The 57671-nt window shown below is 35.9% G+C and carries 37 protein-coding genes (1 of these 37 running past the window's edge); 31 read left to right on the forward strand and 6 right to left on the reverse strand.

Going from position 1 to position 57671, the window contains the following annotated elements:
- The 6 genes from dnaA (at nt 1) to KI430_RS00030 (ending at nt 6193) form a co-directional block, all read left to right on the forward strand.
- A complete protein-coding gene (dnaA, locus tag KI430_RS00005; RefSeq protein WP_074235378.1) occupies nt 1-1455 on the forward strand; it encodes a chromosomal replication initiator protein DnaA in 1455 nt (484 codons plus the stop codon).
- 93 nt (nt 1456-1548) lie between these two features.
- Complete coding sequence (locus KI430_RS00010) at nt 1549-1989, forward strand: low molecular weight protein-tyrosine-phosphatase (protein WP_248876255.1); 441 nt, start codon at nt 1549-1551, stop codon at nt 1987-1989.
- 39 nt (nt 1990-2028) lie between these two features.
- Entirely contained in the window at nt 2029-3306 is a 1278-nt protein-coding gene (locus KI430_RS00015) for a dicarboxylate/amino acid:cation symporter (RefSeq protein ID WP_248876256.1), read from the forward strand.
- Nucleotides 3307-3500: 194 nt separating this feature from the next.
- Entirely contained in the window at nt 3501-4199 is a 699-nt protein-coding gene (locus KI430_RS00020; protein ID WP_248876257.1) for an SAM-dependent methyltransferase, read from the forward strand.
- Nucleotides 4200-4272: 73 nt separating this feature from the next.
- Nucleotides 4273-5418 carry an AI-2E family transporter gene (locus tag KI430_RS00025; protein ID WP_248876258.1) on the forward strand — a complete coding sequence of 382 codons (1146 nt, stop codon included), beginning with the start codon at nt 4273-4275 and terminating at the stop codon, nt 5416-5418.
- A gap of 160 nt (nt 5419-5578) precedes the next feature.
- The gene (locus tag KI430_RS00030; RefSeq protein WP_248876259.1) at nt 5579-6193 is read left to right on the forward strand and encodes a DUF1684 domain-containing protein; all 615 of its coding nucleotides are present in this window, start codon (nt 5579-5581) and stop codon (nt 6191-6193) included.
- A gap of 44 nt (nt 6194-6237) precedes the next feature.
- Here the strand turns inward: KI430_RS00030 and KI430_RS00035 are convergent, their stop codons facing one another.
- Nucleotides 6238-7050, reverse strand: coding sequence for a hypothetical protein (locus tag KI430_RS00035; protein ID WP_248876260.1), 813 nt, complete (start codon nt 7048-7050; stop codon nt 6238-6240).
- 405 nt (nt 7051-7455) lie between these two features.
- Nucleotides 7456-9597, reverse strand: a complete 2142-nt coding sequence (locus KI430_RS00040) for an endonuclease MutS2 (protein ID WP_248876261.1) — start codon at nt 9595-9597, stop codon at nt 7456-7458.
- An 83-nt stretch (nt 9598-9680) separates the two neighbouring features.
- On the opposite strand from KI430_RS00040, the gene KI430_RS00045 reads away from it, so the two are divergent.
- Nucleotides 9681-10220: a hypothetical protein gene (locus tag KI430_RS00045; RefSeq protein WP_248876262.1), complete on the forward strand. Its 540-nt coding sequence runs from the start codon at nt 9681-9683 to the stop codon at nt 10218-10220.
- A 118-nt stretch (nt 10221-10338) separates the two neighbouring features.
- On the opposite strand, the gene KI430_RS00050 is transcribed toward KI430_RS00045, so the two are convergent.
- The 4 genes from KI430_RS00050 to KI430_RS00065 form a co-directional block, all read right to left on the reverse strand.
- Entirely contained in the window at nt 10339-10839 is a 501-nt protein-coding gene (locus KI430_RS00050) for a YceI family protein (RefSeq protein WP_248876263.1), read from the reverse strand.
- A 62-nt stretch (nt 10840-10901) separates the two neighbouring features.
- A complete protein-coding gene (locus tag KI430_RS00055; protein WP_248876264.1) occupies nt 10902-12188 on the reverse strand; it encodes a hypothetical protein in 1287 nt (428 codons plus the stop codon).
- A 38-nt stretch (nt 12189-12226) separates the two neighbouring features.
- A complete protein-coding gene (locus KI430_RS00060; protein WP_248876265.1) occupies nt 12227-12763 on the reverse strand; it encodes a YceI family protein in 537 nt (178 codons plus the stop codon).
- Nucleotides 12764-13237: 474 nt separating this feature from the next.
- Entirely contained in the window at nt 13238-14851 is a 1614-nt protein-coding gene (locus KI430_RS00065) for a response regulator transcription factor (RefSeq protein WP_248876266.1), read from the reverse strand.
- Between the two features lie 708 nt (nt 14852-15559).
- Here KI430_RS00065 and KI430_RS00070 point away from each other — a divergent pair.
- The 24 genes from KI430_RS00070 to KI430_RS00185 form a co-directional block, all read left to right on the forward strand.
- Complete coding sequence (locus KI430_RS00070; protein ID WP_248876267.1) at nt 15560-17011, forward strand: hypothetical protein; 1452 nt, start codon at nt 15560-15562, stop codon at nt 17009-17011.
- Nucleotides 17012-17046: 35 nt separating this feature from the next.
- Complete coding sequence (locus KI430_RS00075) at nt 17047-19305, forward strand: S8/S53 family peptidase (RefSeq protein ID WP_248876268.1); 2259 nt, start codon at nt 17047-17049, stop codon at nt 19303-19305.
- Nucleotides 19306-19315: 10 nt separating this feature from the next.
- Complete coding sequence (locus KI430_RS00080; protein WP_248876269.1) at nt 19316-21283, forward strand: T9SS type A sorting domain-containing protein; 1968 nt, start codon at nt 19316-19318, stop codon at nt 21281-21283.
- Between the two features lie 13 nt (nt 21284-21296).
- Nucleotides 21297-31241, forward strand: coding sequence for a SpvB/TcaC N-terminal domain-containing protein (locus KI430_RS00085; protein ID WP_248876270.1), 9945 nt, complete (start codon nt 21297-21299; stop codon nt 31239-31241).
- Nucleotides 31213-31698 carry a hypothetical protein gene (locus tag KI430_RS00090; protein ID WP_248876271.1) on the forward strand — a complete coding sequence of 162 codons (486 nt, stop codon included), beginning with the start codon at nt 31213-31215 and terminating at the stop codon, nt 31696-31698. Before KI430_RS00085 ends, KI430_RS00090 begins: the two co-directional genes overlap by 29 nt.
- 216 nt (nt 31699-31914) lie before the next feature.
- Nucleotides 31915-32547, forward strand: coding sequence for an IS1 family transposase (locus tag KI430_RS00095; RefSeq protein WP_317231438.1), 633 nt, complete (start codon nt 31915-31917; stop codon nt 32545-32547).
- Between the two features lie 124 nt (nt 32548-32671).
- Nucleotides 32672-33316 (forward strand): hypothetical protein, encoded by a 645-nt coding sequence (locus KI430_RS00100; protein ID WP_248876272.1) that lies wholly within the window; start codon nt 32672-32674, stop codon nt 33314-33316.
- Nucleotides 33304-33735: a hypothetical protein gene (locus KI430_RS00105; protein ID WP_248876273.1), complete on the forward strand. Its 432-nt coding sequence runs from the start codon at nt 33304-33306 to the stop codon at nt 33733-33735. Before KI430_RS00100 ends, KI430_RS00105 begins: the two co-directional genes overlap by 13 nt.
- A 79-nt stretch (nt 33736-33814) precedes the next feature.
- Complete coding sequence (locus KI430_RS00110; protein ID WP_248876274.1) at nt 33815-33997, forward strand: hypothetical protein; 183 nt, start codon at nt 33815-33817, stop codon at nt 33995-33997.
- A gap of 1244 nt (nt 33998-35241) precedes the next feature.
- Nucleotides 35242-35967 carry an NUDIX hydrolase gene (locus KI430_RS00115; protein ID WP_248876275.1) on the forward strand — a complete coding sequence of 242 codons (726 nt, stop codon included), beginning with the start codon at nt 35242-35244 and terminating at the stop codon, nt 35965-35967.
- A gap of 18 nt (nt 35968-35985) precedes the next feature.
- Nucleotides 35986-37470, forward strand: coding sequence for a xylulokinase (locus KI430_RS00120; protein ID WP_248876276.1), 1485 nt, complete (start codon nt 35986-35988; stop codon nt 37468-37470).
- Nucleotides 37471-37579: 109 nt separating this feature from the next.
- Nucleotides 37580-38908 carry a xylose isomerase gene (gene xylA / locus KI430_RS00125; protein ID WP_248876277.1) on the forward strand — a complete coding sequence of 443 codons (1329 nt, stop codon included), beginning with the start codon at nt 37580-37582 and terminating at the stop codon, nt 38906-38908.
- Between the two features lie 84 nt (nt 38909-38992).
- The gene (locus tag KI430_RS00130; protein WP_248876278.1) at nt 38993-41869 is read left to right on the forward strand and encodes a SusC/RagA family TonB-linked outer membrane protein; all 2877 of its coding nucleotides are present in this window, start codon (nt 38993-38995) and stop codon (nt 41867-41869) included.
- An 11-nt stretch (nt 41870-41880) separates the two neighbouring features.
- Nucleotides 41881-43827, forward strand: coding sequence for a RagB/SusD family nutrient uptake outer membrane protein (locus tag KI430_RS00135; protein WP_248876279.1), 1947 nt, complete (start codon nt 41881-41883; stop codon nt 43825-43827).
- A gap of 84 nt (nt 43828-43911) precedes the next feature.
- On the forward strand, nt 43912-45081 hold the full coding sequence (gene uxuA / locus KI430_RS00140; RefSeq protein WP_248876280.1) for a mannonate dehydratase: 1170 nt from the start codon (nt 43912-43914) through the stop codon (nt 45079-45081).
- Nucleotides 45082-45207: 126 nt separating this feature from the next.
- Complete coding sequence (locus KI430_RS00145) at nt 45208-46023, forward strand: SDR family oxidoreductase (protein WP_248876281.1); 816 nt, start codon at nt 45208-45210, stop codon at nt 46021-46023.
- Nucleotides 46024-46135: 112 nt separating this feature from the next.
- Complete coding sequence (uxaC, locus tag KI430_RS00150; RefSeq protein WP_248876282.1) at nt 46136-47554, forward strand: glucuronate isomerase; 1419 nt, start codon at nt 46136-46138, stop codon at nt 47552-47554.
- A gap of 2 nt (nt 47555-47556) precedes the next feature.
- Entirely contained in the window at nt 47557-48564 is a 1008-nt protein-coding gene (locus KI430_RS00155; RefSeq protein ID WP_248876283.1) for a PfkB family carbohydrate kinase, read from the forward strand.
- On the forward strand, nt 48561-49199 hold the full coding sequence (locus KI430_RS00160; RefSeq protein ID WP_248876284.1) for a bifunctional 4-hydroxy-2-oxoglutarate aldolase/2-dehydro-3-deoxy-phosphogluconate aldolase: 639 nt from the start codon (nt 48561-48563) through the stop codon (nt 49197-49199). The genes KI430_RS00155 and KI430_RS00160 overlap by 4 nt, the downstream gene beginning before the upstream one ends.
- Nucleotide 49200: 1 nt before the next feature.
- On the forward strand, nt 49201-50499 hold the full coding sequence (locus tag KI430_RS00165; protein ID WP_248876285.1) for an MFS transporter: 1299 nt from the start codon (nt 49201-49203) through the stop codon (nt 50497-50499).
- A 4-nt stretch (nt 50500-50503) separates the two neighbouring features.
- Nucleotides 50504-52969, forward strand: a complete 2466-nt coding sequence (locus KI430_RS00170) for a glycosyl hydrolase family 95 catalytic domain-containing protein (protein WP_248876286.1) — start codon at nt 50504-50506, stop codon at nt 52967-52969.
- Nucleotides 52970-53205: 236 nt separating this feature from the next.
- A complete protein-coding gene (locus KI430_RS00175; protein WP_248876287.1) occupies nt 53206-54924 on the forward strand; it encodes a glycoside hydrolase family 43 protein in 1719 nt (572 codons plus the stop codon).
- Between the two features lie 145 nt (nt 54925-55069).
- Complete coding sequence (locus tag KI430_RS00180) at nt 55070-56683, forward strand: glycoside hydrolase 43 family protein (RefSeq protein ID WP_248876288.1); 1614 nt, start codon at nt 55070-55072, stop codon at nt 56681-56683.
- A gap of 337 nt (nt 56684-57020) precedes the next feature.
- On the forward strand, nt 57021-57671 hold the 5' end (the start) of the coding sequence (locus KI430_RS00185) for an alpha/beta hydrolase-fold protein (protein WP_248876289.1). 1275 nt of this gene lie beyond the right edge of the window; 651 of the gene's 1926 nt are visible here — the first part of the coding sequence; its start codon is at nt 57021-57023; the stop codon falls past the right edge of the window.

Here is a 57671-nt window from a genome sequence, read left to right on the forward strand (position 1 = left end):
ATGAATGAAAATTTAGAGTTAATCTGGGATAGATGCATCCAGTTTATGCGGGATAATCTAAACGCAGCGGAGGATAATACAGACCTCAAAAAGTTAGAAAATTCTTTCGACTTATTGTTTGATAAAGTTCAGCCAATTTCTTTGGTGAACAATAATCTGACGTTGCTTGTTCCTAGTGATTTTTACAAAGAATATATAGAGGACAATTACTTGTCTTTACTGTCTGCTGCACTTAAGAAAAATATCGGTAAAGGTGTGAAATTGTGGTATTCTGTAATGGAAAACAAACCTGCAGGAAAAGAAAAACCAATTACGATGAATGTAAAAGGGATTTCTACCCAGGCTCCAAAAATTCAGGAAGCCAGACCGGTTCTTAAGGATAATAATGTGAATGCTTTTGCGGTTCCGGGCATCAAAAAAATCAATATTGATTCTAACTTGAAAGCGGACCAATCTTTTGATAATTTTATCGAAGGAGAAAGTAATAAATTTGCTTCTACAGTAGCAAGGTCTATTGCAAAAAGACCAGGTTCTACCGCTTTCAATCCATTGTTTGTTTATGGTGGATATGGCGTTGGGAAAACGCATTTGGCTCAGGCGATCGGTTTGGAGGTTAAGGCTTCTTTCCCAGAGAAAGTGGTTTTGTATCAATCTTCGGAAAAATTCATTCAGGATTTTGTGAAGGCTGCAAAGTCCCAGAACAAAACAGATTTCCAGCATTATTATCAGATGATTGATGTTTTGATTATCGATGATATCCAGTTTTTGTCTGGTAAAGCGGCAACTCAGGATAGTTTCTTCCATATTTTTGATTATTTGCATCAGAACGGGAAACAAATTATCTTAACTTCTGATAAGGCACCTGCGGATATTCTGGATACTCAGGAAAGGATTATTTCCCGTTTCAAATGGGGACTTTCTGCAGAAATCAAATCGCCAAACTTCGATACAAGAAGAAAAATCATCGTTGATAAATTAAGCCGAGACGGAATCGAATTAACGGATGATATGCTAGATTATTTAGCGTCAGAAGTTAAAACCAACGGTGTAAGAGAACTGATTGGTGTTGTGAATGCAGTAATTGCTTATTCAACAGTTTACAAATCCGATTTCAGTTTAGATTTATTAAAAGACACGATTAATAAGTTAGCGACAACTCAGAAGAAAACCATTAATATTCCTTACATTCAGGAGATTGTTTGCGATTATTTCGGAATTCAGAGAGAGCAATTATTGTCTAAAACCAGAAAAAGAGAAATTGCTTTGCCGAGACAGTTGGCAATGTATTTCGCAAAAGAATATACCAATGCAACATTTACAAAAATCGGTGAAGAGATGGGTGGAAAAGACCATTCAACCGTAATGTATGCTTGCGACACCATCCGAGATGTTTCTAAAATAGATAAAGAATTGAAGAAATACATCAAGGATTTGAAAGATAAAATTGCACAATAACAATACGAGGATTTAAATTTTTTAAATCCTTTTTTTATCTTAAATTTAAAGTCATTTTACTTTTTACATAAACATTTCACAGTTTTTGAAATTATGAAAATACTAATGGTTTGTCTTGGAAATATTTGCAGAAGTCCTTTGGCGGAAGGAATCTTAAAATCTAAACTGGATGATAATTATTTTGTTGATAGTGCAGGAACAATCAATTATCACGAAGGAAATGGACCTGACGAACGTTCTGTAAAAACCGCTTTGAAAAACGGAATAGATATCTCGATGCAGAAATCAAGGCCAATCAAAAAGTCAGATTTGGATGAATTTGATTTGATTCTTTGTATGGACAAAAATAATTACAAAGATGTTTTGAAACTTGCAGACGATTCACAAAAACACAAAGTCCGACTGATTCTTGATAACGAATTAGAAGTTCCTGATCCCTATTACGGAGGAATCGATGGTTTTGATAAAGTTTACAAAATGCTCAACGATTCTTGTGAAATAATTGCAGAAAAAATCAGGAACAACACCATATAATTCATAAACAATTCTAAATTTGTAAGATAAGTTCTTTTTATGAATTTGGACATTGAACAAAAACCCTTAAAACCGAAAAAAATCTATCAGTTACTCTATATCCAAGTGCTGATTGCAATTGTTTTTGGTGTTTCTCTAGGTTACTTTTATCCGGACTTGGGCGAGAGAATGAAACCTCTTGGCGAAGGTTTTATCAAGCTGGTCAAAATGATTATTGCGCCGGTTATTTTCCTCACAGTTTCTACAGGAATCGCAGGAATGAGCGACCTTAAAAAAGTCGGAAGAGTTGCAGGAAAAGCATTCATTTACTTTTTTACATTTTCCACTTTAGCGTTGATTATTGGGATGATTGTCAGTCATATCGTTCAACCGGGAAAAGGTCTAAACATCAACCCAAATACTCTGAACGGTGCAGAGGTTGAAAAATATGTAAAAGCGGCGCACGACAATTCCTTGGTCAATTTTATTTTCAATATTATCCCAGAGACGTTATTTAGTCCATTAACAGGCGATAACATTCTGCAGGTTTTGCTGGTCGCAATTTTATTTGGAGTTGCTTTGGCAGTCACGTCAGAAAAAAGTCAACCAATTCAAGATTTTCTTCAAACCTTAACAATTCCGATTTTCAAAATTGTAGAAATTTTGATGAAATTAGCGCCAATCGGAGCATTCGGGGCAATGGCTTTCACGATTGGCAAATACGGTGTAGAATCGCTCAAAAATCTGGCGATGCTCGTCGGAACATTTTATGTGACTTCGGCGTTGTTTGTTATTTTGATTTTGGGAAGTGTAGCGTGGTATAACGGATTCAATATTTTCAAATTTCTGAAGTATATCAAAGAAGAAATTTTTCTGGTTTTGGGAACAAGTTCTTCAGAACCGGCACTTCCCGGAATGATGAAAAAAATGGAAAACGCCGGCTGCGATAAAGGTGTTGTCGGTTTGGTGGTTCCGACAGGTTATTCCTTCAATCTTGATGGAACGAACATTTACATGACTTTGGCGGCGTTGTTCATTGCGCAGGCTTGTAATATCGATTTGACTTTGGAGCATCAGATTGGATTGCTTTTGGTGGCGATGTTGAGTTCCAAAGGTGCGGCTGGCGTTACAGGTGCTGGATTTATCACCTTAGCAGCGACTTTGGCGGTTGTTCCCGAAGTTCCTATTGCTGGTATGACTTTAATTCTTGGGATTGACAAATTTATGTCAGAATGTCGTGCTTTAACCAATGTAATCGGGAATGCCGTTGCAACGGTTGTCGTTTCCAATTGGGAAAATAGATTGGATAAAGACCGATTAAAAGAAGTTTTGAACTAAATTTGTGTTGATTTTGGGTTTGGGAAGCTTAATCCGCCTGTAGTTTTCGCTCAAATCGGGCTGCAGCTTCAACATAAAATGAGCTTCAACATAATAACATAATTTTGTCATTCCGGAGGAATTTCAGCAGTTTATATTCTACGGGATGACAAAAATCGTAAATATATTTTACAACATACATTAATATAACAAAAATGCTATACCTTTTACCAGCTTATCTTTCCGAAAACTCTCCAACAGATTATTTTGCACCGACAATCAAAGACATCATTATGAATGTCGACTATTATTTTGTAGAGAACGAAAAGACAGCCAGAAAAGTCATCAAATTTTTTGCTCCGGAAAAAAAACAACCGGAACTTAAATTATTTCTACTTGATAAATATTCTGAAACGGCAGATTTGAAAGAAGCACAAAAGTTGATGAAAGAAGGTGTAGATTTTGGATTGTTATCTGAGGCGGGTTTGCCTTGCATCGGTGATCCAGGAAATATCATCGTTGGTTGGTCTCACAAAAATAATATCAAAGTAATTCCGGTTAACGGACCAAGTTCTTTTGTTCTTGCTTTGATTGCGAGTGGATTCAACGGACAGCAGTTTTCTTTCAATGGTTATTTGGCTATTGAAAAAGACAAGAAGAAAAAGGAAATTCAGCATCTGGAAAATCTGGTTGAGAAAACTGGATTCACACAGATTTTCATGGAAACACCTTACAGAAATAATCCATTATTCGAAGATTTGATCAAGTTTCTAAATCCAAATACAAAATTGTGCATTGCTGCTAACATTAATGACCCAGAAACTGAATTTATCCAAACAAAAACTATCGCTGATTGGAAAAAAAATAAACCGGAATTACACAAAATTCCCGCTGTTTTTCTAATCGGAAAATAATGTAAAAAGAAATTAAAAGTTTGATTGAAAAATTCATCTAACTTCCGACATCTAACTTCTAACCTATAATAATATGAATCAAACTTATCCTTTTTACCTCAAGTTATCTTGCATTCTCATCAGTATTGTTGTTCTGGGATTTTTGGCGATTATCGGCGAGCAGATTTTTGTTCCGATGATTTTGGGATTGCTTGTGGCAATTTTGCTGACGCCACTTTCCCGTTTTATGGAGAAGCGACTAAGATTCCCGAGAAGTTTGTCATCTATTCTGGCGAGTCTTTTGGCTTTGGCAATTATTGCAGGTGTAATTTACGGAATTTCAATACAAGTGGCTAAATTGTCGAATGACTGGCCTCAGTTTCAGAAACAATTTATTACTTTGACGGATGATTTGCAAAGCTGGATTTCCAAAACATTTGGCGTCAGGAGAAAAGACCAGCTTGAATATCTGAATGATACAGCTAAAAAATCAATCAGCACAGGAACAGCCATTTTGGAAAGAGCTTTGAAATCGATTGGCTATATCTTGATGTTGACAGGTTTTACATTTTTGTTTGCCCTATTTTTCCTTTTGTACAGAACACATCTTCTGAAATTTTTGGTAGCAAGTTTCACAGAGTCGCATCATAAAACGGTTTTTGAAGTGGTTCACAGCATTCAGTTTATGGTGAAAAAATATTTGGTAGGACTGTTTTTACAGATGATTATTGTGACGATTTTGTCTTTGATTGCTTACACAATTATCGGAGTCAAATATAATTTTATGCTAGCCATCCTTACAGGAATTCTGAATATTCTGCCATATATAGGGATTTTCATCGCTTTATTGATTGGTGCTTTGATTACGTTTGCAACTTCGGGAATTAGTCACGTTTTGTTCATCGTGATTGCGATTGTTGTGATTCATGCGATTGACGGAAACATCATAATGCCAAGAGTGGTGGGTTCTAAAGTGAAAATCAATTCGCTGATTGTGATTATCGGTTTGGTGGTTGGCGAAATGCTTTGGGGGATTGCAGGAATGTTTTTGACGATTCCGGTTTTGGCGATTCTGAAAATCATTTTTGATAGAGTAGAAGGTCTCCAATCTTGGGGTTTCCTGATGGGCGAAGATGATGAAGTACCGGTTTTTAAATCTACTTTTGATAAATATTTCTACACTAAGAAAGCCAAAGTCGATAAAATAATTGCTGATTCTGATAACGAAACTCAGGAATAAAATAGTTTCCGAATATTACCAGCGAATAATAGCAGCCCGACTTGAGCGGAAATCCTTTTTACGCAGCGTAGCGGAGTGAAAAGATTGGGAGCGGAAGGCGGAAATAGCTGCCCAAACCTAACTAAGTGGTTCGACGAAGTCAAATAATTAAAATTAATCTATGAAAAAATTAAGTTTCCTATTCATTATATTGTCTCTGTTTCTAAATGCTCAGACGGAAAAAGAAAATGTTGCAGCAATCAAAAAGTTCCAAAAAGAACTAAATGCAGAATATCTAAACCCAAAAGAATCACCTTTGCGAGGCGATAATATGAAGAATTTCAAAAAGCATCCGTTCTTTCCAATCAATCTGAAATACAGAGTTACAGCAAAATTTGTGAAAACCGAAAATCCTGTTCCGTTTGAATTGCCGACTTCTTCCGGTAAATTCAAGCAATATCAGGAATATGGTAAAGCTACTTTTGAGTTGGACGGTCAATCTTTGACATTGACTTTATATCAAAGTCTGGATCTCATGAAAATGGAAAAATATAAAGATTATCTTTTTCTGCCTTTCCGGGATTTGACGAATGAGAAAGAAACTTATGGCGGCGGAAAATATATGGATTTGAAAATCCCATCAGGAAACGAAATTGTCCTGGATTTTAATCAATCTTATCAGCCATATTGTGCTTATAATGCTTTTGATTACAACTGCCCGATTGTTCCGGAAGAAAATAAGTTACCAGTAAGAATTGAGGCTGGTGTGATGTATGAGGATGTTTATCATCATTAATTTTTAACTTCTTAAGCGAATGTCAACCAAATAGTACAATTTTTTTAAGTTTCAAAATATGATTCAAAAATATCATTGATTTCTATTTTTTCATTTTCGGGTAATGTTTCAATGATTAAAGAAACTAATTGATAAGCCAATGAAAATGGCATTTTGTGGTGTTTTTTTATCCAATTCAACAACTTTGTATTTTTAGGATTTAAATCATCAATACTTTCTATTTTTTTCCAAAGATTGTCGTAGTTCGTTTTTTCGCTCTTTGCTACATCGCCAATAATTTCAGCAATTTTTATTTTGTTATAAGTTTTGAAATGATAGCGCTTGATATTTTCTATAGTGATTTCATCATTGACATTAATAAAATCTTTAATGATAAAAGAATATTCCTTAGAATTGAATGATCTTTTTCCTACAAAATTTTCTTTTTCAAAATAAATTAACCATTCATTCAGAGTATCGTAATCGATTCCAAAGTCTTCTATAATTGTATTCTTTCCTGCAATATTGTGTTTTACATTTTCTCCTCTGTCTAAGATGTTTTGAAAAATGTCTAATAAAGGCTGGTATTTTTCAATATTGAAATCTTTTGGGATTTTTTGCTTAAGTTTTTCTAAATTACTGTGAATGTTTATAATGAAATCTTCAATATTTTTCCACTTATAATTTTCTGTAATATAATTAAAGATATTAATGAATTCATTTCTAATTTCCTCGTTTCTAAAAATTGATATGAGATTTTCTCTTTCTTTAGCGGTGGTAATGGATAAAAAAGCTTTTAGAAAAGCTCTAGGATTTGTAGCCTTAAAACTTTCGATGATTTTCATTTGGCTGTACATTTCAGTCTCTTTATTTTTCATAATTCATTTAAATAAAAATGCTATCAATAAAGATAGCATTTAGATGTGTTAATCGCCTTGGTAATTTTCATTGTTTGGGTTTAGCTGGTTGGAATGATTGTCTAAAGCTGCTTGATACGCATCATTGTTTGGATTGCAGATGTCTGCTTCATGATTTCTTGGCATGATTTTCTAAATTTAAAGAGTTAATAAAATTGTTTTGTTCGTCTGGATAAATATAAAATTCATCAATAATTTCGTTTTCTGCTAAATACATTTCTTTGTTTTTTTAGCAAATTTAAAAGACGTAGGAATGATATTTCAAGAAGTAATCCGAATTAAAAAAAAGTTTTTGAAATGGGTCAAAAACTAAAAACCTTTCAGAGTTCGTGACTATGAAAGGTTTTTTATCAGCAATTTAAAATTTTATATTCTCTCCAATTCTCCGGAATCAATCGTGGTTTTGAAGGTTCCGTAGTTAACAATGACTTTGTTTTTTGAAATCTTTTCAATGGTGCCAACACTTGTACTTCCGGCGATTCGAACACGTTGGCCAACTTTCATCCAAACCGCGCGTTCTGCTTTGCGTTTTTCTTCCAATTTTTCGTTGGTTTCAGCAATTTTTTCGATGACGTCTTCTTTCTTCAGTTGTTGCGTGATTTTACGTTTCACCACCTGAAGACGTTTTGTTTCATCTTTGTCAGTTCCCAGTTTTCGGAATTTTTCCTGTTCCAGGATTTTCACAAAATCTTTGACCACATCTTTTCGGGATTTACCTTTCACATAACTGTCGATAAACGCTTCAATCTTGTTTCCAAATTGTAGTTTTCTGTGTTCTTCTTCGTAAAGTTTTTGGAAATTGAATAACTTTTGCTGAAGCTGTTCATTCAGTTTTTGGAGATTATCTCGTTTATCTTCAACAGAATCTCGTTTTTCCGACAAATCAGATTTCAATTTTTCAACTTCGAATTTTTCCTGCTGAAGTTTTACAATCGTTTTGTCAAGGTTTACAATATCGTGTTCTACTTTCTTTCTTGCGTTTTTAATAATAAATCTCGGAATCTTATTTTTTTCAGCCACTTCAAAAGTGAAAGAACTTCCGGCTTGTCCGATTTCCAATTTATAAAGCGGTTCCAAAGAATGTTCGTCAAAAAGCATTGCTGCATTGGTTGCTGCGGGCAATTGTTCTACAACCAATTTGATATTGGTGTAATGTGTTGTGATGATTCCGAAACTTTTCTTGTCGTAGAAATATTCCATAAAACTTTCCGCCAAAGCACCGCCCAATTCCGGGTCAGAACCGGTTCCGAATTCATCAATCAATAACAACGTTTTGTTGTCCGCTTCACGAATCATTCCGGACATTTTTTTCAGTCTCGATGAGTAAGTTGATAAGTGATTCTCTATAGACTGATTGTCTCCAATGTCTGTCATTATCTTTTCAAAGAAAAACATCTCCGATTTTGGATGACAAGGAACTAAAATCCCGCTCTGGATCATCAGTTGCAACAATCCAACGGTTTTTAACGTGATGGATTTACCACCGGCATTTGGTCCGGAAATACAAATGATTCGGTTGTGTTCTGTTAACGTTAAAGTCTGTGAGAAAATCTCTTTGTTTTCGTTTTTATTCCTGATCCAAAGTAATGGATGAAATGCATCTTTCAAACGCAAGGTTTGATGTCTGTTGATTTTCGGCAAAATTCCGTTGACTTTTTCGGCAAATTTTGCTTTGGCTCGAATTAAATCCAAATCGAAAATATAAGTTTGATAATCCGAAAGTTGTGGCTGGAATTCTGCAATCTCTGCAGTCAGTTGACGAAGGATTTTATCGATTTCTTTTTTCTCTTCCTCCTGATTTTCTCTCAGTTTGAAATAATGTTTAACAACACTTTCTGGCTGGATATAAGTGATAGAACCTGTTTTGGAAATACCTAAAACACGTCCGTTAACTCTTTTCTTGAAACCGGATTTTACCGCTAAAACTCTTTGGTCTTCGACAATTGTTTCCCTGATATCTTCTAAAAAATCCGAATAAGTAACCAAAGAGCGGTTGAAGTTTTCGTCAATTGCTTTTCTGGCGTGTTGGATTTCTGCTCTCAAGGTTTTCAGAATTGTCGAGGCTTCGCTTTTGACTTCTCCAAATCGGTTAAAAACTTTGTCAACTTTATCAATGATTTCTTTTCGGAATTCCAAATCTTTGATTTCTTCCAATAATGTGGGGAAAGCTTCTGAAAGCTGAGGTAAGAATCTTTGCAATTTCCCGATTTGCTCGGTAATTGTTTTGATTTTGATAAACGATTTATTCTCTAATCTGTAATTCTCTATCAGCATCAGTTTTAGTTCCTCTTCGATGTCTTCATATTCATCAAAAGGAATGGCGTTGGAACTTTCAAAACTCGTTAAGAATTCTGAGGTTTTTTTCAAAGAGATTTCTGCCTCGTCTATTTCCATTGGACGAAGTTCCATTATTTTGTCTGCCGTTTTCGGCGAGTAAGCGAAAGGGGCGATTTCCGAAAGGAGTTCCGGAAATTCTAATTCGTTAAGGTCTGCTTGATTAATATTCACATTGCAAATTTAATCAATTTATAATGTAATTTTTTATTGAGCAATATTGTGAATTGATGTACTTTTAAATTTTAATAATACCAGTGAAATCTATTATTCTATTCTCACCATTATTAATGTACATCTGGATTATCCTGAACTGGGTTCTGATGTTTCAAAATTTTGGTTCTCAGGATTTTTTGGATTTGGCAGAAGAGCGAGCAGGAGCGGAAGTTATTTTCCTGATTGCAGGATTTCTTTTGGTCGGAACTGCCTCGGGTAAACAGACAACACGGGAAAAGCGGGTGTTTTGGGGTATTTTTATTTTGTTTTTATTGATTGGACTTTTCATAACAAAAGATAATTGGTACGGATTGATTTCTGTTTTCGGAATTTTTGCAAATCATCTTGTAGAATATTTTTCTCAAACAGGAGATTATGGCGATGAGGCTGGTGATAATTTTATGAAAGGAAAAGGCGGGATTTTCAAATTTGTTTTACTTGTTTTATATGGGCTTCCGGTTGGCTTTTTGTTAAGTGCTTTAGATTCTGGAAATAATGCTTTAGCGATTTGTGCTTCTATCATCGGTTATTATCTTATACTTTTCTTTATTGAATTAAATAATTCTTTGAATAGAAATTAGCCAAAATAAAAAAGGAACCTACAGCTGAGTCTGCAAGTTCCTCGAATCACAATGTCTTTCTAGCGCAATATTGTGATGTTGAAAAATCTAATTATATGAAAAAGTTATTTGATTGATTTTAAATTTTGGTTGCTAAGCTGAATGTCAGGTCCAAGTCGTCTTTTACGACGATCATTCCGCCCATTTTTTTTGGAGGAGTGATATTAAAATCACTGAATTTTACATTCTTGCGTCCGATTAACTTATTATTTTCTATCTCAAATTCTACGTTGTATCTTTTACTTTGGTTCATCATTTTGACTTCTACAACGGCGATATAATTTTTCTGAACTTTGGTGAAGTTGATGAACTTGATAATCATATTCGGATATTTTTCAGAATTCAGGATTTTCTGAAAATCTTTGGTCATCATTTTGTTTCCGCAATCGAACTCGTTGACTTTTAAAATGATATTCGGAAGGCTTCTTTCTGTGAAAGTATAAACGCCAGTTTCTGCTTTGAATTTGTTATTGACACATTGAAACTTGTTTACATTAGTACTTCCGTTAATCTGAACAAAATTTTCCTGTGCCTGCGCAAAAAGCGTCATAAAACCGAAAAGTAAATAAAGAAGTCGCATAATTTTAATTTTTAAAAACAGAGGAAACCTGAGGGTTTCCTCTGCTTCTGTTAACTGAATATTTAGAAAGCTATGGCTGCTTCTAATACAAATCCATTGAATTTGCCACCATAAAGGATGTTGGTTGGCGCATATCCGTCATATTTTTGGTTGACATACTCCAGCTTGGTAAGAATATTTTTTGTCATAAACCATCCACCTCCAACATTGAATCTTGTGACATCCACTTTTTCGCCGGTAGCCAATTTTCCGTCTACGCCATTGTATCTTCCTGCGATATATAAATTCTCGTTGTTTCCAAATCTATAAAGCAATTCTGCAGCGTATTGGTTCCAGGTTCTTCTGTCTGTCTCTGCGAAGTTTCTACCAGAAGCGTTTTCATAAGTTCCGAAGAATTCCAGTCCTTTGTATTTTACAAACGGATTGATCATAAATGAGGTCAGTTTGTTTTTGAAGTCAGGAACAATCTGTCCAGATCTGAAGTTTGCAGAAGAAGTTGCGGCTGTATTTTCCATTACAAAGTAATATCTTGATCCTGCTCTGTCTCCATCATAGAAATCGAGTCTTTGGGTGTGCGCTGTATTGTAAACAGATCCTGTTAATCTCACTCTAAGATCTTCATTAAGCTGTTTGTCATAGCCTAATTTGGCATAAAGAGAAGGACTCGTTCCACCATTGGCAGTTTGGTTCAGCCTTCCGTTGGTTATACCTGCCATTCCTATAAATCCGTCTCTTCTGTAATAGACCTCAGCAAAAACCATTGTTGCAAAAGCATCCATCAGATAGTTGCCTACAAAAGGGTTGTTTGTAACATAAGCATTGTCACTTCTTCTGAAATGGACATCACCATAATTGATCTCATCGTGACCAAATTTGATGGTTGCATACTTCATCACGTCTTTAAGAAAGTCTTTCTTGATGAAGTTTAATTTGTTGATTTGTAAATATCCACCTTTTACATAAGTCTCGTTGTGATGACGAGAAGATAAAAAAGTTCTCAAATGTAAGTTAACGCCGTCATATAATGCCACGTCAAGATCAAGGTTGGCAGTTGCCAGGTTGAAGTTGTTTCCGATATCATACAATTGGTTTGTATTGACTCCAGCAGCGTTGAGTACAGGGGTTGCATTGTTCTCGTGCTGGATAGCCTGGAACTGAAGTGCGAATGCACCTCCAACTCTCACTTTCATTTTTTCAAAAGTACTTACAGTATCTTTTGGGTTTTCAAAAGCATTGATGCTTCTATGATCACGTGGATTAAGGTTGTCGATTGGAAATTCTTGAGCCAGGCCAAGGTTTGCCATTGCTAAAGCAGCGATGAAGCTAACTTTTAATAGATTTCTTTTCATGATATTAAAATTATTCAGTTGTTATTCAGTTTGATTTTTTATTCTGCTACAATATTCACTTTTACAGTGACAGCATCTCCGGTTTTGATTCCCATAAATCCTGGACGATCCATCCCGAATTCAGATAATTTTACCGTTTCTGTTCCGTCTATGATGTAGGCATTTCCTTTTTTTACTACAGACACTGGGAAGGAAACATTTTTGGCAGTTCCTGCTATGGTTAATTTCCCTGTAACATTGCTTTTTCCGATATTGATTGAGCTTGCTGTGAAAGTTACGTTTGGAGCTTTGTCAGATTTTAAAGTTTCATAAGCTTTCTTTTCCATTGTTTTACCTTTTGCTGCATTCAAAGTCTTTACTGGAACTGTAAGGTTCACATTTGTAATTGCATTTCCTGCTACTATACCACTGAAAGTTGAGGTTGAACCTTTCATTTCCCAATCGTGCATTGGAGAAGTTCCTGAAATAGTGATTGTTGTAGTTTTTTGGGTTATTTTTTGAGCATTTGATAATTGCGGCAATAAAAGACCTCCTAAAACTAAACCAAGGCTAATTAGATTTTTCGTTGTTTTCATTTTATTAAATATTAATTGTTATTATTATATATCTTTTGTTATTGATAGGACAAAGGTATAAGGTTGGTAAATAATTTGCTATTTTTTTACAATGACAAAAATCTTATTAATGTTGTCGGTTATGATGTTGATAAATAATATCGATAAGTCTTATTGATTTCATCAAATAATAATTTGTTTTATCAATAAGTGAAAGTTGTTTATGAGTAAAGATTATAGAATAATCAGGGATGACATTTGTTAGGTCAGTAATTAATGATGAATATCAGTATTGATATTTTTGATTATTTATAAAAAATGTTAAATTATTGGGATATTAATAAATTTGTATGACGGATGTCATAGTTTAGTTTTTAGAAATTTATATAAAACAAAACCACTGAATTTCAGTGGTTTTTTTTAAAATATATATGTCTTAATAATTAGTATTGTAGTTACAATTATCTTAAATCTATTGTTAATTACATTAAATTATTAAATATTTGTCTCTTTTTCCAGTCTTTTCAGAAAATAAGAAGGAGAAATTTGATATTTTTCTTTAAAATTCTTAGAAAAGCTTTGTGCAGTACTAAATCCTACCTTTTCTGCAATTTCTTGAATTCTTAAATGCCTCGTTCTTGGTTTTTTTTGCCATAGTTCAATAACATAGTTTAATCTTAAATCATTTATATATGATAGAAAATTGTTTTTTTTATATTGATTGATAATTTTGGATAAATAAGAAACATTGGTGCCGCATTTTTGTGCAAGATATTGTATAGTTAAATCTTTCTGCAAAAATTCGTTTTCAGATTCGAACTTTGATAAAAAGTTAAGTATATTTTCTATAATAAGCGGGTTGATTTCGGGTAATGTGTTTATAGAAAATCCTAAATCTTTATACTCTTCTTGTGAAACTATTTTCTCATAATCATAATTAATCAAAGAGTCAGCATTCTGTATTTGTTCAAACAATTTTTTATAGTGTTTCTGTCTTTTATAATAATATTTTGTTAACCATAGGAATGCTGTTAATGTTATTATGCATAGAATTAATAGCAGAATTTTTGTTCTCTTTTCATTTTTCAATGCATCTTCTAGAAGTAATTTATTTTCTTTTAAAATATTAGCATCATATTCCTTTTGTAATGTTACATATATATATTTGTAGTTTGTTTCAAAAAGTTTATCTAAAGCCAATAGCTGATTAATGATTTGTAATTGTTTTTGAATGTCATTTTGATCTCTATAATAATCAATAAGTATTTCGAAAGCTGGTCGAAATTGAGGATCTATTTTTCCAGTTATTCTGTATTCCTCACTTATTTTTTTTAAGTATTCAATAGATATTTTCTTTTCTCCTTTATGCCAATAACTTAATCCTAAGTAATATGTTTCTGTTAGATGTTTCCAATTATCATTATATAACTTAAGAGCTTCATCTAATTTACTAATCGCTAAGTCGTATTTTTTTTGAAAATAGGCATCTGTCCCAGCTAAAGAAATAAAATAACTTCTATACTCTTTGTAATTGTGCTTGTTAATGAAATCTAATCCCTCTTTTAGTAATTCCTTATTCTCGTCAAATAAATTAAGTTTGCTATTTGTATCTATGTAAGAAATAAGAGTATATATGTAATATAATCCATAATCTGTATTATTGGTCTTTTGATGATTTTTTCGATAAAAATTTAAAACTCTTTTTAATATTTTGTGTGCATCATTATATTGTCCCAAATAAATTTTAGTTTGTGCAATGAGAAATTCTGCATTATTTATAAGGTAAAAATTGTTTTTCTTTTTTATATATGTATAACCTTCAATATAATTCTTTAAGGCTTCAGAATATTTCTCTTCATTCATATAAATAGTGCCTTTTGCAAGGAAACAGTCCCCAATGATATCACTATCTTTTTGTTTAAAAGCAGTAATTAAAAGACTATCTCCGTATTTTAATTGTTCATCTCCTCTGGAATAGGTACTTGCTAATGAGTAAGATTTGTGAAGTTGTTTGATGTTATTTTCAAGTTTTGCCTTTTTAATCATTTCTTTTATATAAAGAAATTGTTCAGATGGTTTTTCTTTCAAATGATTAATCTTGTTTTCCATAAATGAATAATATGGCTGCTTTTTATTATTTGAATAAATGTAAAAAACGCATGAAAAATAGATTGTAAGACTTAAAAATAGCTTCATAGATCATTTGATAATTATCAAATTTAAACAAAAACTTCATTTAATAAAACGGTTTTGAATTACAATGAATTAAGTTTTGAAATTCACATCTTTACCATTTTTTTTCTTATTTGTACCTTTAAATTCTTTGTTTTTATCGTTTTAATTTACATATGTAAGGTTTTCCATATTAGATAGTTTGCTTTGTATTTGAATTGTGTTTTAGATTTAACAAAAAACAACTCAAATCATGAAAAAATCAAATTTCACCATTCTATTGTTATTAATAACAGTAACACTTCTATCATGCCGGCAAAATGATGAGGAAGTTTTCTTAGCTAACTCTAAGCATATTTCCTTGACGGGAAATAAATTATCAAAGCGAGCCGATACGATGATAATTATCAACCAAAACACTTATCTAATCTTATTAGAGGAACCAAAGTTCCCACCGAGAAAATAGTATTAAGAATTATTTTCCTACTAAAATAAATTCAACAATAATTTCTATACCCCGAAATTGGATAAGTGGTTATGCAACAATATTGAAGATTTCTGTTTAATACTATTCTTGAACTCTGGGTATATAGATGTATAAAAAATTAGGAATAGTGATGTCTAATTAAATAAATCTAAAATATCATGAAAAAAACTATTATTTCTTTATTTCTTTTTAATGCCTTGATAATTAGTGCACAATCATGGAATGTTACAGGAAACTCAGGGACAAATTCTACAACCAATTTTATTGGTACAACTGATAATCAGGATTTGGCTTTTAAAACAAATAATTTGGAGCGGATCCGGATTAATAATAATGGTCGGTTTATTCTTCAAAATTTAAATGTAGGATCGTATGGCTGGGATAATAATCTGTTTTTTGGAGGAGGAAATGATATATCTACTGGCTTAGGGAATACAGTTTTTGGTCTAGCAGCATTGTCATATAATACTACTGGGGCTGCAAATACGGCGGTAGGATCAAATGCCCTAAGAGCTAATCTGACAGGAACCTCTAACACAGCTTTTGGCGTTAATTCGATGATGGCTAATACAGCAGGCTCAGAAAACACAGCTGTAGGACTTAATAGCTTAGGCGGAAGCGGGACCATCAATCATAATACTGCCATTGGCTTTGCTGCTATGTCCAGATATAACGCTAATAACACAAATTCTGTGTCTTATAATACTGGAATTGGCTGGGCGGCGATAGGTAATATTATAAATGGTAATAATAATACAGCTCTCGGGGGAGGCGCATTAAGAACAATGACCACTGGCAATAATAACATAGCTATTGGTTATAACTCAGCAGTTACTCTAACATCAGGAAATAACAATATTTTAATTGGTAATAATATTAATACATCTGCATCTACGGCAGATAATCAACTTAATATTGGCAATTGGATTTACGGGCAAAATGGAAAAATAGGTATTGGTGGTTTGTCAGATGTAAATCTGGGACTCAAGGTCTATGGAAGAACACAGATAAAGTCCGATATTAATTCTGATGGTTTTGCCGTTTTAAATGACATTTCAAACGTAGATAATGGAGCGTCGTTGGTTTTTTTACGATATGGACAATATCAGCCAAATAATCCTGGAGTATTAGACGTTTCTGGCTTTGTCTCACCATCTCTATATGAACAATTTTTCTCTCTTAAAGCAAATGGAAAGTTATTTTTAGGAACATCTACAAACCTTACCTGTTCAGATTGTTCAACTTACAGGCTATTTGTAAAGGATGGAATAAGAACCGAGAAAATTAAAGTTGATATCGCCTCTGTAAATGGATGGGCGGACTATGTTTTCAAAAAGGATTACAAGCTTGCGTCATTAGAGGATGTGGAAACGTATATCAATAATATGGGGCATTTACCTAATATTCCTTCAGCCGATGAGTTGGTTAAAAATGGGCTTGATCTAGCAAAAATGGATGCGAAGCTCTTGGAAAAAATAGAAGAATTGACACTATATAATATTGACCTTTATAAGAGTAATAAAATTTTAAAGGATCAGCTAAATCAACAGCAGCTAACTATAGATATGCTATTGCAGAAAGTTGAAAAACTTGAAGCAAATTTAAAATAACAGATTCATACTTAACTTAAACATAAACTATTTGTATGAAAATCGATGCAAAATATAGTATTCTTATTGCTGTATTATTCTATAACTCTGCCTTTTCACAAAACGTAGAGAATAGTGTATCAGTTGATAAGACCAGATTGATGACAATCATTGCTCAACAAAAGCAAAAAAAACAACGAAATAATATTCTAATTGAGAATCTGAAGTTAAAAGGATACAAAGAATTTATTGATGATGGAGTTAATGAAAAACAACTTATTGGAGCTGATGATGAAGGAAATCCCCTTTATTACACAACACTTAATTCCAAAGCTTCTCAAAGAATTAAAGCAAATTCACTATATGATGGAGGTTCATTAGGTTTAAACATCTCAGGTAGCGAAATGCGTATTGGACAATGGGATTTTTCAAAACCAAGATTAAATCATGAGTTGATTCTTGGGAAAGTAAATTATGATATCTCACAGAATCAAACTATTTCGCGACACAGTACTCATATAATAGGAACGATGGTTGGTAACAATTATAGCAATCCTGATGCAACTGGTGTTGCTTATAGTGCTATTGCCACAGCTTACGATTGGGTAAATGATGTTGCAGAAATGGCAAATGAAGCATCAAATAATCTTTTGGTTGCTAATAACAGTTATGGTTTTGACCCAATATACTATCAAACATATCAATTTGGAAAGTATAATGAAACTGCTAAAAATTGGGATCAAGTTATGTATTATGCACCATATTTCCAGATTGTAAAGGCTGCTGGAAACGCGAGAGGTCTTGATCCTTCTGTAGTTCCACAAGTTTCATCTAAAAAAGGTTATGATCTCTTAGAAGGTGCCGGAATAGCAAAAAATGTACTCGTCGTTACTTCTGTTGACAAAAATGAGAATCCAAGCGGAGGCTCCGATTTTTTCATATCAGCTTTCAGTAGTTTAGGGGGGACGGATGATGGTCGAATTAAGCCAGATATTTCAGCTCTTGGGCAAGATGTTTATTCCGCTATTGAAACTTATAACTCTGCTTATGGATTTTATAACGGAACATCATCTGCCACTGCTTCAGTTTCAGGCGCTATTATTTTACTCCAACAGTATTGGAGCTCCCTTTCTTCTGTAAAAAGAGATTACCTATGGTCGTCCTCAATCAGAGCATTGTTAGCGCATACAGCTAATGATAGAGACGCTTTAGGACCTGATTATGTTTATGGTTGGGGATTGATGGATACCGAGCGTGCAACAAGATTAATGTATAATGATACAAAAAGTACCCTTATTAAGGAAGATAATCTCCAACAGGGTGGAGAATATCGGTTGTATGTAGTTGCTTCAGAATTTGAAAATCAACCATTAGTAGCAACTTTAGCGTGGACTGATCCTGAAGGGAATATTGTTGATAATACGGAGGATGATTCAGTTCCTTCATTAGTAAACGATCTGGACATTACTATTTTAAAAAAAGATAGTAGTGGCAACTTTAAAACTTACTACCCTTGGAAACTAGGTGGAATGCAAAATTTAACTGCAGCTGCAACGAGAAATTCAGATAATAAAGTTGATAACATTGAGAAAGTAGAAATTGATAACGCTGACGGGTTGTACCAAATTGTTATCAAACATAAAGGAAACCTGTTTTCAGGTTCGCAAAACTATTCATTAGTTATTTCAGGGATTTCATTTTGTTATACAGATGATATGTATGTTCTGACAAGAGATAAGGATAATATTGAAACTTCAAATTTTGTAGGAACAGCAAAAAATATTAAAGCATCTAATGTTATTAAAAGTGCTGCCCAGAATATTGTATATAAAGCTTCTAAATCTGTGGAATTATTACCTGATGCATCAGGAGGCTCTGGTGCTGTAGGCTTTACGGCAGAGCAAGGTGCTGGATTTATGGCGATTATTGATCCTGATTGTGACGGTTCATTGCCTGCTTTGGTTTATCACTCTCAAACCGACAGACCTATTGCAACAGACAACAATGGTAATTCAAATACAAATTCATCTGAAGGTAGTCAAAATGTACAAAAACAGCTGGAAAATCTTTTAATTTATCCGAATCCTGCAAAGACTGAAGTTAATATTTTTTATAAAATAACAACACCTTCGATTGTTAATATTACAATACTTGACTTAAGTGGAAAAAATGTTTATCAGCAAAAAAGTAATCAAAAATTTCCAACAGGGATATACCAAAAACTTATTCAAACAAGCGGTCTTTCAGCGGGTATTTATATGATGGTAATCGAAACTTCAGATTATAAAGAATCAAAAAAAATAATTATCCAATAAAATTAGTACAATGAGAAAATTTTTACTACTAACTCTACTCATGTTTTCTGTAGGAGTAGCTTCCCAGTCACCAGGAGGGGTAAGCGGAGTGGATCTTTGGCTTAAAGCAGATTCGGATAATGTCAATCTATCCTATTATCAGGATTTTGGTTATGGTCAACATCAGGTTCAGGCTCCAGATATGCAAAGTAGACCTACTTACGGGTTAGTTAACTTTAACGATAGTTTTACCTTTGATGGTCAAAAGAATTCTTTAAACCTAAAGTACCTTATGGAGCTTTTAAGTAAGGTAAGTATTTTCACAGTTTTTCAAAACAAAAATCTCAATAAAGAAAGCGCTGTATATACAACTGATAACTCAGGAGAAAAAGAACTTTATTTTGGCACAGCAAATATATTTCGATACAATGGTGATGCAATGGAATATGCCAATGTAAACCAGTTGGATAGTGCTGTTTCTTTCAATGTATACTCAAAATTTGATATTCCTTCTAAAAAAATTGGTTTTATTAGTGGAAATACTGGGAAAAGCACTCTCTATATAGGAAAAGATGTTCGCACTAACCCAGAATGGCAACTTTTCAAAGGAAACCTCCCTGAATTATTCATTTACAATAAAATTCTTACTCTGAACGAGCGTACGCGAATTAATTCCTATTTGGCAATAAAATATGGCATCAGTCTGCCATATACAGAATATTTGAGTTCAAAAAGTAAAAAGCTTTGGAGAGAAGAAGATTATAATGAATTTCCAAACAGAATTACAGGAATAGGAAGGGATGATTTTTCTGCTTTATATCAGAAACAATCTACCAATAGTTCTGAAAGTAAACGACTTGTTATCTCAGCGGGAGAACTCTCTGTCACAAACAAAAAAAATACAGCCACTTTTGGAGACCAAAGCTTTTTAGTTTGGGGAGATAATGGTAAAGAATTAAAAGCAGGAGAAGAAAATTTTGGCTTTGAAGCGTTACAAAGATTATGGAAAGCAAGATTTACATCAGAACAAAGTCAAAGTATTAAAACTTCTGTATTGTTTAATGTAAAAGATATTTTTCCAAATATTCCATCTGATAAGAATGTCTGGCTAATCATTGATAAGGAAGGGAGTGGAAATTTCTCCACCCAGTCTGACGCAATTCCTGCTGATCAGATCAATAGCAAAGGAGAGGCGAAATTCTCGGAAGTGTATTTTGATCAAGACCTTTCGGGAACCGATGTATTTACTTTCGCTTTGGCTTCACAGATGTTTGCATTATATGATTTGGTTCAGCCTTCCTGTATTACTACTGAAGGAAAACTCTTACTTAATATTAAAGGAGGAAAGGCTCCTTTCCAATTGACTTTGACATCAGATAAGGGTTATTTAGGAAATACTACTATTCAAAATTCTGAAATTTCTTATAATCAGCTTAGTGCAGGACATTATATCTTAAAAGTTAAAGATGCCCTTTCTTATGAGCAAGTGTATGAATTCGACATCAATCCATTTGATGATATTAATCTGAATTTAGGTTCTGAATATCAGATAGGAAGCCAAGGTTATGTGGAACTGGATGCTTCACAAAATATCACTGATTTTGAAGCAAGCTATGAATGGACTTCTGATAGTGGATTCAGTAGTTTCCAGCCTAGAGTAAAACTGTATGAAGAGGGAACTTATACTGTAACGGTGACAACTAAAGATGGATGCAAGAAAACAGGAAGTTTTAAAATAACAAAAGGAATTGAAAATAGTATAGTGCTATATCCAAACCCTACACGAGCAGGGGAAGATTTTAATATTAGGATTAGACTAAGCCAATCGGAAGATGCAGATATTAAAATGTATGATATGTCTGGAAAATTGATTTCCTCAAAACAATTACAAGGCAAATCTTCTTATGATATAAAAGATCGCATGCTATCTCAAGGATCTTATGTTATTACGATTGTTACTGAAACACAGCAAAAAACGTTCAAACTCATCATTAACTAATAATCTTAATCTTATGAAACCAAATATATTCAGCTACATCCGAAATCAGAAAAAGCTGGTTCGTTTTGTAATATTTTTTATTTCCTGGAGTCAAGTTTACGGTTATAGTTATGCCAACTATTTCAGTAGAAAAGGCAATACGTCAACAAAAAGATACAATCCAATATATGTAAGTGATAATTCCAATAATATTTTAAAATCGGGGACAGATAAAATTTCTCGCTCGAATAAAGGACAGGAGCTAAATTCTTCTATCGCTCTAAGACATCAAGAAAATATTAGGAAATCTATAACAGCTAATCCAGCATCAGTAGTTTATTTCAATTCTGATATAAAGGAAGGCATAATTGGAAAAGATAAAAACTCTCCTGTTGATCAGGTTTTTGACAATGTATTCAATATCAGTATAGATGAACTTCCTAAGAATGGAACTGTTACATTAGAGTATGATCTCTTTGGAGTTTCTGACTATTCTGGTGTAAGTAAAGTTATCAATGATGATCGTTTTTCTGGTGGATTAAATATACAGCATACTCAAAACTGGACGCATCAATCAGAGCTGATTAATTCAGGAACGTTAATTAAAGGACTCAACACTGTTTTATTTACCATATCGCCTGATGCCAATTATGCCTATAAGGTAAAGAATGTTCGTTTTAAGATAACAACTTCCAAAAATATAATTACTTCCGATAATAATCTGAACACATTATTAAGTGGCACTATTACTAAGGAATTTTTTAAAGGTCAGTCACAAAATTTCTCTATAGGCAATGCTGGATTGGAGACCTTGGAAGGAAGTATTGCCTACAATACAGTTTTCAGTATTACACCTTTAGAAATATTGGATATTCCAGCGATTGCGCCTGAAATGGTCAACGTAACTTCCGAAAAAGCGGGTTATCGTTTTCTTCCTCACGGTCAGCATTTTCAGACTCCTGCAAAAGTATCGTTGGGATTTGATAAAAATAAAATTCCTTCGGGTTATACTGAAAATGATATCAAAACTTATTTTTTTGACAGAGCTTCCAAAAAATGGATAGCATTGGAAAAAGATTCTCTTATATCTGATAAACAAATTTTAGTTTCTAAAACGACCCATTTTACGGATATGATAAATGGGATTATCAAGGTACCAGAATCGCCTGAAACAGGAAGTTATGCTCCCAACAGTATCAAAGATATCAAAGCGGCTGATCCTGTGTCAGGAATTGTAAGTATAGCCGCACCTTCCCCAAATAGTCAGGGAAGTGTAACAACCAGTTTTCCAATTAAGCTTCCAGCCGGAAGACAGGGAATGCAACCTTCATTATCTGTTAACTACAACAGCGACGGAGGCAATGGATGGCTGGGAATGGGTTGGGATCTTTCTATTCCGGCGATTAGTATTGATAGTCGTTGGGGAGTTCCAAGATATGATTCTGCAAAAGAAACAGAGATTTATACCATTGCTGGGGAACAGCTGACATTCAAAGATGGCAATAATTATGTGATGCCTAACCGTAACGAAGGGTTTGATAAAAATAGGCTTCCTGACGGTACGCAATTTTATCCGAGAATTGAAGGAGCATATAATAAAATTATTCGTCACGGAAACAGTCCTTCTACCTATTGGTGGGAAGTGATAAGCAAAGACGGTACAAGAAGCTTTTTTGGAGGCGATGGCATTAATATAGTTGAAAATGCAGTGCTCAGACAGCCATCAACAAATAATATAGGACATTGGGCATTATACAAGACCATTGACCGAAATGGGAATTATACTGAATATTTTTACAATAATAATGTGTATTCCGGTTCTCCTGGTAATGGAGGAAAAGAGATTTATCTTGACGAAATCCATTATGCAAAACACGATGCAGCTCCTACAGCTTATTACAGGATAAAGTTTACTTCTGAAAACAGAACCGATACCCGCATTGATGCCCGATTAGGGTTTGTACAGGTTAACTCAAAAAGGCTTAAAAATATTACTATCCGCGCTGGTAGAATACCCATAGTACGCTCTTATGATTTTAGCTATAAAACAGATAATCAATCTCCTTTTTATAAATCTTTGCTTGAAGCCATTACAGAAAAAGATGCAGAAGGAAGTGTGTTTTATACGAATAAGCTTGAATATAATCAACTTCCCAACACATTGTATACACCAGAAACTGTAATAAATTCAGGAACGGATAATATTTCTGACGCTTCAGTGATTAATGCTGGAAAATCCAAAAATAATAGCTTTGGATTTGCAGCAACCTTTGGTCTGATTTTGAAAACTTCACTTGAAAGCCATATTCCTACATTAAAAAGTGGAACAATTGGGGCGAATTACCAATATGGCGAAAGCGGAAATGAAGGAAAGCTAACCTTGGTTGATGTAAACGGAGATGGATTACCAGATAAAGTTTTTAATAAGAAGAATAGAATCTCATTTAGAAATAATAACAGTACGATTAATACTCTTTCTTTTGGAGATTCATCAGATATAAGTGGAAGTACATTGTTTGATATAGGTAAAACTTACACCAATACCATCGGACTGGAACTAACAGGAAGTACTGCTGATATTATTTCAGTTCACGGAGGATGGTCTAGGTCTACTCAACGTTCTATTACCAAAAACTATTTTGAAGATGTAAATTCTGATGGTATTCCTGATTTAGTTGAAGATGGAGTAGTGAAATTTGGGAAAATTGATTCAGGTACAGGGGAACTGTCTTATACTGTAAATAGTGCCGAGACTCCTAACCCTATTGTTGTAGGAAATCCAATTGGAACTATCGTAACACCAAATTCTGATGAAGAAAAAGAACTTCGTGAGCAGAGTCCATTATTGGATATTGTTAAAGTATGGAAAGCACCTTATAGCGGAGTTGTAAACATTAATGGTATTGCAAAGCTTCTCCAGAGTCCTGTTTCTCCCGAAGATGGTGTTAATATTATGGTACAGCAGGGAAGTGTTGAACTAACAAGATTTACATTAAATGCATCTGCTTTACAACAATCTTTTTCATATACTAACAGGATTGTTAACAGAGGAGATTATATCTATTTCCGTGCAAGTAGCGTTGAAAATGGAAATAAAGACGATGTGCAATTTCAGGATTTCTCTATATCTTATATTTCACTCAAAAGAGCCAACGGAACTACAGTTAGTATTCCTACTGTAAAGACGGATGAGAATAAGATGGATTTATACACATTTAGTGTAAAGAATGACTATTTGTTTACTTCTTCATCGGCGAATGGGGTTCCCTTTGATGGGCAGGCAAAAATTTCCGGATTGCTTCAGGCACCACCATTACTCACTGATGATATCAGATTAGAAGTCTTGAAAAATGGTGTGAATGTACCAGGAAGTCCTGTTATTATACCACAATCAGCTGTAAACTCTATTACAGATATCAACAGTCTTATTCCAATCTTTTCTGTAAATATGTCAGATGATGTTCGTGTTGTATTGGCTTCTGCTACTAATATTGATTGGAAGTTCACCAATACAAATGATGTGAAAATTGTATTTACTGAAACGTTATCAGGACAAACAGTTACAAAGTATCCAATCATCAACAAAGCATTTTATAATTGGGTGAAAAAAGGGGATACAACTGATATCGTTGTTCCGGGTTATCCTTACGTGGGTTCAATGACAGGTAATGTTTATCCTTATTTACGATTTGCAGATCCTTTTACCCCTATAACAGGAAAGTATACTTTTTCTATAAAGCAGTATGATAACAATAATAATTTAAAAGGGGTATATTCAAAAACAGTTTTGCTTAGCAACTTTACTAATCCGTCAGGAATATATGATGGAAGCATTGAAGATCCCTTAAATAGTGCCATTATAATTAATAATCCGCAGGCAAATGATGTTGTGTATATTAGCTTTTATGCAGACAATGATGGAACAAACGTACAGGAAAAGCGCAAAAATAATGAAGCATTTGTTACAAGAACCTTAGAGGCACGGGCAAAAATTCCAAGCGTTGGAGGATTAGTTCCGGGAAATATTTACATACCTGATTATGATGATATTATTAATCCTGACACTCAGCAGACTGATATGGCTACAGATGGAAGATTCGGACCGATGTATCGTAACTGGGGACAATTTTTATATAATGGAGGCTGGGGAAATTATGCCAACGGAAATCCCAACTGGGATCAGCTGCCAATAGACACTTCGGTTTTAGTAGAAGACACAACTTCCTATGACCAGAATAATCCGTCACCTCCTATATATCAAAAACGATGGTTTAGTCTTGCACCTTATTATGGAGTAGATCCTGATGATGAATCTTCTACTCCCGCTATCATCCAAAGATATCAGGGAAATAATTCTAAAATTTATGTCCAGCTTGATAATCTTGGAACTTCCCGTATGGGAGCAGCGGATATTGCTTCTTTATTGGGAAGTATATCTCCTGTTGCGGGTACTGGCGCTTCTGCTCCAAGAAAAATTGTTAAATCTATTAGCAATAGTACTACCATTGGTGCAGGAATAGGTGTGTTTTCATTAAATCATGCCAACTCAGCTGGACTTACTAATGAAACCAAAACAGTAGTCAACTACTTAGATATGAATGGGGATGGATACCCAGATCCTGTAGGAGATAACATACAATATACAAATTCATTGGGAGGTTATAGCGCCGTTACAGGCAATATTCCAGATGGATCACAGTCTCTGCAAAAACACAAAATGACAGGATTTAGTCAGGGAGCAAGTGTTCCGGTTTCTTTTGCATCGGGAGGAATTGTGACCAAATCACAAAAATATGAAACTCAAACAAATGATGGTCGTAAAGTAACTCTTTCAGTCCCTATGGAAATTCTTACCGCTACTCCAGGGCTTAATATCGGGATAGGACAGGATAATAATGATGATGATGGAGCTTATGACTTTACAGATATTAATGGAGATGGTTTACCAGATAAAATATATAAAAATGGCGATGTATCCTTAAACTTAGGATATAAATTTGGTCCTTCTGAAATCTGGTTTTCGGATGGAAAAGGCTATAGAGAAGGTAAAAGTCAGACAAACTCTCTTTCAGGAGGTGTAAGTATCAATGGTGAGCTCAATACATTAGGAGGAGTAATGATAGGTAATGGTAGTATTGGTTTTGGGATGTCCGGAAACAAAACCGAAAGTAATCAGATCACTTATATGCAGGATATAAATGGGGATGGACTTACAGATAAAATTATTAACAGTGGGGGAGGTACATTACTTTATCTCAATACCGGAAATGGTTTTGTGCAATACAATTGGAATGGATTAAGCAATGTCAGCGAAAGCGTTTCAAAAGGTAAATCCTCAAACATAGCAGTTTCTGTATGTCCGATCATAATTACCCCAACTCCGGCGACTCCAGATATCAAGATATGTCTTAATCCCTCTTATAGTTGGGGTACAGGTCAGAGTAATATTACGAGACAAATTACTGATATCAATGGTGATGGTTTCCCGGATATTCTTTCCAGTGAATCGGAAAATGAGTTAAAAACTTATATTTCCACCATAGGCACCACTAATCTCCTTAAAAAAGTAACTCTACCTACTGGAGGAAGCTGGGAGGTAACCTACGAACGCAAAGGCAATAGCTATGAGATGCCACAGAGCAGATACGTAATGTCTTCTGTGGTGGTGAAAGACGGATTTGCACAGGATGACCAATTCAAGCCGGGAGTTTCCAAGATTACAGTTGCGTATGAAAAACCATATCACAGCCGTAGAGAAAGAACCTTCTACGGGTTTAATGAAGTACGTATCAACGAGATCAATACAGCGAACGGTGGAGCCAATGCAACACAGCCCTTCCGTTATACCATTCAGCATTTCAATAATAACTCATATTATTTAAAAGGGGTATTACTGGATGAGACACTTTATGCATATTCAGGAAACACGAAATGGACGGAAAAAATAAACGAGTTTTCTCTTCGCAAAATTCATGATGCTAATATGCTGGAAGCCATTAATATTACCAGAAATGGAAATTATATAACTGTCAATTATTTGCAAAAAGATGATGAGGAAAAAACAGCTTTTAACTATGCATATTTTGTAGCGACAGACAAAAATATTTCCAAGTTCTATGAAGGACAGACGGCTCCTGGTAAAAAGACTCAGACGGAAGTTAAAAGCTATAATAATTACGGAGATATTTTGAAATATACAGATGGTGGTGATCTTGATATCGGAGGTACGGAAACACTAACCACTGATATCGACTATCAAATCAATAACAACGGTTCAAATTATATGATACTTCCAACTACCGTAAGCTCTGCTGCTACGGGAGTTTCCAGAGCCAGAACAGCATCTTATGACGCTAATGGAAACCTTAAAACGCTTACAATGACAGGTGGAGGAAATCCTGAATATAAGTATGATTATGATGTTTACGGAAACATCCAAAAAGCAACCCTCCCACAGAATGCCAATGGCGAAAGATTCTGGCATCAATATACCTATGATGATGGCTTTTTTACTTATCCAATAAAAGTACAAGACGCCTTTGGCTACAGTAGTACAACAGAGTATGATTATCGATTTGGATTGCCAACCTTCACCATTGATATGAACCTGCAGCCTACGCAATATACGTATGATGCAAAAGGACGTTTGGCTACAGTTACAGGACCTTATGAATTGTTCAACGAGATCCCGTGGACTATACAGATGGAATACAATCCTGTCACCAACGCTCCTTTGAACGCTACTACAGCACAGTCTTATGCGGTGACAAGACACTATGATCCGGAGATTACAGGCAATACCATCAATACCATCAGCATTGCGGACGGTTTGGGTGCAGCAATCCAATTGAAAAAGTCAGCAGAAATTTATTATGACGGATTTGCTCCTCTAGATCCTCAGTATATCGTTTCAGGAAAGGTACAGCAGGATGCCTTTGGACGTACGCTCAAAACCTACTACCCGACAGTTGGCTCTACTAATATCTATTTGTATGACCCAGCGGTTGATACCGTAGAACCTACCATCAATACATATGATGTAATGGATAGGGTTCTCACTACCAAACTACCGGGCGAGCAGCTCTTCAGTAAGGTGCAGTATGACTTCGGTACAGACCGATTGGGTAGACCGATGTTCCACACCAAGTTTACAGACGAGCTGGGCAGCATCAAGCATAATTTTGTGGACATCAAAGGGCGTACAACCACTGTTCACGAAGAGAGTAACACTGGCGACATCGTCACCAGCTTTACCCACGATGCCATCGGACAGTTGATAGAAGTCAAAGATGTAGAAAATCATCTTACCACAAGTGTCTATGATGATCTGGGAAGACGAACCAGTATGACGCAACCGGATAACGGCACCAGTACTTTCACTTATGATCCTGCAGGTAATCTAACCAGTAAGACAACAGCAGAGAATGAGATTGTAACCTACCAATACGACTACAATCGTCTTAAAAGTATCAGTTATCCGAATTATCCGGAAAATAATGTTGCTTATTACTATGGTGCGGCTCAAAATGCATCTGCGGCAGATGAAAATGCTGTAGGTAGATTATGGTATCAGACAGATGCTACGGGAACGCAAAGATTGAAGTATGGCAAACTGGGTGAGTTGACATCGCAAAGAAGATCAGTAGCGGTGCCGGATGCAGGTGTCTTTTGGTATGGAACGGAATGGGAATATGATACTTGGAACCGTGTTAAAAACATCACTTATCCTGATGGCGAAAAAGTGACTTACCATTATAACACTGCCGGTAACCTTTCTGCTATGGATAGTGAGAAAGACGGTTTCTACAAACGATATGTAAACCAGATAGGCTACGACAAGTTTGAGCAAAGAGTTTACCTGCGCTATGGCAACGGAACCATTACCCGATACGAATACGAGAACGAACGTCGCCGTCTGCTCAAGATGAATGCAACTGGTGGTGGACGTGCAAAGCATACCTTTATGGACAACTTGTACCAGTATGATGTTGTAAGCAATGTGTTGCAAGTACATAACAATGCGCCTGTAGCCCCAACCGGGCTAATAGGTGGTGGTACCAACTATGCCTATGGCTATGACGACCTATACAGATTGACTTCTGCCAGCGGAAACTGGAAAGGGAAAACCGAGAGTGGTGCAGACCTTCGTCATCGTTATACTTATACAATGGCGTATGATAATATGCACAATGTGATGAGCAAGGTGCAAAAACATGAGACTGCACCAGGCAATACTGGTAATAACTGGACAGCAAGATACAATACCTCTTATATGCTTAATTATAAATACGAGGGGGATCAGCCACACGCACCAAGCACAATAATAGATCAGCCGAATATTGTACCTACAACTACCTGCTGCGACCCGAACGATCCTGGTGTGAAGTTTATGCATTATGCTTACGACAAAAAAGGTAATCCTACAGGTATAGACAAAGAAACCTGTACAGTAACAGAAGCGGCAACTACCCATATCTGGGACGAGGAGAATAGGTTACAAGCAGTAGATACCAATCCAAGCACACCAGAGGCAGATGGCATAACAATGTATACCTACGATGCTGGTGGTGAGAGAGTAGTGAAACAGGTTTATGCTGGCAGTTATTTGATTAGATCCCCATTTGGAACTATAGAAATACCTTATTATGAGCATACCATTTATCCTAACGGTCTGGTTTCTATGAATCTTAGTTTTGACAGACGTGGCAATACGTATAGAAGAAATTATACCAAGCATTACTATGCCGGTACGCAGCGCATCAGCGGGGCATTGGGAAGTAGTGTTGCTGTAGGAGATTTCAATTGCAACTGGCTTATTATACCATTTGGAAGTGGAGCTGCTCCAATTAATGAGAAAGATGTAACTTTGCAGAAAAAGGCAGATGCGGAGGCGCATAGAGCAGCGATTTTTGAAAAGTTTGGTATTAATGGGGCAGATTATGGACAGAACGGTGGGTATAATGAACAATGTGCAACGGATTTCTCTGGTGTAGAAGAAAAAGATGTTTATTGGTATCATCCGGATCATTTAGGAAGCAGTTCTTTCATTACGGGTATTGATGGCGAAGTAACCCAGAATATGGAGTATTTCCCAAGTGGAGAGACCTTTGTAGAGAACCATCTTAATAGTTACAATGTACCATATAAGTTTAATGCGAAGGAATTGGATGATGAGACAGGATACTACTATTACGGAGCAAGGTACTATAATCCTCGCATAAGCTTATGGTTAGGAACAGACGCTCTTGCTGGGTATGATCCGATAATGAATACAGAGCATTATATTGATGGGGAACATAATGGAGGTGTTTATAATTCTGGCAATCTTAACCCGTATATTTACACTTACCAGAATCCGTTGAGATTTATTGACCCTAATGGTAAACAAGTTGACGTTACTTTATTTGATATTAACAAAACACCTGGTGATGCTACATTAGTTAAAGCTGGACAAAAAATGCAATATGTACCTAATTCATTTACTATCATAGCCCACGGAAATGTTGGTTATATGAGAGATGTAAAACAAGGAAAAAAAGTTGAGGGTGAAGCAGGGCAAATCAGAAATACTAAAATGTTTGATGCTAGGTTTAATAGCTATAAAGAATGGAATGAAGGGAAAAATAAAAAAGGATTTAACTTAATTTTGTATTCCTGTAACACAGGAGGAGGTGGAGAAAATTCCTTACCAACAAAACTTTCTACTGATTATCAGAAGCTGACAGTAATAGCACCAACTAGACAAATGTGGTCAACAGTAAACGGTTTTGTCGGTGTATATGGAGCAACAGAAGAACATAAAATGGATAAAACTGATCCAGGTTATTGGTTGGTTTTTCAAAAAGGAAAATTAGTTGCAGCGTATGATTCCACCTGGGAACCAGGTAAAAGTACTAAAGGGCATAAAGTAGATATTAAAAAAATTCCTGAATCTCATTACAATGGGCCATATGATAAAAAAGACATTAAGAAAAAATAAAATATTATTTTTTACATCACTTTTCTTTTTATTATTTTTTTCTTGTGAAAACAAAGAGAAGCATAGTGAAATTTTGTATAAAAATCATATGCTGAAGCAAAATGTTTTATTAAAAGGTGATATTAAATCATATAATAAACTTTATAACTACTATGAATATGAAAATAATTTGGATGAGCTTTTGACATCTTCTATTATTATGGCGAATAAATATAATGATTCCAATGCACAGTTTCAGGTATTTACCATAATGATGAATGCTTTTTATGATTCAGAAAATGATAGATACATTTGGGATAAAGAAAGCTTGGATATTGTTTTTTCATACTTGAAAAAAGCTGTATTGGCAGGTAATGCTAATGCTGTAACCAACTTAAAATTTCATACTTCAAATTATAATGATGAGTTAACTGTAACGATAAAAAAAGATGCTAAACTAAGTAAGTATGTTGAATGAAGATAATTGGTAATGCTTCAAAGATTAGTGATATTGCAATTTCAATATTTAACTGATTGAAAATCACGTAAAGTTTAGGTAATGTTTCACAGTTAGTGATATTATAATTTTAATATGTAACTAAATGAAAATCAAATAAAGTTTAAATTGTTTTTTCAAAACGAGGGTGGAGATTTATCCATCCCTCGTTTTTTTAACCTATAAAATATATCGCAAATGACTGGGTTTCATTCTTCGTGTAGCAGAGTTAGTGATACTCATATTTGTCCCTTTTGCTATTCTTCCAAAATAATCAAAAATGGACATACCAAAACTCATAAACAGCAATGTTTTTGCAAAACCTGTCTCAAGAGATTTTTGAATTATTATACTTACAAAGCCTGTTACCCTACTATAAATCAGCATATAATTGCTTGTACAAAAGAAGGAATGGGTATCCGTTCCATTACAAGGTTTTTACAAATTTCTACGACCACATTGTTGCGCAGATATTTACAGATTGCCAATACCATAAAATCTCCTGCGATTAGATATAATCAGGAATATGAAGTAGATGAGTTGCGTTTTTACATCCGGAAAAAAACAAATCCAATGTGGCTGGTTTGTGCCCTGGAAAAAAGTAAAAGACAAATAGTTTCTTTCTATGTTGGACAGAGGAATAATACAACGCTGAATGCAGTTGTCAAGACTTTACTATTTTCAAATGCTAAAACTATTAATACGGACAAATTGCTGAATTATAAATTCCTGATTCCAAACTCAGTTCACAGTACCAGGAGATTTGGAACAAACCATATCGAAAGATTTCATTTGAACATCCGTACCCATCTCAAACGACTTAGTAGATGAACAATATGTTTTAGTAAAAAAATTAGAATTCTTGTCGTTATTCTTAAAATCTATTTTTGGTCAGGATTTTAATAACATTCGCACTATCAAAACAATAAAAATTATTAACATAAAAATTAAATCGATGAAAAAAATTATTCTATTACCATTCATTCTAATTACCGTTGGAATTTCTGCACAAAAAACTTATCCTGCAACTGTTTATCTTGCTAATGGGACATCAAAAACAGGAAGTACAGCCATAATCAATAATACCACTTCCACCATCAAACTGAAAAGTAATAGCGGTCAAGATTCAGAAAAAATAAAAAGAGATGATATTACCAAAATCAATTACTATGATGAAGTGGTAAAAGACTCTGTTTCGTTTTTACATTCTGATTTTATTGTAGACTATAAAAAAAGTGGAAAACCTATAATAAAAAGAAGTTGGATGCGAAAAATTTATTCAGGAGCAGATGTCTCTGCCTATGTATATGAAACGAACTATGCTGGTTTTAGATCTGCAACCAGCGTTTATACCGCAACATCGGTACAGAGTTATTATTTGAGACATAAAAATGAACTTCCAAAATTTATTTTTTATACACATAATGGTTTTAATTATTTTAATAACAAAGCATATACTAAAGTAATAAACACACTCGTAAAGAATTTTTTTGATGATTTGTGTCCAGACGTTACAAAAGCTTATCAAAATAATGAAATTATATTAGTTAGTACACCTATTCCTCTTGTAAACTATTATGAGCAAAAATGTGTGAAATAATTTTATTACAAATCATTGAAGCTATAATTCCAAATTATTCAGGTATCAAAAAAAGTCATACCAATGAAAAAATTATTCTATTGTCATTCATTCTAATTGCCGTTGGATTTTCTGCACAAAACTATACCGCAACAATATACTTTGCAGACGGAACAGTAAAACAAGGAAGCACCGATGCCATAGCAAACGGAATGAAGAAAATCAACTTCAAAGAAAACAATGCCCAAAAATCCGAAAAAATTCAGACTACAAGTCTAAAAAAGATAGAATATTATGATAGCAAAACGCAGGAACCGGTAATATTCGAAAGATTGGATTACATCGAAGGACATAAAAAGAAAGGTACAGTACCTAAAATTCATAATAATTGGTTACGAAAAGTTAAAAAATCTGGAGATATAACGATATATATTAAGTAACGGATATTATAATTTTGGGACAGGTAATATGTTTAATCCCAAGGATATTCAAAGTTTTTATTTCCAATATAAAGATGAAATGACAAAATTTGTCTATGCGAATATGTCAGATCCTATTATTTGTAAAAAGAAATGGATGGGATTTTTCATTTCAAAATTTTTCAATGAAATATGTCCAGAATTGATAAAAGATTACAATGATGATAAGTTAAAAGTAGATGACAATCCCGATAGCGTGGATTTGCAATCCGTGCTGTTATAGTTTTTCAAGGATTATAAAGATGTTGTTGCATAGTAAATGGCATTGCACCAATTCCTGCTTCCAAATAGTCGCTGCACAAAGTTTCTTGACTTTGAGTAACAATAAATAGAACAACAAAAATCCCTAGGCTGGTGCGAACATCCCGCTTGTGACAGCTTTTACAACAATCACAATTTAAAAAAAATTATAAAATACCAGTAAAGTACAATGTAATAGAGCAAGAACCTACAAGACCCGCAGGCAGCTCCAAAAATTCTACGCCAGCGCAAAAGCAGATGGCGAGATCAATCTCAAAAGTCTTACCAAAGAAATATAGAGAGGTTCAACTACGATTTCAGACACAGATGTTTTAGCCGTGCTCAATGACCTAATCAAAACCATAAGCCGTCAGCTTGCAGACGAAGATCGTAAAGCTCGGTGACTTTGGTAACTTCTAGGTTTCTATATCCAGTGATGATGCAGAGACCTTATAAAAAGTAACTTCGTCACTCATCAAGAGTTATAAGATCAACTTCCGCCCAGATGTAAATCTTCGGGATCTGCTTGTAAAATGTAGATAAAGAGAAATATTGAAAAAAAGGACTCTAAAATAGAATCTCTTTTTTATTCCAGAACCGAAAAAATATTGGAAACATTTGAGAAATTTATAAAGAATTGTTCAAATTTCAGTACAGTAATATTATTTTGTATGTGCTAAACCAAACGAGTTATGCTTTTAAAATTTAATTGATTTTTTTTGATAAAACATTTTTCTAGTTCTGCCAGATTAACAGATATTTTTTGTAATAAATTTTGACATATCCATTAATTTGATTGTATTAAGTTAAGGAAAAATCAAAATATCTAAAAATTAATATTTTTTTTTCTCTAAAATATAAAATTGAATATTCACAACAAATTTTGGTAAAATATTAAGTGTTTAAATTACATTTTTTAACACTTTTTGCTCTTAATTTTTGATTTATAAAAAAAAAATAAGATTAATTTTAAATAATTCTTATCATCATTTACCTTAAGTTATATATTATAAATTTAATATTTTTTAACATCCTAATTCTTTGTTTATTAATAGTTTTAAAATTTATATCATTAAAATAATGATAACCTTATCATATAATTGACATAAATCTTATCATAAAAAATAGATATGTAAAGTATTGATATATAGTAAGTAATTGAAAATTTATTTTTTTTTATCAATTGTATTTTTATATTTGTGATGTTACGTAAATGTTAACAGGCAAATGAATCCAAATTTCATTCATACTTATTTATCTGTGGACTGTGTAGTCTTTGGTTTTGATTTTGAGAATAAACTTAACATTCTCTTGGTGCAACGCCACGTGGAAGATATTCCTGTAGAACAACAGAAAAAATTACCTGGCAGCCTTATCTATAGTAATGAGGATGTAGATGATGCAGCAAACCGAGTTCTATTGGAATTGACGGGGATCAAAAAAATGGTTCTGAAGCAATTTAAGTGTTTTGCAGACCCTAATCGTGCGAGCAATCAAAATGATATCAAATGGATGGGAGAAGAGTACAAACATAATATAGACAGAATCATTACTGTAGCTTATCTTTCATTATGCCGTATTGACCATAAAATAAACAGTACAAAGTATGATACTGTAGATTGGCATCCTATAGACAAAGTTCCGCAACTACCATTTGATCACAATAAAATTATAGACGAATCTCTAATAGAAATAAGAAAGTGGATCGATTCTGATTTTTCTATCATCTTTGTGCTCCTGCCAAAAAAATTTACAATCAGACAATTGTATCAGCTATATAACGCTTTGAGTGAGAAGAAAATAGATATTAAGAATTTTCATAAAAAAATCTCCTCATTCAGTTATATCATTCCGTTAGACGAGATAGAAACCAATGTATCGCACCGTGCAGCAAGATATTACAAGTTCGATCCGAAAATCTACAAAAAAACTCAAAATAAATTAATCAAATAAAATAAGTCTCAAAATAAAATGTATTTATTAGGATTCGATATCGGCAGTTCATCTGTAAAAGTTTGTCTTATTGAGGCATCCAGCGGCAAAGTCATTGCATCTGATTTTTCTCCTAAAAAAGAGATGAAGATCATTGCAGAACAACCGGGATGGGCAGAGCAAAATCCTTCCGATTGGTGGACTAATCTTAAACTGGCGCATCAGTCTGTAATGTCTCACGCAAATATTGAGCCAGAAGATATCAAGGGAATCGGGATTACTTGGCAGATGCACGGATTGATTTTGGTAGATAAAGATCAGAATGTTCTCCGTCCTTCCATCATCTGGTGTGACAGCCGCGCAGTTCCTTATGGCGAAAAAGCGTTTAAAGAAATTGGCGAAGAAAAATGTTTGTCTCACCTTTTAAACTCACCAGGGAATTTTACAGCTTCCAAATTGGCTTGGGTTAAGGAAAATGAGCCGGAGCTTTTTGATAAGATTGATAAAATAATGTTGCCGGGAGATTACATCGCAATGAAACTTTCCGGCGAAATTGGAATTACTGTAGAAGGACTTTCCGAAGGGATTTTCTGGGATTTTAAAAACAATTGTATCTCCGAAGATGTTATTAATTATTACGGAATTCCGAAGAGCTTCTTTCCAGAGATCGTTCCAACATTTGGAATTCAGTCTACTGTTTCTTTATCTGCAGCAGAAGAATTAGGATTAAAAGAAGGAACTCCAATTTCGTACAGAGCCGGAGACCAGCCGAATAATGCATTATCGCTTAATGTTTTCAATCCGGGAGAAATTGCTTCCACAGCAGGAACTTCAGGCGTTGTTTACGGCGTTTTGGATAAGTTGGATTATGATAAATTATCAAGAGTTAATACGTTCGCACACGTCAATCATACAGAGGAGCAGATGAGATTGGGCGTTTTACTTTGCATCAACGGAACAGGAATTCTTAATTCTTGGTTGAAGCACAACTTCGCAACTTCATTATCATCTTATGGCGATATGAATGAGTTAGCTTCACTTTCTCCGATCGGTTCGAAAGGTTTGAGCATTATTCCATTTGGGAACGGTGCCGAAAGAGTTTTAGAAAATAAAGATACTAGATGTTCAATCCACGGAATTAATTTTAATATTCATTCAAAAGGTGATGTTCTTCGCGCTGCACAGGAAGCCATCGTTTTTTCTTATGAATATGGGATGAACATTATGAGAGATATGGGAATGAACATCAATGTCATCCGTGCCGGGAATGCCAATATGTTTTTAAGTTCCATTTTCCGCCAGTCATTGGCGAGTGTGAGCAATGCAACAATTGAACTGTTTGATACAGACGGAGCAGTTGGTGCCGCAAGAGCTGCAGGAATGGGAATCGGTTTTTATGCAGATTCCAAAGAAGCATTTTCCTCGTTAGAAAAAATCACTGTTATAGAGCCTGAACACGAAAAAAGAGAACAATACCTGGAAGCCTATGAGAGGTGGAAAGATCATCTTCAAGAAATAATTTAATCCAAAAAAACATACCGAATTTACATTCACTTGCTGGCTCAAAACATCAGCAGGGAAGGGATTCTACAATCAAAATTAAAGTCAATAATTAAAAATAAATTAAATAAATATGAACATTTCAAAAGAAGCAAAAGCGTTTTTTCCGGGGGTAGATCAAATCAGATTTGAAGGTAGAGAGAGTAGAAATCCTTTGGCGTTTCGCTATTATGATGCAGATCAGGTTGTGATGGGAAAACCAATGAAAGAATGGATGCGTTTTGCAATGGCTTGGTGGCACACACTATGTGCAGACGGTAGCGACCCTTTCGGAGGACCTACAATTCACCACCCTTGGAGCCAGGGAACCGATGCCGTTTCCAAAGCCAAATACAAAATGGATGCTGGCTTTGAGTTTATGCAAAAAATGGGATTCGGATATTACTGTTTCCACGACATCGATTTGGTAGATCCTGCAGACAACTGGAGAGATTATGAAAAAAATCTTCAAGCTATTGTAGATTATGCTAAAGAAAAACAATCAGAAACTGGTATCAAATTACTTTGGGGAACGGCTAATGTTTTCACGCACGAGAGATATATGAACGGCGCTTCTACCAATCCAAACTTTGATGTTGTGGCTTGTGCAGGAACTCAGGTTAAGAATTCTATCGATGCGACGATTGCGCTAGGAGGAGAAAATTATGTTTTCTGGGGTGGAAGAGAAGGTTATATGAGCCTTCTGAATACCGATATGAAGCGTGAAAAAGAACACCTTGCCCGTTTCCTTACCATGTCTCGTGACTATGCAAGAAGTCAAGGTTTCCAGGGAACTTTCCTTATCGAACCAAAGCCGATGGAACCTACAAAACACCAATACGATTACGATGCAGAAACGGTCATTGGATTCTTGAAAAGCCACGGTTTAGAAAAAGATTTCAAATTAAACCTTGAAGTAAACCACGCAACATTAGCAGGGCACACTTTCGAGCACGAACTTCAGGCAGCGGTTGATGCAGGAATGTTAGGAAGCATAGATGCCAACAGAGGAGATTATCAAAACGGATGGGATACAGACCAGTTCCCAATCGATTATTTTGAGCTGGCTCAGGCTTGGTTGGTAATTCTTCCAAGTGGAGGTTTAGGTTCAGGAGGAGTCAACTTCGATGCAAAAATCCGTCGTAATTCTGTAGATGCAGATGATCTTTTCATCGCTCACGTTGCAGGTATGGATGCTTTTGCAAAAGGACTTTTGGTAGCAGCAGATATTCTTGAGAATTCGGATTACAACAAATTGAGAACAGATAGATATTCATCATTTGATAGCGGAAATGGGAAAGCATTTGAAGAAGGCAGATTGACTCTGCAGGATCTTCAGAAAATTGCCCACGAATCTGGAGAACCTTTGCCAAAAAGTGGTAAACAGGAACTTTTCGAGGCTATCGTGAATATGTATATCTAAAATTATATAAGAAAGTTAATCCAATCTCAACAGCGGAGACTCAAAAAACTTTCTTATCAAACTAACACATTAAACATAATAATTATGAATCTATTTCATTTAAGTAAAACCAATAGAGCGGCATTATTTTTTGCGATGACTCTATTACCATCAGGTCTGGCTTACTCACAGAGTAAAAAAGATACTGTACAAAAGGAGAAGCAGATTGAGGAGGTTGTTGTTATTGGATATGGAACTCAGAGAAAGGAATCAGTAACAGGGTCTGTTGCTACAGTTAAGGGAGATGCGTTGAGAGAAGTACCATCAGCCAATATCACACAGGCTTTGCAAGGTAGAACTGCAGGGGTGGACATTTCACAAACTTCATCAAAACCGGGTGCAGCAAGCCAGATCAGAATTCGAGGAGTAAGATCTTTGACGGGAACTAATGATCCTTTGATCGTTTTAGATGGGATTCCTTTTGTGGGGTCATTAGCTGATATCAGTTCTAATGATATCAAAAGTGTTGATATCTTGAAAGATGCATCTGCAACAGCGATTTACGGATCACGAGGCGCAAACGGTATTATCTTAGTAACAACAAATAGAGGTGCAAAAGGCCAAAAGCCAAGATTCAACTACAATTCTTTTACAGGTGTTCAGACTTTATTTTCTAAATTTCCTATGATGGATGGCCCTCAATTAGCTAAATTGAGAGTAGATGCCGGGAATACTTTCGCATTGGGAAAGGATGAAACTTTAGATACTAATACTGACTGGCAAAAATTATACTACAGACCAGCAATGATCACAAGTCATGATATTGGTGTTTCGGGTGGAACAGATGGAGGCAACTATAATGTTGGTTTATCATATTTTAAACAAGATGCTTTAATCCCTTTGCAGAGTTATGAAAGATTTTCAATGAGAATAGCCTTGGATCAGCAGGTTGGTAAAAATTTTAAATTTGGATTTACAACCAATACAAACTATACTGTATCCGAGGGTAATGGTGTAGCAGGAGCGCCTACATTGGGATTGTCTCCTTTAGCAAACCCTTACAACCCGGATGGTACTATCAAGAGAACTATCAGTACAGCATCTAACATAGATCAATCTTGGGTATATATAAGAAAAACAATTCAAGATTTAGGTGAGAAGTATGTAGATGAAAGTAAGGGGCTTTCTTCGTTTAACAACATATATGGAGAAGTAAACTTGCCTATTCCTGGTTTGAAATACAGATTGAATGTAGGATTGGATTACATGACTTCCAATAGCGGAAATTATTCTGGTGTAGGTGTATTTAATGTTAATGCAGCAGCTCCTTCAAGTGCCGGACGAGGAAACAGTCAGACGTACCATTGGACTCTGGAGAACTTATTGACCTATGACAGAACGTTTGGAAAGCACAAAATCAATGCTGTCGGTTTATATTCTGCAGAAGGAAATAGAATTGTTAGTTCTTATATGAGTGCTAAAAATGTTCCTTCTGATTTTTTTCAATATTACAATCTGGGACAATCTCCACAGGCTGATATATCTGTTAGACCTGAAGATCAGTTTTATCAACAGAGAGGACTTTTGTCCTATATGGGGCGTGCTATGTACACATTTGATAATAAATATATGATAACAGCTACAATCCGTGCAGACGGTTCATCTGTTCTTGCAAAGGGTAATCAGTGGCATACCTATCCTGCAATCTCACTGGGATGGAATGTTGCTAATGAGTCCTTTATGCAAAATATCAAAGCAATCAATCAGTTTAAATTAAGATATGGATGGGGACAGACATCTAACCAAGCGGTAAATCCTTATACAACTATGGGATCTCTGCAAGTAACACCTTATAACTTTGGTGCTGCAAATGCTACAGGCGTTTACATTCTTACAGCTCCTAATGCTGAATTAGGATGGGAATATTCTAAGACCAATAACTTTGGGATTGATTTTGGATTGTTTAATAATAGAATTACTGGAACTGTAGAATATTATAAAACCAATACGGAAAAAGTATTGTCTGGAACAATTCTACCTCCATCAGGTGGTATTGGAAGTGTAACAAAAAATATTGGTGAAATAGAAAATAAAGGTTGGGAGGTTTCTCTTAATGGTACTATCATAGATAACCCAGATGGTTTTAGCTGGGATGCAGGTGTAAACTGGTATGCTAATAGAAATCAGATTTTAGCTCTATCTTCAGGAACAACACGAGATGAGATCAATAACTGGTTTGTAGGGCATAACATTAATGCAATTTACGATTACCAGAATATAGGTCTATGGCAACAGGGGGATCCTTATCTTAATGTATTAGAACCGGGAGGCAATGTAGGGATGATCAAAGTTCTTTATACAGGTGGTTATAATGCCGATGGTACACCTGTAAGAGCGATTGGTACTGCAGATAGACAAATCATTGATACTGCTCCGGACTGGCAGGGAGGTTTTAATATGAGATTTGCTTACAAAAATTTTGAATTGAGTACAGTAGGAGCTTTTCAGCACGGTGGTGTTTTAATCAGCTCTATATATGGTTCATCAGGTTATCTTAATAGACTAACAGGAAGAGGTAACAACGTAGATGTAGATTATTGGACTGCTGAAAATCCAAATGTAAGATATCCAAAACCTGGAGGAATGATGAGCGGAGATAATCCAAAGTATGGTTCTACACTTGCATACTTCGATGGATCTTATCTTAAATTAAGAACAATTACACTAGGCTATAATGTTAAAAAGGAGTTTCTAAATGATTTGAAATTGAATAGTCTTAGAATTTACGTTACCATAACTAATCCTGTCGTACTATTCTCACCTTACCACAAAGAATCGGGAATGGATCCGGAACCAAATTCTTATGGGAATCAAAATCAAGCGGTTAATAGTAGCCTCCCATACAATAGCCGTCAATTAATCATTGGAACCAATAATCCATCCACACGTAATTATTTAATGGGAATCAATTTATCTTTTTAAATTACAGAATCATGATAAAGTTTAATAAAAAAATAGTTTTAGGAGCAGTCTTCTTTTCAATTTGCTTGAACAGCTGTAACGAGATTTTGGATGAACAACCAAGATCTAACTATACTGTTGATTATTTTAACACAGCTGACGGTGTTAATGCAGGTGTCACTTCATTATATAGAAGTTTAAGACTACTATATGGCAATGGATACTTTATGAGTAATTGTCAGAATGGAACAGATGAGTCAACCTGGGCACAAAGTGCTGATGGAAATTTCAAAGAGCTTGACATGTCCGGTCAGGGTAATATTAATGCAGCTACATTTCCAACAAGTATGGTTTGGGGGTCGATGTTTCCTTATATCAATACGGCAAATGGAATTATAGAACGAGGACCGAAATTTAACGTACCTGAATCTCTAGTTTCTGAAGCAAGATTCTTTAGAGCATATGATTACTTTCTGCTCGTTCAGACTTATGGTGGTGTTCCCTTAGATTTAGGTGCTGGAGAATTAGCTCTTAATACAAATGCTGTGACAACTTCTAAAAGAAATACAGTTCCAGAAGTTTACACTAGAGCAATTTTTCCTGACCTTAAAAAAGCAATCGACAATTTACCTGTGTCACCTAGAGTGACTGGTGGTGTGACAAAAAATGTTGCAAGATTATTTTTAGCAAAAGCCTATCTTACATACGGATGGTGGTTACAAAATCCTAACAATATTCCTACTTATCCCGAAACTTCAAGGACAGACCCTGACGGTCATAATGCTGACTGGTATTTCCAACAAGCGTATGATACCGCAATGACAGGAATCAATAATCCTGGTTCATATTCACTTCAGCCAACATTTTATGATGTGAATGTAGGAACAAACGATAGAAATAGCGAGTGTATGCTGTATGCAGACCATACTCAAGCAAGTGCTTTTTACAATGAATCAGATCCTGTTGGTTTTGGTTCTGGATGGGCACCCGATAATTTCGCTGCTTGGATGCAGACTTGGAATTACACTAACCTGAAAAGCAGTAGTTCTGCGACGACTTGGACAGCGGTAAGCTCTGTGCAACGTGCAGCAACACAGCCACTAGGACGCCCTTGGGTTCGTATGGCTCCGCCGATTGGTGTAATTAAAAATACCTTCCAGGATAAAACGACAGATTCCAGATATGACGGAACTTTTGTAACTGCTTATAGAGGAAACTGGGATAAAGCAGGTGTAACGAATTCTGTGTTGTACAATGCAAACAGTCTTCCTGTATCTACAGGAGGTGTAATACTTAGTTTTTTAAATGATGACACTCAAACACCTTCTTATCCATCAGATGCTGGACAAAATGGTGTTGGTGCAGGAACTTTACCAGGTAGGGCAGATTGGGTAATTGCGCCAAACGGAATCAGTAGAATTGTATATCCGGGATTATGGAAAATAGGAACATACCGTACCGATGATCCTAATGGATTAGGCTATCCTAATGCAGGCCTCACACGTCCGTTTAATGTGGCAAAATTTTCAGAATTTTACTTCATTGCAGCTGAAGCAGCTGTAAAGGGTGCTTCTGGTACTAAGTCTGCAAGAGAACTAATTAATGTTATCCGTGCAAGAGCAGGGAAATGGAGGTTTAACAATGCGCAAAACACAGCTTTTGTAGCAGACAATAGCGCGGCAATGGTTGCTGCTACTCCTGCGGTTATCAATATTGATTATATTTTGGCGGAAAGATCAAGAGAATATTATGGTGAATTCTACAGATGGTATGATTTAGTTCGTACTCAGAAGTGGGGAGAATATGCGGCTCAGTATCAGATTGGTGGAGTTGCATATGGAAATCATACACCACAGACGGTTAATCGTACAATTCAATTATTCCATTATCTGAGACCTATACCACAAGGTCAAATAGATGCAATGAGCGGTGCGACAGCAGAAGAAAAGGCAAAATACCAAAATCCTGGTTACAATTAATAATTTCACATTCATATCAATCAAAACAAAGTAGGTGTAAACTTTACACCTGCTTTGTTTAATAAATAAAATTATAGTAAAAGTATGGAAAAAACCTGGCGTTGGTTTGGGAAAAACGATAAAATTAAATTACAGACGCTTCGACAAATTGGTGTTGAAGGGATTGTTTCTGCGTTGCATGATATTCCGAACGGAGAAATCTGGAGTTTCGAGGCTGTTAACGATTATAAAAACTATATAGAAAGTCACGGGCTACGTTGGTCTGTAGTTGAAAGCCTTGCTGTAAGCGAGTCTATCAAATACGGAGGAAACGACAGAGACCAACTGATAAAAAATTATATCAAAAGTCTTGAAAATCTTGGTAAAGCAGGCATTACAACAGTTTGTTACAACTTTATGCCGGTTCTCGACTGGGCCAGAACCGATCTTTTCCTTGAATGGGAAGACGGTTCATCGTCATTATATTTTGATAAAGCAAAATTTGCCTATTTCGAAATTCATATTCTGAAAAGAGAAGGAGCAGAAAATGATTATACTCCTGAGATTCTACAAAAAGTTGAAGAATTAAAAAATACGCTGACTGAAACTGATAACAATGATTTGATAGATTCAGTCATTGTAAAAACACAGGGATTCGTTAATGGAAATATCAAAGAGGGTGATTTAAATCCCGTAGAAAAGTTCAATAATTTATTGGCTTTATATGACGGAATTGATAAAAATCAACTTCGTGAAAATTTAAAATATTTCCTCGAAAAAATAATGCCGGTTTGCGAAGAATGGAATATTCAAATGTGTGTGCATCCGGATGACCCGCCGTTTGCTTTGCTCGGTTTACCAAGAATCGTAACCAATGAAGACGACATCGATTGGTTTTTGAACGCAGTAGATAATCCTCACAACGGATTGACGTTCTGCGCAGGTTCTTTAAGCGCCAATCTTCAGAATGATGTTCCGAAATTAGCTCAGAAATATGCCCACAGAACAAAATTTGTCCATCTAAGAAGTACCAATGTTTTTGAAAACGGAGACTTCATTGAAGCGCATCATTTAGGGGGACGAGGAAAATTAATCGACGTAATCCGGGTGTTTGAAAAAGAAAATCCGGATTTGCCAATGAGAATCGACCATGGAAGATTGTTATCGGAAGATATTGATAAAGGTTATAATCCGGGCTATTCTTTCTTAGGAAGAATGTTGGCTTTGGGACAAATCGACGGTGTGATGGCAGCTGTCAATTCTGAATCAAGATAAGGAGAATCCGAAGGATTCAATATCAGTAACCGTAGGTGTAACCTATGGAAAAAGAGTAAAACAATCCAACGAACCCGAAGTGTTCAATATTATCATTTATCAATCATCATTTATCAATAATTAAAAATGAACGAAATATTCAGCATAAAAGATAAAGTAGCGGTCATTACAGGTGCTTCCGGCGTTTTGGGAGGAAGCCTTGCCAAAAGCTTTATCGAAGCCGGAGCAAAAGTAGTTGCCTTGGGAAGAAATCAGGAAACGCTGGATTCCCGTGTAAAGGAACTTACAGATTTAGGAGGTGATGCATTTGCCGTTGAAGCGAATGTAATGAACATCGAAAGTCTTGAAAACGCATCAAAGAAAATCATAGAAAAGTATGGTAAAATAGATATTTTGCTGAATATTGCCGGAGGAAACATTCCTTCAGCAACATTATCTCCAGAGCAGTCATTTTTCGATATGAACATCAGTGGATGGGATGAGGTAACTGATCTTAATATCAACGGAACCGTTTATCCAAGCTATGTTTTCGGAAAAGTGATGGCAGAGCAGGGAAATGGCAGTATTGTCAATATATCGTCTATGGCAGCTTATTCGGCGATTACAAGAGTAGCTGGTTATTCGGCAGCCAAATCAGCAATCACCAATTTTACACAATGGCTGGCTTCTGATTTAGCTTTAAAATTTGGAGATAAAATCCGTGTCAATGCCGTTGCTCCCGGATTTTTCATAGGAGATCAGAACCGTGCCATTTTACTGAACCCGGATGGATCTTTAACAGATAGAAGCAAAAAAGTAATGGCCAAGACACCAATGCAAAGATTCGGAGAAGTGGAGGAACTCAATGGAACAGTACAGTTTCTCTGTTCAGATGCCGCAAGCTTCATTACCGGAGCTTTAATACCTGTTGACGGTGGTTTCAGTGCATTCAGTGGCGTTTAAAATTGAATATTATTTTCTTTATATAGTGAGCAAGGCCTTAATGATTTTCTCATAGTTAAGGTCTTGTTTTTAAAGATTTTTCACAAAAGTCAAAATCAATTTAAATTTAAAAATGAATTATTTCACAAGCAAAATAGAAGTTTTCGGAGAATCATTTTTGCTGGAATCGGCAAAGGCGGAGAATCTCTATTTTGGCTATGCGGAAGGAATGCCGATTATCGATTATCACAATCATCTGGAGCCTGATGTCATTTCAAATAATCAGAATTTCCGTTCTCCGACAGCGATTTGGCTGGATGGTGACCATTACAAATGGCGTGCGATGCGAAATTTCGGGATTGACGAGCGATTCATTTCCGGACAGGCAACCAACGAGGAAAAATTTCAAAAATGGGCAGAAACGGTTCCTTACACGCTTCGGAATCCCTTGTTTCACTGGACACATCTGGAGCTAAAAAATTCTTTCGGGATTAAGGAATATTTGTCTGGCAAAAATGCGGACGAAATTTACAGCTCGATGCAGGATGCTTTACAGCAACCCGGCTTTACGCCACAGAATCTGCTCAAAAATTATAAAGTCGAAGCAATTTGTACAACAGATGACCCTGCTGACAATCTGGATTATCATAAAGAATTAAAAGCAAGTAACTTTAATACAACGGTTTTACCAAGCTTTCGTCCGGATGTTTACATCAACATTATTGATCCACAATCTTATATCCTCAATATTAAAAAACTTGAAAAAGCTTCAGGAATCAATATTAATTCAGTTTCAGATTTACTAAACGCGCTTGAATCCCGAATCAATTACTTTGATGAGATTGGCGCCAAAGTTTCAGACCACGGCTTAGAATATTTTCCGGACACGACCCGGTGGAATTCGGATTTAGAAAAAGAATTTTCAGAATTTCTAAAAGGTAACCAACTTACATTTTCCAATCCGGATGCGCTTTGCGGATTTCTTTTGAAAGAGCTCTGTAAAATGTATTCTGATAAAGGCTGGGTTCAGCAGTTTCACGTTGGCGCAACCAGAAATAACAATTCCCTGACGCTGAAAAATATCGGAGCAAATACAGGTTTTGATGCAATTGGAGAACAATATTTTGCACAAAGAATGAGCATTCTTTTTGACGAGCTCAATTCCGAAGGTAAGCTTGCAAAAACAATTATTTACAATCTGAATCCGGTTTATAATGAAGTTCTGGCTTCTCTTGCAGGCAATTTCAACGAATCCGGAATCAAGTCGAAAGTACAGTTCGGCGCTGCCTGGTGGTTTCTGGACCAGCTGGATGGGATGCAAAAACAGATGAACACGCTTTCCAATATTGGACTTATCAGCACATTTGTCGGAATGCTAACCGATTCCAGAAGTTTTTTGTCATTCTCGAGACACGAATATTTCAGACGATTGCTTTGTAATATGTTCGGAAACGAGATGGAAAAAGGTCTTATTCCCGATGACGAAAAATGGGTGGGAAAAATCATTCAGGATATCTGCTATTATAATGCGAAAAACTATTTCAATTTTTAAGAATGGCTCAGGAGACTTCAAATAAAATTTTATGTTTCGGCGAATTGCTTTTGCATTTCGCTCCGGATTCTGAAGGAACTTGGCTGAAAAATCAAGCTCTCAAAATTTACGTTGGCGGAGCTGAGTATAATGTTGCTTCGGCACTTTCGAGATGGGGAAATCATGTTTCTCTGTATTCTGCATTGCCGGAAAATTATCTCGGCAATCAGTTGGAATTAAAATTAAATGATGACAAAATAAAAGTTCTTGCAGAGAAGTCAAATGGCAGGATGGGAGCTTTTTACCTTCCTTTTGATGGCGATATGCAGAATGCGAAAGTCATTTACGACCGTTTCCCGTCAGTTTTCACAGAGTCGGATTTTTCAGGTTTTTCTGATGACGAAGTTTTTAAGGATGTAACCTGGCTTCATATCAGTACAATTACGCCTGCTTTGAGCGAGAACGCTTTCCGGAAATGTCTTGATTTGATGAAGAAAGCCAATGCCCGAAATATCAAAGTTTCTCTGGATTTGAATTACCGTGCATCACTTTGGCAGCATCAGAATCCTTACGATAAAATCTCTCAACTAATGCCATTTGTTAAGGTTTTAATGGGAAATATCTGGTCGATTCAGGAATTCTTAAATATCCCAATCGAATATGAATTGAATGGAAATTTTAATGATGAGAACCTTCTAAAACAAGCTGAAAAATCAGCTTCAGAAATTCAGAAACAATATCCGAATGTAGAATTGATTGCCAACACATTCCGATTCACAAAAGGTGATGAGGTCAATTATTTTGCGACTATATATTCTGAAGAGAAATTATTCATTTCAGAGCAATATTATTCGGATAAGATTTTGGAAAGAGTCGGCAGCGGCGATTCCTTTATGGCAGCTTTGATTCACGGAAGCATAAAAGGAAATTCAATCCAAAAAATCCTGGATGATGCTGTAAAAGTGGCTTTCAAAAAACTTTTTGTACAAGGCGACACCATCAATGAAACAATTAATATCGAAAATTTATGAGTTTAAATATCATACAGAAAATAAAAGAACAGAAAATAATTCCTTTGTTCTACAATGATTCTTTCGAAGTTTCAAAATCGATTGTAAAATCGCTTTATGAAGCAGGAATCCGTGCGGTAGAATATACCAATCGTGGGGAATTAGCTTTAGAAAATTTCAGAAAACTGAAAGAATTAGCAGTAACAGAATTTCCGGAACTCTCTTTAGGAATCGGAACAGTGAAAAATATTTCAGAAATGGATGCTTTCATTGATGCAAAAGCTGATTTTATCATTACGCCAATCATTAATGAAGAACTGGTAAAACATTCCGTTGACAAAAATATTCTGTTGATTCCGGGATGTTTCACCCCGTCGGAGATTAATATCGCTTATCAAAACGGATTGAGAATGGTAAAGGTTTTTCCTGCGGATTTGGCCGGGAAAAATTACATCAAATCGATTTCTCCGGTTTTCCCGGAAATGGAATTTATGCTGACAGGCGGAATCCATGCAGACGCTCAGGATATTTCCGAATGGATGAGCGGAGGTGCAGTTGCAGTCGGACTTGGAAGTGCTTTGGTCAAAAAAGAATTTTCCGATGAACAGTTAAAAGAAAAAGTTGAACAATTATTATCCCTCTTAAATAAAAAATAAGATGCAGGCACCACAAAAAAAGAATCTGAGATGGTTTATGCTGTCTCTGGTCTTTCTCGCAACGACCATCAATTATCTCGACCGTCAGGTAATGGGCTTGCTAAAACCTGTTCTGGAAAAGGAATTCAGCTGGGACGAGAAGGATTACAGCTACATTGTGATGGCTTTTACGACGACTTATGCTGTCGGTTATCTCGCAATGGGAAGATTCATAGATAGAGTAGGAACTAAAATTGGTTATGCAGTTTCTTTGATAGTCTGGAGTTTAGCGTCTATCGGGCACGGTTTTGTGAAAAGTACAGTCGGATTTTTAATTGCGAGAAGTACTTTGGGAATTAGTGAAGCGGGAAATTTTCCGGCAGCCATAAAATCTGTCGCCGAATGGTTTCCGAAAAAAGAAAGAGCCTTAGCAACCGGAATTTTCAATTCGGGTGCAACAGTTGGAGCCATTTTAGCACCGCTTCTTGTTCCTTTTATTTTAGGGCATTATGGCTGGAGAGAAACTTTTGTCTGGATTGGCGCATTGGGTTTATTATGGATTGTTTTGTGGTGGAGATTTTACAATATTCCGGAAAAAACTAAAAATCTAAGTCAGGAAGAACTTCAATACATCAAAAGTGATCAGGCTGGACAAACGGAAGAACAGTCCAAAGTTCCGCTTTCGGAATTATTAAAATATAAAGTAACCTGGGCTTTTGCCATCGGAAAAATCCTTACCGACCCGATTTGGTATTTCTTTATGTTCTGGCTTCCGGCTTATTTCGCAGACGTTTTTAAAATGGATTTGACGAAACCTTCATTACCATTGATTTTAATCTATGGAGGAACAACAATAGGCAGTATTGGCGGCGGTTATTTGTCTTCTGCTTTAATCAAGAAGGGCTGGGAAATCAGCAGAGCCCGGAATTTTACAATGCTATTGTTTGCATTGCTGGTAGTTCCGGTGATATTTTCAAAATACCTGGATAATATGTGGATGATAACGGTTGTAATTGCATTTGCAACAGCTGCACATCAGGGTTGGGGCGCGAATCTGATGACAACAGTTGGCGATAAATTACCTAATAATTATGTGAGTTCGGTCATTGGTTTTGGCGGAATGCTGGGGTCAGCTGCCGGAATTCTTTTTCCACTTTTCATCGGAATTGTTTTGGATACATTCAAAAAAGCGGGAAATATCAATGGTGGTTACAATATCATATTTTTCATAGCTGGTGTTTCTTACATTGCAGCTTGGGGAATTATTTGGTTGATTAATAGAAATACGACCGTCAATTCTGTCTCAGAAAAGAAAATTTAAAAAAATGAACTTCAAGTTTTCCATATTAACCTTCTGTCTTTTCCTAAGCGGATTTTCCTTTGCTCAAAAAGGAGGAAAGAACAAGCTTTGGTACGACAAACCCGCCAAACAGTGGGTAGAAGCGTTACCGGTTGGAAACGGAAGATTAGCATCGATGGTTTTTGGCGGCCCTTCTCAGGAAAAACTTCAGCTGAACGAAGGTACTTTTTGGTCGGGCGGACCTTCCCGGAATGATAATCCTGATGGATCAAAAGTGTTGGATTCTATCCGGTATTATTTATTTAACGGAAATTACAAAAGAGCTCAGATTCTTGCGGATAAAGGATTGACAGCGAAAAGCCTTCACGGTTCGGCCTATCAGAATATTGGTGATTTTACGCTTGATTTTAGTAATGTTAATGATGTTAAAAATTATTACAGGGAATTAGACATCGAAAAAGCAATCACAACTACGACATTTATTTCCAGCGGAATTAATTTCAAAAGGGAAGTGTTCGCTTCAATTCCTGATAATGTTATTGTAATTAAATTAAGTTCGGACAAAAAAAATGCACTGAATTTCACAACCAATTTCAACAGCGAACTTAAGAAAAACATCGTAGCCATTGATTCTAAAACCTTGCAAATGGACGGATTGTCTTCAACTTTGGATGGAATTCAGGGTCAGGTTAAATTCAATGCCATCGCAAAAATTATCAACAAAGGTGGAAAAACGGCAGTTTTGAGTAATGGAATTTCGGTAAGCAATGCTGATGAAGTACTGATTCTAATTTCCATAGCGACCAATTTCACAGATTACAAAACTTTAAACACAGACGAAGTTTCAAAAAGTAAAAAATATATTTCCGAAGCAGAAAAGAAAAATTTCAAAACCTTATTCCAAAATCATCAGAATGCTTATCAGACGTATTTCAAAAGAGTCGATTTCGACTTAGGAACTTCCGAAGCAGCAAAACAACCAACCGACATTCGGATTAAAAATTTCGCAACCCATTACGACCCGGAATTGATTTCGTTATATTATCAGTTTGGTCGCTATCTCCTGATTTCGTCCTCACAGCCGGGCGGTCAGCCAGCCAATCTCCAGGGAATCTGGAACAATTCCAACAAACCCGCCTGGGACAGCAAATACACCATCAACATCAACACGGAAATGAATTACTGGCCTGCCGAAAAGACCAATCTTTCCGAGATGCACGAACCGCTGATTCGGATGGTAAAAGACTTAAACGAATCCGGAAAAGAAACGGCAAAAACGATGTACAAAAGCCGCGGTTGGGTCGCACATCACAATACGGATATCTGGAGAATCACAGGCGTTGTAGATTTTGCCAACGCAGGAATGTGGCCGATGGGCGGAGCCTGGCTTTCCCAGCATCTTTGGGAAAAATATTTGTACAATGGCGATAAAAATTATCTTCAATCCATTTATCCAATTCTAAAATCCGCTGCTCAATTCTATGAAGATTTTCTGATAGAAGAACCGACGCATCATTGGCTTGTTGTGAGTCCTTCAATGTCTCCCGAGAATATTCCGGACGGACATCAGGGAAGTGCTTTGGCAGCAGGAAATACGATGGATAATCAGCTGATGTTTGACCTTTTTACGAAGACAAAAAAAGCGGCAGAAATTCTTAATATAGACTCAGATAAAATCCCGGTTTGGAACAATATCATTTCAAAATTACCACCGATGAAAATCGGAAGGTATGGTCAATTGCAGGAATGGGCAGAAGACTGGGACAATCCGAAAGATAATCACAGGCACGTTTCGCATCTCTACGGATTGTTTCCATCCAACCAAATCAATCCTTTTACGACACCTGAATTGTTGGATGCCTCCAAAACCGTTTTACTTCATCGTGGCGACGTTTCCACAGGCTGGAGTATGGGCTGGAAAGTCAATCTCTGGGCAAAATTATTAGACGGAAATCACGCCAATAAATTAATCAAAGACCAATTAACGCTGGTAGAAAAAGACGGCTGGGGCAGCAAAGGCGGAACTTATCCGAATCTTTTCGACGCACATCCGCCGTTCCAGATAGATGGAAATTTTGGTTGCACTTCAGGAATTACCGAAATGCTTTTGCAAACTCAAAATGGTTTCATCGACATTCTTCCCGCACTTCCAGACGAGTGGAAAAACGGAAAAATTGCAGGCCTGAAAACCTACGGCGGTTTTGAAGTCAACATTGTTTGGGAAAATAATAAAGCGAAGGAAATCACTATAAAATCAAATTTAGGCGGAAACTGCAGAATAAGAATTCCGAACGAAATGGAATTAAAAGGAAATGTAAAATTGAAAAAAGCAGAAGGCAATAACCCGAATCCTTTTTTTGAAACCCCTGAAATTAAGCAACCAATGATTTCCAGTGAAGCTAAATTAAATCCTATAGAAATAAAAAAATCGGTAATGTACGATTTCCCGACTGAAGCAGGAAAAACATACAAACTGAAAATGAAAAGCTGATTAATAGGAACGGGCTTTAGCCCGTTTAACAAATGAATCAAACAATTGGCTTTAGCCAAAATTTAAATGTGAATCAAAGTCCCGAGGGGACGATTTAAACGAGAATAGGATGAAATCCTATAAAATGAACCCGGAGGGTTTAATAACAATAGCCACAGGTGAAACCTGTGGGACAATGTGAAAATAAACCACGAACCCTGAAAGGGTTCAACAAAAAATTAAATAAAAAATTATATATGAAAAAGATAACAATGAAATCCAATTTCCTAAAAAACAAGACCAGCATTTTTGCAGCAGCAGCTCTACTTTCTGTAAGCAATATTTCTGCCCAGACATTTACCGATTTTCAATATAAAGGAAACGACAAAATATACAACGACAATCCTTTGAAATCAGACGAATTCTATTCCCCGATTCTTCAGGGCTGTTATCCCGACCCGAGTATCACCAAAAAAGGCGAAGATTATTACTTGGTTAATTCTTCTTTCTCAATGTTTCCAGGAGTTCCGATTTTCACTTCTAAAGATTTGGTAAATTGGAAACAGGTTGGGCACGTTCTCGACAGGCCTTCCCAGTTGAAAGTTGAAAAAGGCGGCGTTTCTCAGGGAATTTACGCGCCGGATATCAAATACAACAAGTACAATGATACCTTTTATATGATTACTACCCAAATCGCGGGCGGAGTCGGCAATATGGTCGTAAAAACCAAAGATCCGGCAAAAGGCTGGAGCGAAGTCCAGAAACTGAATTTCGACGGAATCGATCCTGCCATTTTCTTTGATGATGACGGAAAAGCTTACATCGTTCACAACGACGCTCCACCAAAAGGAACCGAGCAGTATCAAGGTCACCGCGTCATCAAAATGTGGGACTACGATTTGGAAAAAGACCAGGTGGTTGCAGGTTCAGACAGAATTATTGTAAACGGTGGCGTTGACCTTTCTCAAAAGCCAATTTGGATTGAAGGCCCGCATTTGTACAAGTATAAAGGAAAATATTACCTGATGTGTGCGGAAGGCGGAACCGGAGGCAACCACAGCGAAGTTATTTTTATGGCAGATTCTCCGAAAGGACCATTTGTTCCCGCTAAAAACAACCCAATTCTCACCCAAAGATATTTTCCGAGAGACAGAAAGGAAAAAGTAGATTGGGCAGGTCACGCCGATTTGGTGGAAGGCCCGAACGGACAATGGTACGGCGTATTTTTAGCCATTCGTCCCAACGAAAAAGGACGTGTAAATCACGGTAGAGAAACCTTCATTCTTCCGGTGGATTGGAGCGGAACTTATCCTGTGTTTCAAAATGGCTTGGTTCCGATGAAGCCGAAATTGAAAATGCCGCAAGGTGTTCAGAACCAAACCGGACAAAACGGATTCTTCCCGAACGGAAATTTCACGTATAATGATAAACTGACCGATAAAAACCTCGATTTCCGTTGGATTGCAATGCGTGGGCCGCGTGAAAACTTCATTACGACTACAAAAACGGGTGTTAAAGTGAACCCGATGGAGACAAATATCAAAGCGTTGGCTCCGATTTCATCTTTGTTCCACAGATTGCAGCACGAAGATTTTGAAACTTCCGTAACGTTGGATTATAAACCGAAATCTGAAAAAGAATTGGCTGGAATTACACTCTACCAAAGCGAAACATTCAATTACGTTTTTGGAATTACCAAAAAAGACAAAGATTTCTACATTGTTTTGGAAAGAACCGAAAAAGGAAGTTCAAAACTCATTGCCAGCGAGAAAATTTCATTAGGTAAGACTATCAGATTCCAGGCTGTTGGCGAGAAAGATAATATTAGTTTTAATTATTCTGTAGACGGGAAAAACTTTAAAAATTTGGGCGGTCCGGTTTCAGGAGATATCCTTTCTACCGATGTTGCAGGCGGTTTCACTGGAAGTTTGATAGGATTGTATAGTACTTCTTCTAATGATATTGTGCCTAAATAATATAAAATCAATAGGAACGGGCTTTAGCCCGTTTTGAAGAAGAATGTTCAATTCGGCTTTAGCCAAAATTTACAACAAGTTTTGCTAAAGCCCGACGCAATTGATAAAATTGTATTGAATTAAACCAAACCAAAATATCAAAACCGTGAAAATTAATCAACCATTTTATATAGTTTCTTTTTTGGGATGTATCGGGCTGAATCTTCTTTCAGCCCAGGTAAATCCTGTAAAAAAACAGGAGACAACGGCATTCAGGAACCCAATTATCTGGGCAGATGCACCGGATTTGTCAATCACACGAAGCGGCAACGATTTTTACCTGATAAGCACCACTATGCACCTGATGCCGGGCGCTCCGGTAATGCATTCCAAAGATTTGGTCCATTGGGAAATGTCGAGCTATGTTTTTGATACACTAAATGATAATTCAAAATACGATTTGATTGACGGAAGCGTTTACGGACGTGGACAATGGGCTTCTTCCATCCGTTATCACAAAGGGAAATATTACGTTCTGTTTTCCCCGAATGATGAGCCTTTCAAATCCTATTTTTATGTCACCGACAATCCTGAAAAAGGCAATTGGAAACTCATCACGAGAACCAGACATTTTCACGATGCATCTTTGCTTTTCGATGATGATGATAGAGTTTACGTTTTTACTTCCAACAAAGTTTTTGAGCTGAGCCCGGATTTTAAAACCATTATCGGAAATCAGGACGGAACGGAAGTTTTCCAGAAAGATGAATCGGAAACCGGACTTTTGGAAGGTAACCAAATCATTAAAAAAGACGGAAAATATTATATGATGATGATTTCCTGGCCAAGAGGCGGAAAACGTCGTCAGGAAGTGTACAGAGCTGATAAAGTTACCGGACCTTATGAGAAAAAAGTTATTCTTGAAGACAATTTTCTTGGATTTTCCTACGCCGGACAAGGTGCTTTGATTGACGATAAAAATGGAAATTGGTATTCACTGATTTTCCAGGACAGAAATGGAGTAGGACGAGTTCCGATTTTGCTTCCTGTGAAATGGGAAAACGACTGGCCAATTTTAGGTAATAATGGAAAAGTACCTTTGACAGGTGAAGTTCCATTCGCTCCATTTAAACCAAAAAATCATTTGGTAGAAAGTGATGAATTTTCTGACAAAAAAATGAAAATTCAGTGGCAGTGGAATCATAATCCTGTCAACACAGCTTGGTCTTTATCCGATAGGAAAGGCTTTTTAAGGTTAAAAACGAATAGAGTCGTCGATAATCTGTACCTCGCTCCGAATACGTTGACCCAAAGAATGGAAGGCCCGAAATCCAGCGGCATAGTGGCTTTGGATGTGAAAGGGATGAAAGACGGCGATGTAGCAGGTTTCAGTGCGTTCAACGGCGATTCCGGGATTTTGTCTGTGGTAATGGAAAATGGTAAGAAGTTTATTGTTTTTTCAACGAATGAAGTCAGTTTAGATAATAAAACGAAGGCGGTTACAGGTGTTAAAAAAGATGAAAAAAAGAGAATCCCATTAAACTCGGACAAAGTTTATTTTAAAATTGATGCCGATTTTAATCTCGGAAAAGATTTGGCTAATTTTTATTACAGCACCGACCAAAAAAACTGGACCGAAATGGCAAAAGATTACAAAATGATTTTCGATTACCGGAGATTTTTTATGGGTTCCAAATTTGCAATTTTCAATTATGCAACCAAAAATCTGGGAGGTTTTGTAGATGTTGATTTTTTCAGAGTGAATATAAGTTCGGAATAATTAGAGTTGAATAATTTGGGCAGCTTTATCCGCCTTCCGCTCTCAATCTTTTTTGCAGATGATTTCAGATTAAATAGAACTAGAGTACAAGCAAAAAAGGATTTCCGCTCAAGTCGGGCTGCGAGAGATTCACTGTCTAGAAAAAATGAAAATTATTGCTTCGTAGAAGCAAACTGTTAGTAGCAAAACATTGTACCATCAAAATCAAAGCCTCGTAGAGGCGACCTGTTAATTACGGCAATGATAATTAACTTTAAAAATGTAAAAAAGATAAAACCCTTGTCGGTCTTATTTTTTTGTCTAAATTAATAAGTGTAAAAATTACAAATAAAAATTTATGAAAAATTCCCTGATATTCACTGTCACTTTTCTATTGTATGGTCTGTGTGTTTCTGCGCAAAATACTGACAGACAGGCGCCGCAAGGTTTTGATGTGGAAAGAAAAGATATTCCGCACGGAAAAATTGATACCATTCAATATGTTTCAAAAACGGTCGGAACTACAAGGAAAGCATTGGTTTACGTACCGCCGGGATTCAAAAAAGGGGAAAAATACCCTGTCCTTTATCTTCTTCACGGCATTGGCGGCGATGAAAAAGAATGGTTTAACCAGGGAAAACCGAATGTTATCCTGGACAATCTCTACGCACAGGGAAAACTCACACCGATGATTGTCGTTTTGCCGAACGGCCGTGCGATGAAAGATGACAGAGCAACAGGAAATATAATGGCTCCTGATAAAGTAGAAGCCTTCGCAACTTTTGAAAAAGATTTGCTGAATGACCTGATTCCGTTTGTAGAAAAAAAATATCCTGTCAAAAAAGACCGTGAAAACCGGGCTTTAGCGGGTTTGTCGATGGGAGGCGGACAAACACAGAATTTTGCTTTCGGCAACATCGATAAATTTGCGTGGCTGGGCGCATTTTCTTCAGCACCCAATACAAAAGAACCGACTCAGCTTTTGCCGAATCCACAGGAAGCATTGAAA

Source organism: Epilithonimonas zeae, from assembly GCF_023278365.1.
Lineage (GTDB): Bacteria > Bacteroidota > Bacteroidia > Flavobacteriales > Weeksellaceae > Epilithonimonas > Epilithonimonas zeae_A.

What these genes read in the sequence shown, in the direction of transcription:
- xylA (WP_248876277.1), top strand. Translation starts at nt 37,580, where the DNA reads ATGAACATTTCAAAAGAAGCAAAAGCGTTTTTTCCGGGGGTAGATCAA.
- KI430_RS00060 (WP_248876265.1), bottom strand. Translation starts at nt 12,763, where the DNA reads ATGAAAACAACGAAAAATCTAATTAGCCTTGGTTTAGTTTTAGGAGGT.
- KI430_RS00035 (WP_248876260.1), bottom strand. Translation starts at nt 7,050, where the DNA reads ATGAAAAATAAAGAGACTGAAATGTACAGCCAAATGAAAATCATCGAA.
- KI430_RS00070 (WP_248876267.1), top strand. Translation starts at nt 15,560, where the DNA reads ATGAAAAAAACTATTATTTCTTTATTTCTTTTTAATGCCTTGATAATT.
- KI430_RS00020 (WP_248876257.1), top strand. Translation starts at nt 3,501, where the DNA reads ATGCTATACCTTTTACCAGCTTATCTTTCCGAAAACTCTCCAACAGAT.
- KI430_RS00135 (WP_248876279.1), top strand. Translation starts at nt 41,881, where the DNA reads ATGATAAAGTTTAATAAAAAAATAGTTTTAGGAGCAGTCTTCTTTTCA.
- KI430_RS00090 (WP_248876271.1), top strand. Translation starts at nt 31,213, where the DNA reads ATGATAAAAAAGACATTAAGAAAAAATAAAATATTATTTTTTACATCA.
- KI430_RS00115 (WP_248876275.1), top strand. Translation starts at nt 35,242, where the DNA reads ATGAATCCAAATTTCATTCATACTTATTTATCTGTGGACTGTGTAGTC.
- KI430_RS00010 (WP_248876255.1), top strand. Translation starts at nt 1,549, where the DNA reads ATGAAAATACTAATGGTTTGTCTTGGAAATATTTGCAGAAGTCCTTTG.
- KI430_RS00050 (WP_248876263.1), bottom strand. Translation starts at nt 10,839, where the DNA reads ATGCGACTTCTTTATTTACTTTTCGGTTTTATGACGCTTTTTGCGCAG.
- KI430_RS00015 (WP_248876256.1), top strand. Translation starts at nt 2,029, where the DNA reads ATGAATTTGGACATTGAACAAAAACCCTTAAAACCGAAAAAAATCTAT.
- KI430_RS00030 (WP_248876259.1), top strand. Translation starts at nt 5,579, where the DNA reads ATGAAAAAATTAAGTTTCCTATTCATTATATTGTCTCTGTTTCTAAAT.
- KI430_RS00165 (WP_248876285.1), top strand. Translation starts at nt 49,201, where the DNA reads ATGCAGGCACCACAAAAAAAGAATCTGAGATGGTTTATGCTGTCTCTG.
- KI430_RS00170 (WP_248876286.1), top strand. Translation starts at nt 50,504, where the DNA reads ATGAACTTCAAGTTTTCCATATTAACCTTCTGTCTTTTCCTAAGCGGA.
- uxuA (WP_248876280.1), top strand. Translation starts at nt 43,912, where the DNA reads ATGGAAAAAACCTGGCGTTGGTTTGGGAAAAACGATAAAATTAAATTA.
- KI430_RS00160 (WP_248876284.1), top strand. Translation starts at nt 48,561, where the DNA reads ATGAGTTTAAATATCATACAGAAAATAAAAGAACAGAAAATAATTCCT.
- KI430_RS00105 (WP_248876273.1), top strand. Translation starts at nt 33,304, where the DNA reads ATGTGTGAAATAATTTTATTACAAATCATTGAAGCTATAATTCCAAAT.
- KI430_RS00100 (WP_248876272.1), top strand. Translation starts at nt 32,672, where the DNA reads ATGAAAAAAATTATTCTATTACCATTCATTCTAATTACCGTTGGAATT.
- KI430_RS00080 (WP_248876269.1), top strand. Translation starts at nt 19,316, where the DNA reads ATGAGAAAATTTTTACTACTAACTCTACTCATGTTTTCTGTAGGAGTA.
- KI430_RS00095 (WP_317231438.1), top strand. Translation starts at nt 31,915, where the DNA reads ATGACTGGGTTTCATTCTTCGTGTAGCAGAGTTAGTGATACTCATATT.
- KI430_RS00110 (WP_248876274.1), top strand. Translation starts at nt 33,815, where the DNA reads ATGACAAAATTTGTCTATGCGAATATGTCAGATCCTATTATTTGTAAA.
- KI430_RS00065 (WP_248876266.1), bottom strand. Translation starts at nt 14,851, where the DNA reads ATGGAAAACAAGATTAATCATTTGAAAGAAAAACCATCTGAACAATTT.
- KI430_RS00155 (WP_248876283.1), top strand. Translation starts at nt 47,557, where the DNA reads ATGGCTCAGGAGACTTCAAATAAAATTTTATGTTTCGGCGAATTGCTT.
- KI430_RS00075 (WP_248876268.1), top strand. Translation starts at nt 17,047, where the DNA reads ATGAAAATCGATGCAAAATATAGTATTCTTATTGCTGTATTATTCTAT.
- uxaC (WP_248876282.1), top strand. Translation starts at nt 46,136, where the DNA reads ATGAATTATTTCACAAGCAAAATAGAAGTTTTCGGAGAATCATTTTTG.
- KI430_RS00175 (WP_248876287.1), top strand. Translation starts at nt 53,206, where the DNA reads ATGAAAAAGATAACAATGAAATCCAATTTCCTAAAAAACAAGACCAGC.
- KI430_RS00120 (WP_248876276.1), top strand. Translation starts at nt 35,986, where the DNA reads ATGTATTTATTAGGATTCGATATCGGCAGTTCATCTGTAAAAGTTTGT.
- dnaA (WP_074235378.1), top strand. Translation starts at nt 1, where the DNA reads ATGAATGAAAATTTAGAGTTAATCTGGGATAGATGCATCCAGTTTATG.
- KI430_RS00025 (WP_248876258.1), top strand. Translation starts at nt 4,273, where the DNA reads ATGAATCAAACTTATCCTTTTTACCTCAAGTTATCTTGCATTCTCATC.
- KI430_RS00085 (WP_248876270.1), top strand. Translation starts at nt 21,297, where the DNA reads ATGAAACCAAATATATTCAGCTACATCCGAAATCAGAAAAAGCTGGTT.
- KI430_RS00145 (WP_248876281.1), top strand. Translation starts at nt 45,208, where the DNA reads ATGAACGAAATATTCAGCATAAAAGATAAAGTAGCGGTCATTACAGGT.
- KI430_RS00055 (WP_248876264.1), bottom strand. Translation starts at nt 12,188, where the DNA reads ATGAAAAGAAATCTATTAAAAGTTAGCTTCATCGCTGCTTTAGCAATG.
- KI430_RS00130 (WP_248876278.1), top strand. Translation starts at nt 38,993, where the DNA reads ATGAATCTATTTCATTTAAGTAAAACCAATAGAGCGGCATTATTTTTT.